Below are 57,118 nucleotides of genomic sequence, written 5' to 3'. Positions count from 1 at the left end.
GCCCTCAAGCTCATCGAGGAGCTGGCGAGGGCCAAGGACGGCCGTACCAAGAAGCTGCTCGCCACGAGCCGGATCCATCTCAACGTCACGGCCAACCCCGACGGCCGAATAGCCGGGACCCGGGCCAACGGCAACGGCATCGACCTCAACCGTGACTTCATCACCGCCTCGCAGCCGGAGGCACGCGCGATCCGGCAGATAGCCGTCGACAAGCAGCCCGCGGTCATGCTCGACCTGCACGGGTACGTCAACGGCACGCTGATCGAGCCGACGACACCGCCGCACGGCGAGAACTACGAGTACGACCTCTTCCTCAAGAACTCCTACGCCAACGCCCTCGGTATGGAGGAGGCGGTCAACGACCTCGGCTACACGGCCGAGAAGGACGGCGTCCAGCCGCCCGTCATCCCCTTCCGGGACCAGGAGGAGGGCTGGGACGACTGGCCGCCCATCTTCACCCCGCAGTACATGGCGTTCCAGGGCGCGGTCGCCTCGCACACCATCGAGATCCCGATGCGGGTCAACAACAACGACTACAACAATCTGCCGGTGGAGGAGCTGCGCCGCCGGTCCGGGATCAACACCGCCGTCGCGGGCGCCGCGATGCGCTCCACGCTCGACTTCGCGCGGGAGAACCGCGAGACGCTGATCGCCGACCAGATCGAGACGTTCCGGCGCGGTGTCGCGGGCGAGAAGCAGCGGGTCGTCTCGGAGGAGACGGTGCCCGGTGTGCCCGGCATCGGTCCGGAGGACATCTACACGACCGACTTCCCGCGCGCGTACGTGATCCCGGCGGGCGCCGGCCAGCGGTCGGCGTCGGCCGCGGCCCGGCTCGTCGACCACCTCATCGCCAACGACGTGAAGGTCCAGCAGGCCCGCAAGAGCTTCAAGGTGGCGGGCCGCGACTATCCGGCCGGCTCGTACGTGGTCGACATGGAGCAGGCCAAGCGCGGTATCGCCAACGTCATCCTGGACGAGGGCCGGGACATCAGCGCCGACGTGTCGTCGATGTACGACATCTCCGGCTGGAGCCTCGGGCTGCTCTGGGGCGCGAGCGTCACCAAGGTCCAGCGGGGCGAACCGGACTTCTCCGGGCGGGCCGTGAACGCGGCCTCCCCGGTCGGCTCGGTGGCCGCCAAGGGCGATCTGAAGCTGCGGCTGGACGACCCGAAGGAGTTCGCCGCTCTCAACTCCCTGCTCGCGCAGGGCGTGCAGGTGCGCAGGACGGCGGACGGCGCGGCGATCGTGCCGTCGTCGGCCCGCAGGAAGGCCGGCATCCTGGCCGACCGGTACGGCGTCGTCTTCACCGCCACGAAGGACAAGGGCGTCGCGGCCCTGCGCCGTACGACGGTCGCCGCCGCGGTGAACTCGGGCGAGCTGTTCGCGCTGCGCGAGATGGGCTTCGAGGTGCTGCCCGTCTCGACGGCGACGGCGAACGCGGGCTTCGACTGGTCGAGGGCCGACGCGCTGTACGTGTCGACGGGGCTGAGCCACGGGGCGCTGAACGAGACCGCCCGGGCGGCGCTCGGTGAGTTCCTGGCCGGGGGCGCGCCGGTGGTGGCGCTCGGCTCCGGCGGCGCGGCGTTCAACGCCGAGGCGGCGCTGCTGACGGCCACCGCGGTGGAGGGCGACGGGAACGCCAACGGCGTGGTGCGGGTGCTGAACACGCCCGGCCCGATCACCGGCGGCACACAGCCCCACTCGTTCGTCTACTCGCCGCTCTGGTTCACCGGGCTCGGCAAGGGCGTGCGTACGGAGCAGTCGTACGGCGGCGGCAACCCCCTTGTCTCGGGCCACTGGCGTGGAGACGCGGACGGCACCGGCGGTCCGCAGGCCGCCGCGGGGCAGGCGGCGATCGTGAGCGGTACGTCGGCGGCGGGCGCGCCGGTCACGCTGTTCGGTACCGAGCCGCTCTTCCGTGACCACCCGAAGGGCGCGTTCGCCCAGGTGGGCAGGGCGCTGCTGAACCGCCTTCCGTAGGAGGCGCGTTCGCGGCGAGGAGCACGTACGGCGCCGATGGCGTCACCGCGCACGCGAAGGGCCGCACCCCTCTCCCGGGGTGCGGCCCTGCCGTACGTATGGGGCCCTACTGCGGTGGTGCGGTCGTGCGTTTCCGCTCTCGTGCGGTCGGTCAGACGACGGACAGCTCGACCTCGATGTTGCCGCGCGTGGCGTTGGAGTACGGGCACACCTGGTGCGCCTTCTCCAGAAGGTCCCGCGCGGTGGCCGCGTCCACGTTCGGGATGGAGGCGAACAGTTCGACCGCGAGGCCGAAGCCACCGCCGTCGGTCTTGCCGATGCTCACCTTGGCGGTCACGGTCGACCCGGATATGTCGGCCTTCTCCCGGCGGGCGACGACGCCGAGCGCGCCCTGGAAGCACGCGCTGTAGCCGGCGGCGAAGAGCTGCTCCGGGTTCGTACCGGCGCCGCTGCCGCCCATCTCCTTGGGCGGGTTGACGACGACGTCGAGCTTCTTGTCGTCGGTGAAGACGCGGCCGTCACGGCCGTTCTCCGCGGTGGCGACGGCGGTGTAGAGGGGGTCGATCTGCTGGATGGTCATTCGGGTTTCCTTCTTCTCTGTACGCCGCGGCTCGCGCCCACGGACCGCGACGGCCTGGTGAAAGCCTAGCGGGTGCGGGTCAGTTGAGTGTGACGATCATTTTTCCGGTGTTCTCACCGCGCAGAAGCCCGAGGAAGGCCTCGAAGCCCTTCTCGATGCCCTCGACGGTGGTCTCCTGGTACTTGAGCTCGCCCGAGGCCAGCCAGCCGGAGACCTCCTTGACGAACTGCGGCATGAGGGCGCGGTGATCGTTGACGAGCATGCCCTGGAGGCGCAGCCGCTTGCCGATGACGAGCGCGAGGTTGTGCGGCGCGGGTGTCGCCTCGGTGTTGTTGTACTGCGAGATCATTCCGCAGATGGTGGCGCGGCCGTTGAGCTTCAAGGAGGAGAGCGCGGCTTCGAGGTGCTCTCCCCCGACGTTGTCGAAGTAGACGTCGATTCCGTCGGGCGCCGCTGCCTTGAGCTGGTCCCTGACCGGGCCGTTCTTGTAGTTGAAGGCGGCGTCGAAACCGTACTCCTCCACCAGAAGCCTGACCTTCTCGTCGGACCCCGCCGAGCCTATGACCCGCGACGCGCCCTTGATCCGGGCGAGTTGGCCCACCTGGTTGCCGACGGCGCCCGCGGCGCCCGAGACGAAGACGGCGTCGCCCTCCTTGAAGGATGCGGTCTCGAAGAGCCCGGCGTAGGCGGTGAGGCCGGTCATCCCGAGGACACCGAGGAAGGCGCTGAGGGGCGCGGCCGAGGCGTCGATCCTGGTGGCGTACCTGGCGGGCACCTCCGCGTACTCCCGCCAGCCGAGACCGTGCACCACATGGTCGCCGACCGCGAGACCCTCGGCGTTCGAGGCGACGACCTCGCCGACGGCGGCGCCGTCCATGGGGTGGTCGAGCTTGTACGGCGGGGTGTACGACTTCACGTCGTTCATCCGCCCGCGCATGTACGGGTCGACGGAGAAGTGCCTGTTGTGGACGAGGACCCTGCCCTCGGCCGGCTCAGTCACCGGGGCCTCACGCAGGGCGAAGTCCGTCGACTTCGGCCAGCCGTGCGGGCGGGCGACCAGGTGCCATTCGCGGCCGGACGCGGGAAGAGCGGTCATGGATGCGGTGCCTCCTCGACTAAAGCTTCACCAACTGAAACAACCATGCCCTTCGATATTTCACGTTGTCAAGCAAACGAGTACCCTGGTGAGTATGGCCACTGAACACAGGGACCCCTTGACCCTCGAAGTCGTCGAACTCATCGGCACGGTCGTGGCCCGCTACTACGAGGAGTACGACCACGCCGCCGCCGAGCACTCGCTCACGGGCGCACAGGCGCGGGTACTGGGGCTGCTCTCGATCCAGCCCATGCCGATGCGCCGGATCGCGCAGAAGCTGAAGTGCGAGCCGTCGAACGTGACCGGGATCGTGGACCGGCTGGAGACACGCGGCCTGGTGGAGCGGCGCCCCGACCCCTCGGACCGGCGCGTGAAGCTCGCGGCGCCCACCGAGGAGGGGCGGCGTACGGCACGGCAGCTCCGGGACGGCCTGAACTTCGCGCGCGAACCGCTGGCCGACCTCTCGGTGGCCGAGCGGACGGTGCTGCGCGATCTGCTGCGGCGGATGCTGGGCGACGACGACGTGGAGTGACCGGGGGAGCCCCGGTCACTCCGGGACGGACCCGCGCGCCCACGGCCGCGGGTCGGGGACGCCGCGCGTCAGAAACGCCGCGCGTACGCGCCCGGGAGCCGCGTCAGACGCAGATGATCCAGAGGACGCAGTCGTCCTCCTCCTCCTTCGGAGGCGTCGGCGAGGTGGACGGTGTCGGCGAGGTGGACTCGTCCGGGTCCTCCGGGTCGCTCGGACCGCCGGGGCCGCCGGTCGAGCGCGTGGGCTCGGGACCGTCACCGGGGTCGCCCGGATCGTCCGGCGTGTCGCTCGGGCCGGGCGAGTCCGTCGCCGACGGGGACTTCCCGTCCGAGGACCCGCTCCCCGTCGCCGACGGGTCGGGCGAGCCGTCACCGCCGCCGCCGGGGCGCGCGGAGCCGGAGGAGGTGGAGGGTGTGCCCTCCACGGGACCCGGATCCTTGGGTTTCGGCGGCCCCGAGGGCGGCGGACCACCGTCGACGTCGATGGCCCGGTCCTCCTGTACGGAGGTGGCGTCGCCGTCGTCGCCGGAGGATTCCAGCGCCAGTTCGGCCAGGCTCAGGGCGCCGACCGCCAGGACGAGGCTCATGACGACGACCAGCACGGTGCGGCCTTTGCGCCGGTGGGCGCCACGCTCCGCGCGTAGCGCCTGACGCTCGCTCCGCGAGAGCTTGCGCTTGCGGGAGCCGCGCTGACGGCGCTCGCCGACGACGGGCTCCTCGCTGTAATCGCGCGCGGCGAGGACCACCTCCGCCTCGTGCGGGGCGGGATCGTGGAGCCGTAGCTCCTCGGCGGGCGTACCGCACCCGGCGCATGCCAGGGCGCCGTTGAGGTGCCGCCGACAGTGATGGCAGTAGTCCATGGCGCCCTGAAGATAATCCGACAGAACCTAACTCGGGCACCTCTGATGTGAAGATCCTGTGCGGAATTGGCCGTTCCGTGATTTCGCCGCCCGACCTGCCCCGAAGGGGCACGATGTCGCTATGAATGCCACGACATCAGCCGGAGCCGGGGGGCGTTCCCGGCCTTTCGGGCCGCACGAATTCCAGCTCGTACTGCTGCGCCGGATGGCCGACCACCAGCCCGGACTGGTCGAGGACGCGCGGCACGAACTGGGCGCCTCGCTCGCCGAGATGCGCGAGGCCAACCGCCGCTGGCAGGCGATGGTCCGCTCCCCGCGCGCACGCGGGTCGCTGTCGCGCTACCGCTCGGTGCTGGGCGCGCCGGAGGCGACGTTTCCCCGGCAGATCGGCGACCTCGCGTGCGAGGTGCTGCTCTGGCCCGTACCGCTCTGGCCCACGCTCCGCTTCGAGGTGACGGCGGCGCCGGGCGGAGGCGTGTGGAACGAGTGGCTGGTACGGGCGCCGGGCGCGCCGGGGCCCGAGCTGCGTACGGTGGAGGATCTGCGCCCCTGGTCCTGCACGGTCGATGAGGTCGCCCGCGCGTTCCCGCCAGCCAGGCCCCTGGAGGGGACGGCACCGACCCGCTGGGGCCTCGCGTTCGACGTACCGGGGTCCGGGCCGTGCGTGGCGGAGTTCACCTGGGGGCTGCTCCAGCGCTGGTCACCGGCGCCGCGGCAAGGGTAGGGCGGCCCGGTTCTCCTGGCGGAACGTCAGGCTCCGGCCCCCGCCCGACGTCTGCTCCCGTACACCCGACCGGCGCAGCCCAGCGCGCGCACGGCCCCCGCCGCGCCCACGATTCGAAGAGGACCGGCCGCCTGCCGGTGATCCACCTCAGCGCTCCCGGGAGAAGAACCCGCCGTGACCGTCAGCCTTGAGCAGTTGCGCCGTTGCCATGTCGCCGTCGACCTCGGGGCCGCCAGGACCCGGGTCTTTGTGAAGGGATCCGGGCTCGTCGTGGACGAGCCGAGCGTCGCCGCGGTGAACACCCGCAGCGGCGCCCTCATCGCCGTCGGGGCCCTGGCCGAACAGATGACGGGCCGTACGCCGGACTACATCCGCGTCATGCGTCCCGTGACCGGCGGCACCGTCGTGGACATCGAGATGGCCCAGCGGATGCTCCGTCATCTCCTCGGCGAGAAGCTCCGCCGGCAGCTGCGCCGCAAGCCCCGGCTGCGGGCGGCGGCCTGCACCCCCCACGACAGCGACCCGCTCGCCCAGCGCGCCACGATCGAGACCATGGTCGGTCTCGGCGCGCGCCGGGTGGAGCTGGTCGACACGCTCATCGCCGCCGCCGTCGGCTGCGGGCTGCCGGTGGAGAAGCCGACGGCCACCATGATCATGGTGTGCGGGGCGGCCACCACCCAGGTCGCGGTCCTGTCGCTCGGTTCGATCGTGACCGCCCAGCGGGTGCCGGTCGGCGGCAACGCCATCGACAACGCGGTCATCCAACACCTGCGCCACCAGCACGAGTTGATGCTGCCGAGCCAGTCCGTCCGGCCGCTCCAGCTGGCGCTGCGCGGCAACGGCATCACCGCCGACGGGCCGACGTCGACGGAGATCCACGGCCGTGACGTGGCGACCGGGCTCGCCCGGTCGGTCTTCGTGGACACCGCCGCCGTACGGCAGGCCATCCACACGCCGCTGACCGCCGTGCTCGACGGCATCGGCAAGGTCCTGCGCGACTGCCCGCCGGACCTGGTCGCCGACCTCGCCGACACCGGGGTCATGATGGTCGGCGGCAGCGCGCTGCTCCCCGGCCTCGACCAGATGGTGCGCGACGCGACGGGTATGCCGGTCCACATCGCCGAGCGCCCGGACGTCTGCGCGATCCTCGGCCTCGGCGCGATGCTGGACGGCAAGATCCAGCCCTTGGTCCTCAACCCCCTGGCCCACGCCGAATGACGTGACGACCCGTGACGACCGGCCGGAGGAGGACGAACGGGACGGGGAGCGCCCGGACTCCGGTGAGGGGGAACGTGCGCGGCGGGCCGCTCCCCGGCTGCCCATGCTGCTGGACGCCGTTCTCGACGTGGGAAGCGAGGGGGAGCTCGCCTCGACCCTCCAGCACGTCGTCGACAGCGCCGCCGATCTCACCGGCGCGCGTTACGGGGCGCTCGCGCTCGCCGGGCCCGCGCACGGCCGGGGGCCCGAGCGCGGGCGGAGCCGGATCGCCGAGCTCTTCTCGTACGGGCTCAGCGACGACGAGCGGCGCCGGATCACCCGGCTCCCGAGCGGACACACCGGACTGCTGGGCCACCCCGGCAGCTCCCTGAGCCTCGGCGTCCCCGTCCGGGTGCACAACGACGTACTCGGTCATCTCTGTCTGGCCCGGAAGGAGCACGGCCCCTTCACCGAGGAGGACCTCGCCCTGCTGCGGGTGCTCGCCTCGCAGGCCGGGATCGCGATCGGCAACGCGCGCCTGTACGGCACCGCCCGTCAGCGCGCCCGCTGGATCGAGGGCGCCGCGGCCGTCACGACCGCGCTGCTCAGCGGCGAGAGCGCGACGGACGCGCTGACGACCCTCGCGAAGTCCGCGCGCGTCCTGGCCGGCGCCGCCGCGGGCGTGGTGCTCCAGCCCACCGACGAGGGCGGCATGGAGATCGTCGCCGCCTCCGCCGTGGACGACCCGGGCGACTTCGTCGGTACGAGCATCGCGCCCGGCTCGCCCGTGCTGACCCAGCTCCTCGGCGGCGAACCGGTCTACATCGACGACTCGGCGACCGATCCCCGGATGACCACCCATGTACGGACCCGCTTCGGACCGAGCATGATGCTGCCCCTCCAGAGCGGCGGCCGGCTGATCGGCACCCTCGCCCTCCCACGGAGACGCGGCGGACGCCCGTACACCCCCGTGGACCGGCTGCTGGCCAACCAGTTCGCCTCCCAGGCGGCGCTGGCGCTCCTGCTCGCCGACGCGCAGCACAATCGCGAGCGGCTCGCGGTCTACGAGGACCGCGACCGGATCGCCCGGGACCTGCACGATCTGGTCGTACAGCGGCTGTTCGCCACCGAGATGATGCTGGAGTCGGCCCGTCGGCGCACCGGCCGGCCGGAGCTGGCCGAGCTGCTCGGCCATGCCGTGGACGAACTGGACTCCACGATCCAGGAGGTACGGACCACGATCTTCGCCCTTCAGCAGCCGCCCGCCGACGCCCCGACGAGTCTGCGCGGCAAGGTCCTGCGCGAGACGGCGGGCGCGGCGGCCGTGCTGGGTTTCCAGCCGTCCGTGCACTTCGGCGGGGCGGTGGACACGCTCGTGGGGGAGCCGCTGCATGCCGGGCTGCTCGCCGCGCTGCGCGGCGCGCTGGCCGCCGCGCACCGGCGGCCGGGGGTGACGTCGATCGAGGTGGAGGTCGACGCGGCGGCGCGGCTGCCGAACGGCCGGGCCGGGGTACGCCTGGTGGTCAGGGACGACGGGGAGCGCGACGAGGCGGACAAGGGCCACGGCGAGGGCCGCCCGGGCGGCGAGGCGGACGGGAGCGGCGGGGGCGGGACGACGGTGACCTGGGAGGCCGAGCGGTAGCCCGTACCCGCGCCCCGCACCCACCCATGAGCGCACGCACGCGCACAACAGAAGGCCCGGTACGGCGGGTTCGCCGTACCGGGCCTGCTGCTTCGTCGCCCGGACCGGGGTTGGCCTTCACCCGGCACGGGCCGCTCTCACCGCAGCCTGGCCGCTCGCGCCGCCTCGAACTGGTTCACCCAGTGCTGCGTCCGGTCGAGATACGCCGTCTCGGCGGCCGCCCCGGTCTTCCCGTACGCGCCCGAGAAGGTCTGGTAGCCGTGCCCGGCCGGCGGGTTGCTCGACGCGGGTTCGATCGAGCTTCCCTCGTGCCATTCGTTGAAGGAGGTGACGGAGACCCAGGTGGGTGATCCGCCGATGGCCGGGTCCAGCGCGTTGTTCCACTGCTTGTCGTACGCGGCGCCGTTGTCCCTGCCCAGGGTGGGCGTGGTGTTGCCGGGTACGGCCCGGTCGTCGATGTAACCGGGGGCCACCGACGGCGACCAGACCAGGTCGTTGGCCGCCGCGTAGTCCCCGGCGTTCTTCCAGCCGGGAGCGGTGGCGCCGGCGATGCCGTCGTAGGTGTAGAGACCGTTGAAGTGCGCGATCTTCGACGTGTCGGTGGTCTGGGCCAGGACGATGTTGTTGTCCGTCACCTGGTCCAGGGCCGACCAGTCGGGCACGTCGAGGCTCTGGAAGACGTAGAACGCGTTGCTGTTGTTGCGCTCCGCGTCCCGGAAGTACGCCGGGTGGTCGCCGTAGTTCTCGTTGATGTAGTTGATGTCGTCGACCGTCGACGCGCCGGTCCGGCCGCCGTACGGCTCCAGATGCCAGGCGACCTTGATGCCGTGGCGCTGGGCCGCGTCCATCACGCCCTCGACCAGACCGTCCTCGTAACTGCCCTGGCCCCACCAGCTGTAGACCAGGACGTTCGCGCCGGTCTGCTTGATCCACTTCATATGCTGTTCGACGGCGCCGTTGAAGTCACCGGAGTCGTACGCCCCGAGCTTCGGGTAGAGGTCGGCGCCGACGTCCTCGGGCGGATTCTGCCCGCCCTGCTGCCAGTGCCGCCAGCCGCCGTTGACCTCGGGGTTGCCGTACCAGGGGTAGTAGAAGAGGTGCACGTTCTGCGACGTCGCGGCCTTGGCGTCGTCGGCCGCGCCCGACAGGGTGAAGCTGTCGATGTCGAAGAGCGCGCCCGCTCCCCCGGTGAAGCGCAGGAACAGCGCGCCCGTCCCGGTGGCGGTCAGCGTCGTGGAGACCTCGGTGAAGGTGTCCCAGCTGCCGGTCGGGGCGATGTCGACCGATCCGAGCAGCGTGCCGGTGGCGGAGCCGCTGCGGATCTCGACGGTGCCGCCCGCGCCCGCCGACGAGACGTCGGCGGTGAACGTGGTGGCACCCGCCGTGTCGACCTGGGAGTAGCCGGCCCAGTCACCGTTCTCGATATGGCCGAGTGTCTGGCCGCCGCTGGCCGAGCCGTGGTTCGCGCGCTGCACGCCCGAGCCGGAGGTGTACGCCTCGCCCTCGACGGTCCTGGACCCCGGGTCCGGGTCCTCGCCGCCGGACGAGCAGTCGGCGTCGACCGCGCCCGCCGCGTACTGGATGCCGCCCAGCAGCACCTGGCGGAAGGCGGGATCGGCGTACGACTCCTGGGTGTGGCCGAGCCCGGTGTAGAACGAGCGGCCGGCGGCCTGCTCGTCGCACCAGGTGATCGGGTGGTCGCCGCCCATCTCCCCGCCGCTGTACGTGGATTCGTCCAGGCTCTGGAGCACATGGACGTCTTCACGCGGGTTGGTGCGGTAGTTGTACCACTCGTCGGTCCTGGACCAGGTCGGGTCCAGGTGCGAGGTGGCGGGGTGGCTCCGGTCCTCGTTCTTGAGCGTCGCCTGCTGGATCGCGGGGTGGCTCTTGAACCAGGCGCCGACCAGGCCCTCGTACTCGGGCCAGCCGTACTCGGTGTCGGCCGCGGCGTGGACACCCACATAGCCGCCGCCTCCGTCGACGTACGACTTCAGCGCGGTCTGCTGCGCGTCGTTCAGCACGTCGCCGGTGGTGGAGAGGAAGACGACCGCCTCGTAGTTCGCGAGGTTGGCCGTGGTGAACGCTCCGCTGTCCTCGGTCGCCGTGACGGTGAACTCGTTGTCGGCGCCCAGGTCCTGGATGGTCCTGATGCCGACCGGGATCGAATCGTGCCTGAAACCCGCCGTCTTGGAGAAGACGAGTACCTCGTAGGGGTCGGCCGCGGCCTGCGCCGAGGCGCCGGTGGGCGCGAGGAACGCGGCCCCGAGCGCGACGGTCAGCACGCAGGACAGATGACGCATGCGCCGGGCGATCTCACGTCTCATCGCTCAACTCCCTTGTCGGTCTTGCCCGTCTTGGCCGCCGCGCCGGTGGAGAAGGTGAAGGCGTCCAGGTCGAAGAGGTTGCCCTGGCCCGTCGCTCCCTTGAAGACGAGGAACAACTCGGTCGTCCCGGCGGGCGCGTTGGAGATGTTCGCGGTGACGTCCACGAAGTTCTCCCAGCCGCCGGTCGGCGCCACGGTCAGCGAGCCGAGCAGTGTGCCGGTCGCGGAGCCCGCCCGTACTTCGAGGGTGCCGCCGACACCGCCCGAGGCGACACGCGCCGAGACGCTGGTCGCGTTGTCCAGGGCGTACGGCTTGAAGGAGACCCAGTCGCCGTTGTCGGTGAAGCCGACCGTCGAACCGCCCTCGGCGTTGCCGTGGTTCGCCACCTCGATGCCGGACATGGCGCCGAAGTGCTCGCCCTGCCGGTGCCGGGGCTGGAGGATGCTGTCGCTGTGCGTGGTCAGGCCGCCCTCGTCCGTGTACTCGGCGTCGAAGACGCCGTAGATGTTGGCGGCGGTGTCGTGCTCACCGTCGACGGGGACGTCGATGGTGCCGGAGCAGCCGTTCTTCGAGGTGATCTGGTGCCGGTGCTCGTCGTGGCCGAGCAGATACGTGACCTTGACCTTGGCGCAGTCGACCGCGCCGTCCTCGGGGTCGCTCGCGGTCACGGTGAAGGGGACGCTGTCGCCCCAGGAGAACAGCTCGCCGTCGGCGGGCGTGGTCAGGGTGACGGTGGGCGCGCTGTTGCCGGCCGTCACGACGAGGCTGGCGGACCCGGTCAGTCCCTCGGGGTCGGTGACGGTGAGGGTCGGGCGGAAGGTGCCGGCCTCGGTGTAGGTGTGGCTCGGGTTGGCGTCGGTGGACTTCGATCCGTCACCGAAGTCCCAGGCGTAGCTGAGCGCCCCGCCCTCGGGGTCGGCGCTGCCGGCGGAGGAGAAGGAGACCGCGAGGGGTGTCGGGCCGGACGTCTTGTCGGCGGCGGCCTTGGCGACGGGGTTGCGGTTGCTGCCGGCGAGGTACTCGATGCGGTACAGAGCCTGGTTGTTGGAGCCGGTGCCGTAGTCGAGGACGTACAGCGCGCCGTCGGGGCCGAAGGCCTGGTCCATCACCTGCGTGCCGGTCCAGGGGAAGGCCTCGATGACACCGGGGGTGCCGTCGGACTTGACCTCGATCGCCTTGATCCACTTGCGGCCGTACTCACCGGCGAAGAAACGGCCGTCGAGCGACTCGGGGAACTTCACGTCGGAGTCGAGGCCCGCGTCGTAGTTGTAGACGGGACCGCCCATGGGCGACTCGGAGCCGCCGCCGAACTCGGGCGGGGAGCCCGCGTCACCGGAGTAGCGGATCCACGCCGGCTTGGCCGGGGGCAGCTTGCTCTGGCCGGTGTTGTGGAGGGAGTTGTTGGTGGCGCCGCCCGCGCAGTCGTACTTACCGGCGGAGGGGCCGTCGGGGAACGCCCACTCGCCGTACGTCTCGCTGGAGGTGTTGGTGCCGGTGCAGTACGGCCAGCCGAAGTTGCCGGCCTCGGTGATGCGGTTGAACTCGACCTGGCCGCTGGGGCCCCGGTCGGCGCTCGTGGAGCCGGAGTCCGGGCCGTAGTCGCCGAGGTAGACGATGCCGGTGGCCTTGTCGACGGACATCCGGAAGGGGTTGCGGAAGCCCATCGCGTAGATCTCGGGACGTGTCTGCGCCGTACCGGGCGCGAAGAGGTTGCCCGACGGGACGGTGTAGCCGCCGTCGGCCGTGGGCTTGATACGGAGCACCTTGCCGCGCAGGTCGTTGGTGTTGCCCGAGGAGCGCTGGGCGTCGAACTGCGGGTTGCGGTTGGCGCGTTCGTCGATCGGCGAGTAACCGGCGGACTCGAAGGGGTTCGTGTCGTCGCCCGTGGTCAGGTAGAGGTTGCCCTGCGCGTCGAAGTCGATGTCACCGCCGACGTGGCAGCACTGGCCGCGGTCGTTGGGTACTTCGAGTACGACCTTCTCGCTCGCGGTGTCGAGGGTGCCGTCCGCCTTGAGCGTGAAGCGGGAGAGGTTCAGATGCCCCTTCCACGCCTCGAAGTCGGCGGCGCTTCCGGTCACCGGCGCGTCGCCGCCCGGGGTGCTGAGCTTGGGCGAGTAGTACAGGTACAGATACCGGTTGCTCTGGAAGTTCGGGTCGGCCGCGACTCCCTGGAGACCTTCCTCGTCGTGCGTGTAGACATCGAGCTTGCCCGACGTCTTGGTGTTGCCCGCGGCGTCGGTGAGGCGGACCGTGCCGTCCCGCGACGTGTGCACGACCGAGCGGTCGGGCAGGACGGCCAGCGACATGGCCTCGCCCAGTTCGGAACCACCGAGGGCGAGTTGTACCTGCTGGTAGTCCGATGCCGGGATGTCGGCGGCGGCCTCGTGGCCCGGGTGACCGGGGTGGGCGACGGCTGCGGGGGCGGCGGTGAGACCGGCCGACAGCACGAGGGTGAGCGCCGCGAAAATCCTGGACCACGCTGGTGGGCGTCGTGACATGAAATTTCCTTCCTGACCAGAGGTGGGGTGTGTCAGGCAAGGCGCGCGCCGTCGCGCTTTGCTGCTGGGCGGATATGGAGGGGGGTTGGGGGTGTTGGGGGGGTTGGGGGGTGCGTTCTGGGTGGGAGCTGGGGTGATACAGGGCGGTGCGGGGGTGGTACGGGAGGTGACACGGAGGTACGAGGGGGGACGCCGTGCGTTCGACCGGGAGCCATGTCCGCAGTCCGAGCGATTTGCATGCTGGCAACGGCGATTTAATTTGTCAAGGTCGTGTCAAAATTAACTTCGGCCGTCCCACCGGCCTCCCCTGTACGCGCGCGAGGCCGAACTCGCCCCGCGTAGACCGGCCTTGGCCTGCCGCGTTCCCCGGACGATCTTGACGTCCACGGCACAGGCAACTACCCACGTTTCGGACAGTGTTGTGTGACTGAACAAATTCCTCCGGGTTACGCGCAACCGCGCCGTAACGCGGCTGGACCCCCTCCCTGGCGCCCGCGCCCGGCACCGGGGGCCCGGCACGCGCGCCCCCCATCGGGATCCACCGCGCGGGAACGCGTTTGCCGGGCGGGGCGAGACTGTGCGACTCTCCGACGGCCTCTCTCGGAAAGGGCTGATCATGACTCTCGGCGTGGTTCCTGGCCTGGTCCTCGGCGACCTCTCCTCTCGCGCTTCGACGCGGGAGCGGTAGACCGGACCCACCACCTGCCTCTCACTCGCGCCTGTGCCGTGACACGCGGTACGGGCCGATCTCGCCTGCTCCTCGTCGAAGTGCTCTTCGTGCCCCCGCACGCTCGATCACGAGGAGTATCCGATGTCCACGATCCACTGGACCGAGGGCGACCGCACCCGACGCGGCACCCCGAGCACGATCCCGAGCAGCACTCCGAGCACCACCCCGAGCACCGTCCACACCGCCGAGTGGCACTCCGAGAGCGGGGCGCCTGCGCCGGAACGGGTCGTCGTCGCCGACGACCGGATGAAGGCCGGCACCGCCTCCCGACTGGCCCGGGAGGGCACCGCGTTGCTGTGGCGGGGCGACTTCCACAACGCGCGGCAACTGCTTTCGGCGATGAGCCGCCGCCTCGGACCCGAACCCGTCCCGCCGGGCACCGGCCCCGCCGAGTCGTTCCGTCTGCACCGGCGGGCACGCGGCCGTCGCGCCCGCGTGCTCGGCAAGCTGCTCGTCACCCTTGAGGACGACCACTCCCTCGCGCTGCGCCGGGCTCCCGACGTCCGTCTGGCGTGCGGGCAGGCGTACGGTCCGCCGTCCGGCGTCCGCGCGGTCGCGCTCAGCGAACTGCTGGGGGTGATCGGCGCGCGGCAGTGGCGCGACAAGGGCGTGGAGGTACCCGCGCTCGGTGCCCGTATCCACCCCCACTACGGCGTCTTCTCCCCGGTCAGAGGCGAGTACGTCGACCTCGTCGCCCGAGCGCCCCTGAACGGATCCTCCTCCGCGCGGCCCCGTACGGCCTTCGACCTCGGAACAGGCACCGGCGTGCTCGCCGCCGTCCTCGCCGGGCGCGGGGCCGGCCGCGTCGTGGCGACCGACATCGGCCCGCGCGCCCTCGTCTGCGCCGACGAGAACGTGCGCGCGCTAGGCTTCGCCGACACGATCGAGGTCGTCGGCCCCTGCCTGTACCCGAGGGGCCGCGCCGATCTGATCGTCTGCAACCCGCCGTGGATTCCCGCGCGGCCGAACTCCGCGATCGAGCAGGCCGTCTACGACCCCGGCGGGGGCATGCTCCACGGCTTCCTGGACGGGCTGGTGGAGCATCTGGAACCCGGCGGTGAGGGCTGGCTCGTCCTGTCGGACCTGGCCGAACACCTCGGGCTGCGGACGCGGGACGAACTGCTGTCACGGATCGCGGCGGCGGGCCTGCGCGTCGTGGACAGGGCCGACACGAGGCCGCGCCACCCACGCGCGGCCGACACCACCGACCCCCTGCACACGGCGCGGGCGGCGGAGGTCACGTCGCTCTGGAGGCTGCGGGCCGTCGACGGCTGAGGGGTCTCGCGCGCCGCTGCCCACGACTCGGGCCGGCTCGGCTCGGCTCAACCCGGTCCAGGCCCGGTCGAGTCGGGCCGGGCCGAGCCGACTCAGGTCAGGTCAGGTCAGCAGCGCGCGCAGCGAGACCACCGTCCGCGCGATGAACGCGTCGCGCGTGGTCTCGTCCAGCAGCTCCAGCGAGAGGAACGGATTGAGGTCCTCCAACTCCACCAGCAGCAGCTCACCGTCGGGCGCCCGGCACGCGTCGACCCGCTGGATGCCGTGGTCGAGGGTGTTCCAGTCGATGAACTTCCGTGCGAAGTCGAGATCGACGGCCCTGGCCTCGTACGGCACGAGCTCCCACCGCCGGTCCGGGTCGGGTGCGTGGAGCGCGTACTGGAAGTCGTGGTCGACGAAGTAGAAGGAGACCTCGTACGAGAAGGGGATACGGGGCTGTATCAGCACGTCGCCGAAACCGGCGAGGGAGCCGCCGGGACCGGCGAGTTCGCCCAGCCGGGCGCGCGGCACGCAGCGCATGCCTATGGAGTCCGCCCCGTCCTTCGGCTTGACGACGTACTCGTCGGCGTCCGGCAGCCGGTCCAGGTCGTCCGCCCGGTCGACGGTGGGTATGACGGGCAGTCCGGCGGCGCTCAGGTCCACCAGATACTGCTTCCCCGCCATGTCGCCGCGCCCGGTCAGCGGGTTGTAGACGCGCACGCCCTGGGCGATCGCGCGGTCCCGGAAGTCGTCGTACGCCTTCCGGTAGTGGATGACCGGCCCGCTGTTGCGTACGACGACCGCGTCGAACTCGCCCATGAGGCGCGCGGCGTCGGCCGGATGGCAGGTGGCTACGGTGAACTCCCGCCGCAGCCGGGACGAGAACAGGATGTCCTCGTCGCAGTAGCGGCGGCCCCTGGCCTCGTAGGCGAGGTCGGTGACGTAGAGGACACGGGGAGGTAGGGCGGCGGACATCGTGCTCCTGAGAGTGTGGGTCTGCCCGCAGGCTACGCGGCGTCCCCGAGGGGGCTGCCAGGCGGTGTCCGAAGGCCCCCGGCACGACCGCGCATGGTGCCGGAGCCGTGTCAGAGAGCCACGACCGTCGCCTCCGTCGCCTTCACGCTCGTCCAGACCGGCACCCCGTCGGCCAGCCCGAATTCGACCGCCGCTCCCGGGGTGATCTCGGCCACGAGGTCCGGAGCCCGGTCCGAGGTGATCAGCACGCGCAGCCGACTGCCGCTGGAGGTGATCTCGCGTACGGTGCCGGGCCAGACGTTACGGGGGCTGCCGCTCGGCCGGTCGCGGTGCAGTGAGACGGCCTCGGGCGCGATGATCGCCAGCGCGCGCGTCCCCGGCGGCAGTGGGTCGGCGACGACCAGGAGGCCGCCGCCGGTGAGCGCGAGCCCGTCGGCGGTGGCGGTGCCCGGCCAGGCGTTCCGGCCGAGCATCCGGGCCACCCAGGGCGAGCGGGGGTTGCGGGCGACCTCGGCGGGCGGTGCGTCCTGGACGACCCGGCCCTCGTCCAGGACGAGGACGCGATCCGCCAACGACACGGCCTCCACCGGGTCATGAGTGACCATCAGACAGACGCCGCCGAAGCCTTCGAGATGGCCCCGCAGGGTGTGCCGTACCCGCGCGCGGGTCGTCTGGTCCAGCGCGGCCAGCGGTTCGTCGAGCAGCAGCAGACGCGGGCTGGTCGCCAACGCCCTTGCAAGCGCGACCCGTTGGGCCTGTCCGCCGGAGACCTGGGCGGGCCTGCGGTGTGCGAGGTGTCCCACGCCGAGCCGGTCGAGCCAGAGTTGGGCGCTCCTGCGGGCGTCGGCGCGGGTGGCACCGTGGGCGCGGAGCCCGTACGCGGTGTTGCTCAGCGCGCTCAGGTGCGGGAAGAGCGCGCCGTCCTGCGGCACCCAGGCGACGCCCCTGCGGTGGGGCGGGAGAGCGGTGACGTCGAGTGCGCCGAGGCGCAGTTCGGCGTGGGCGCGGGGGGTCAGGCCGAGGAGCGCGCGGAGCAGGGTGGTCTTGCCGGCTCCGTTGGGGCCGACGACGGCGATGGTGGTGCCGGGTTCGGCGTCGAGCGTGAGGCGGGTGAAGCCGGTGAGGTCGGCGTGCAGCGCCCACCGTTCGTCGACGGCCGGCCCCTCGGCGCCGCCCTTCACGAGGCCGCCGCCCGCCACTTCCGGCCCGCCGCCCGGCGTCATGGACCCGGGCTCCGACAGGGTGTCGTCGTCCGCGGTGTCGTCCTGCGCCGAAGTGGCCCGTTTCCGGCGCCTGTCGGTGGCCTCGGCGGTGTCCCGGGGTGTGCCGGTCCAGCGCCCGCGCAGGGCGATCAGTACGGCCATGGCGATGACGAGCAGCAGCAGGGAGACGGATGTCGCCGCCTCCGGCGAACTCTGGAGCAGCAGATACACCTGGAGCGGCAGCGTCTGCGTGGTGCCCGGCAGATTCCCCGCGAAGGTGATGGTCGCGCCGAACTCGCCGAGCGCCCGCGCCCAGGTCAGCGCCGCCCCGGCGAGCAGCCCGGGTGCGACCATCGGCAGGGTGACGGTGGCGAACACCCGTACCGGCGAGGCTCCGAGGGAGGCTGCGGTCTCCTCGTAACTGGGGCGCAGTCCGCCCAGCGCGCCTTCGAGGCTGATGACGAGGAACGGCATCGCGACGAATGTCGCCGCCAGAACGGCGCCGGAGGTGTGGAACGGCAGCGTGATGCCGAACGTCTCCTCCAGCCAGGGGCCCAGCAGCCCGCGCCGCCCGAAGGCGAGGAGCAGCGCGACGCCGCCGACGGTCGGCGGCAGCACCATCGGCAGCAGTACGAGGGAGCGCACCAGCGCCTTGCCCGGGAAGTCCACCCGCGCCAGCAGCCAGGCGAGCGGCACCCCGAGTATCAGGGAGAGCAGGAGCGCCCAGCCCGAGACGAGGAGCGAGAGTTCCAGCGCCTCGACGACTCCGGGGCTGGTCAGATGCGTACCGACCTCGCCCCAGGAGGTCCGGGCGAGGATCCCGACGAGCGGCAGGAGCAGGAAGGCGACGGCGAGCAGCGCGGGGACGGTGAGCGCGACGGGCGGACGGGTGCGGGAGCGGGAGCGGGTGCGGCCCGGGGCCCGGCGGGGAGTGCTGAGGCGGCTCATCGGGCTCCTGCGGTCTTCCGCGGTCTCCTGCGATTCCTGGGGTTCTTGAGATCTGCCGCGTGAGGGGGTGAACAACCCCGCACGGCGGGCGGGTGGCGGTCCGGTCGGCCGGCGTCCGGACCGCCACCCGCCCGCGTGCGTTCGTGCGAGCGTTGGTGCGTGCGTGCGTGCGTCGAGTCGAGGAGCTACGGCTGCTGGAAGCCGGCGTCCTGGAGCAGCTTCTGGGCCTCGGGGGTGCTGAGCCACGCCACGAACGCGGCCGCCGCTTCCGCGTGTTCGGACGTCTTGAGCGTGGCGGCCGGGTACTCGGCGACGGCGTTCTGCGCGTCGGGGATCTCGATCGCGTCCACCTTGTCCGTGGCGGTGGCGGCGTCCGTCTTGTAGACGATCCCCGCGTCGGCCTCGCCGAGCTCGACCTTGCTGAGGACGGCGCGGACGTTCGGCTCCTCCGAGACCGGCTTGACCTCGATCTTCTGCGCGTCCAGGACCTGCTCGCTGTACCGGCCGACCGGTACGTCGGGCGCCGCGAGAACGACCTTGAGCTTGGTGTCGGCGAGGTCCTTGAGGCTCTCGATCTTCTCCGGGTTGCCCTCCTCGGTGGCGATGACGAGCCGGTTCTTGGCGATGACGGTCGGCGTGCCGGTGTCGGCCTTGAGACCGTCCATCGTCTTGGTGTCGGCGGTGACCAACGCGTCGGCGGGGGCGCCCTGTTCGACCTGGGCGGCGAGCTCCTGGGAGCCGGCGAAGGAGAACGTCACCTTGGTGCCGGGGTTCTTCTTCTCGTACGCGGCGCCCGCCGTCTCGAAGACGTCGGTGAGCGAGGATGCGGCGAGGACGGTCAGGTCGGCCTTCGGGGCGCCGGTGGCCGACTCGCTGGACTTGGCGCCGGTGTCGGTGTCGTTCCCGTTGTCGTCGCTGTCGCCGTCGCCGCAGGCGGCGAGCGTGGCGAGCAGGGCCGCGGTGACGGCGGCGGCCGCGGTGCGGCGTACGGCGGCGGTTCTGAGGGTGAAGGACATATGGGTTCAAGACTCCCTGGAAGCTGAACACGAAGGCTGAACACGAAAGCTGAACTCGGAGGCGTAGCTTGTGGGTCGAGCTCGGTGATCGGGCTCGGTGATCGAACGCGCTGGTCGAACGCGGTCGTCGAACTCACCGGCCGGCGTCGCGGGTCGGACGCGAGGGCCGGACGCGCGCTGCCGGGCCGGTCAGAGGCGGTCGATGTGCACGCTGGTCGACTTCACCCGGGCGGTGGCCTGCATCCCGACCTCCAGGCCGAGCTCCTCGACGGCCTCCCGGGTCAGGAGCGAGACGAGGCGGTGCGGCCCGGCCTGGATCTCGACCTGGGCGGCGACGTCGCCGAGTTTGACGGCGGTGACGATGCCGGGAAACGCGTTGCGGGCCGAGCTGTACGGCACCTCCTCGTCGCCGTTGCCGCCGCCCTGGCCGACCTCGATCGAGAACGCCGCCAGGTCGCGGCCGTCGATGAGCCGCCGTCCGCCGTCGTCGCGATGGGTGGCGACCCGGCCGGCATCGGCCCACCGCCGGGCGGTGTCGGTGCTGACGCCCAGGAGGCGTGCCGCCTGACCGATTGTGTAGGACTGCATGCGCGGAAAGATAGGCCGCTGGCCTGGCATTTGCAATGTTTGAGGCGATTACCCATGGCAGATGCTGGGCGGCTTGGAGGAACACCCAAGGGCGGCCGTCACTTCGCGCCGGGCCCGGACGCGAGCCGCGCGCCGACCCAGACGCTCGTGATCGCGCTGATGTAACGCGCCCCGCAGCGGTCGGTCGGCACGGCGAGCTGACTGCCCACCAGGTCGAGCGCCACCCCGTCGAGCGTGGTGGCGAGCAGGGCGGGCACGGCGCCGAAGTCGGGGTCGATCTCGCCCCAGGACAGCACCGTGTGATGCCCGTCGCCGCCGGTGACGGCCAGCAGGAAGCGGGAGCGGTCGCGCCGGCGCGTCACGTCGAAGTCCGGCCGCGCGTCGGAGACCACCTCGCGCAGCAGGGGCCCTTCGAAGGTGTGGTGCCGCGGCCCGCTGCTGGCGCATTCGAAGACCACGTCGGCGCGGTGCTGCCGCCATCCGTCCCGGAGGTCGGCGACGGTCAGCGTGAGCGGGCTGCCGACCTCACCGTGGACGGCGAAGGCGGCCGTAGTCACGGAGGGAGGTCCGCCCGGTGGCGTCGTGAGTCGGCCCATCGAATTTCCCCCTTCGAGCGGGCACGCGCGGCTGCTGCGGCGGGATGATGCCCGCTGATTGGGGAAGAGAACCACATCTGCGAGGTTTTTGGTCTCTTTGCCTTGCTTTTGCTGGCGCGGAGACCTCTCCCGCACCGCGAATGCGCCGGCGTCAGATTCCCGTCCGGGCGGCGATGCCGTCGAGCACACAGTCCAGGCCCGTCTCGAACTGCCAGTCCGGATCATCCTTTCGGGTGCCTTCGTGCAGGTAGCGCTCGTAGTTGGGGTAGCGGCCGGTGTTCATGAGCCATGCCATCCGGGGGGCCAGCGCGGTCCGGCTCTCCTGTCCGCCGGTCCACCCCCGCTCCTCCCTCATCCGCCGCAGGGCGAGTTCGGCGTCGACGGAGCCGTCCACGTACGCGATGACCGTACGGAAGACGACCATCATCAGATCCGCGTCGAGACCGAGGCCGTGCAGCGAGGCCAGGCCCCGCTCGGGCGCGACGAGTTGATTCGGGGTGGGGCCGTGCGGGGCCGCGCGGGAGAGCCAGGGATGGCGGAGCCGTACGGCCCGGGTCCGGACGGCCAGCCCCCGCAGCGCCTCCCGCCAGTCACCGGCCTCGCCGTCCTGCCGCATCTCGCCGTAGACGAAGTCGGCCATCAGCTCCAGGAGTTCGTCCTTGCCGGTGACGTAGCGGTACGCCGCCATCGGCGCGACGCCCAGCTCACCGGCGAGCCGGCGCATGGTCACGGCGTCGAGTCCCTCCCGGTCCGCGAGTTCGACCGCCGCCGCGGCGATCCGCGCGGGGGTGAGCGTGGCGCGCGGCGCGGGCGCGGGACGTTCGAGCCGTTCCCAGAGCGGTGGGCCTTCCGTGGGCGCGCCGTTTTCCGGCTTCTGCCGAGCGGGCATGGACACTCCTTCCGGCCGGACCTGCCACACCCCAGCCTATCGAGGGTGTACAACGTACATTCTTGAGCGTACGTTGTACACAACCGATACGCCGTACACGCAACCGGGCCCGAACTCACCGAGAGCGAGCAGTCCCATGCCCACCACCCCCGATCTGCCCATCCCCGTCGGCGCCACCGCTCCCCCGCCTCCCGCCACCCGGGCCAGGATGGTGCTCGGCCGCCCGTTCACCCTCGGCACTCTCACGCTCCCCAACCGGGTCGTGATGGCATCGATGACCCGCGAGCACTCGCCCGGCGGCGTACCGGGCCCGGATGTCGCGCGCTACTACGCCCGCCGGGCCGAGGGCGGCGTGGGCCTGATCATCACCGAGGGCACCTACGTGGGCCACCCGTCGGCCGGCGGCAGCGACCGCGTCCCGCACGTCTACGGCGAGGAGGCGCTCCGGGGCTGGGCCGCCGTGACCGACGCGGTCCACGCCGAGGGCGGCAGGATCGTCTCCCAGCTCTGGCACCTGGGCATGGACCGTAAGCCGGGATCCGGACCCGTTCCCTCGGCCCCGGTCGTCGGACCGTCCGGTATCGCCGTCGACGGCTCGGCGTCCGGCCTGGCCATGACCACGGCGGACATCGACGCGGTGATCGCGGCGTACGCGGAGGGGGCCGCGAACGCGCGGGCGGCCGGTTTCGACGGGATCGAGGTGCACGCCGCCCACGGCTATCTCATCGACCAGTTCCTCTGGTCGCACACCAACCGCCGTACCGACCGCTACGGCGGCGACCTCGCCTCCCGCGCCCGTCTCGCCGTGGAGATCGTCGAAGCGTGCCGTGCCGCCGTGCCTGCGGACTTCCCGGTCCTCCTCCGGATCTCGCAGTGGAAGATGGGCGCCTTCGACGCGCGGCTCGCCGGCGACCCGCGCGAACTCGACACCCTCCTCGCACCGCTCGCGGCGGCGGGCGTGGACGCCTTCCACTGCTCGACGCGCCGCTTCCACCCGCCGGAGTTCGAGGGCTCGGACCTCAACCTCGCGGGGTGGGCGAAGAAGCTCACCGGGAAGCCGGCGATCAGCGTCGGATCGGTGGGCCTCGACAACGAGTTCATCCCCGCGCTCCACGGGCAGCGGGGCCGAGTCACCCACATCGACGGCCTGTTGGACCGCATGGAACGGGACGAGTTCGATCTGATCGCCGTCGGCCGGGCCCTGCTGGGCGACCCGACCTGGCTGCGCAAGGTCGTGGAGGGCCGCGTGGACGAACTCCGGCCGTTCCAGCGGGAGTCACTCGCCTCCCTCGTCTGAACCGCCCCCTCTCCGCCGGGCGGGGGAGACGAATGCGGCCGGCGGGGGATGTGGCCGGTGCGGGTGACCTTCGACGATGAATTCCCGTAGGCCCAAGGGGAATTCGGACGGAAGGGGGCTCCGGTGGAACGCTGGGACCGGGTCGGAAGGGGAGCCGCTTACGGGGCGGCCCTGGCGCTGGTGCCGTACGCGCTGATCAAGGTCTCGTGGGTGGCCGGCTCACTCGTGGGAGTACTGCCGGCCGGCGACGGGTTCGGCCTGGCGGAGTGGGTGGTCCTCAACACCGTCACCATCGGCATGGCCACGATCGGGATCGCCCTGGCGCTGGCGCTGGTACGGCCGTGGGGGATGCGGATACCGGGACCGCCGGTCGCGTTCTGCGCCTGGGTGGGCTCGGGTTTCCTCGTCTCGATACTGCCGTTCGCGGTGTTCGGCGCGCTCGGGGGAGGCGGGAGCGGCGGCTCCGGGACGGGCGGCGACGAGCCGGAGATGCCGGTCTGGGAAGGCGTGTTGGTCCAGTTCGGCTTTGTGGGCATGGGGCTGGGGCTGGCCGTCGCCGTCCCCGCGTATCTACGGCGCCGCTGGCCCGACGCCTTCACCGGCAGACTCGGCGACGGCCCGCGCACGGCCCGGCCGTGGGCCGCCGCCGTCGCCGCCGCGGTCGGACTGGTCTGGCTCTTCTGGGCGTTCGGCGGTACGGCGGGAATCTCCCACCCGGCCGGGCGGAACACCGACTGGTACGCGCTGGTCGCGCTTTCGGGTGGCTGGGCGCTCGCCGCCGCCGGCGCGGTCACGATGCTCGCCCGCGCACGCCCGGCGCGGCTGCCGCGCGGACCGGCGCTGGTGCTCGGCTGGATCGGCTCGGGCTCGCTCTTCGCGTGGAGCGGCTGGAAGGTACCCGTCACGCTCTATCTGGCACGGGCGGAGCCGGCCGACGCCCTGCCGCCCGAACACCCTCTGGCCGCGGTGGCGCTGCACCTCTGCGCCGTCCTGGCGGGAGCGGCGATGCTGCGGACACTGCTCCGTACCCATGTCTCCCGTACTCACATCCGCGCGACCGCCTCGGGGTCGCACACGGGGCCGAGCGTGACGGCCCCATGATCGCCGGAGCACTGGGCCGACCGGGGATGATCAAAAGATTGTCAGCGTGTCGCGACCCGAAGTCCCCGCGAGGCGGTGCATGGTGGCCTCGCAGGTCGAATCGTTCCTTCGCCACAGCACCGTGGTGGGGCGGGTGGGACTCGAACCCACGGCCGACGGATTATGAGTCCGCTGCTCTAACCGGCTGAGCTACCGCCCCTAACGGCGCGTCGCGCACATTTGTGCGCGCCGTCTGCCGCAGCATAGCCGCTCATACGATCTCCTGCTTCGGATGGTCGGCAACGCCTGACCATGAGGACTTCACCGTGCCCCGGCCGGTTCCAGGAAGCCCGAAGATCACCCGGAAGGTGACCCGCGCGCCCTCGGCGAACTGTCCCCGGGCATGAGAAAGAGGACCCCGAGGGGTCCTCTTTCCCAACTGCTCTCCCGGCTGGACTCGAACCAGCAACCCTCCGGTTAACAGCCGAATGCTCTGCCAATTGAGCTACAGGAGATCGCGCTCCCCCGACTGGACTCGAACCAGTAACCTGCCGGTTAACAGCCGGCTGCTCTGCCAATTGAGCTACAGGGGATTGCTGCGTTTGCACCGAACGTACCCGCTCCGGCTCTGCCGGGCGGCGGACGTCCGCTGCGACACATACATTAGCGCAAGCAGGGGGGTGCTCCGCCAATCGGTATCCCGCCGGGTCACACTGGGTGATCTCGGGTCTCCGGGGTAGGCGGACGTCACGGCTCAAGGTCCGATGCCAACGAACTAACGAAGGGTGGCAGGCCATGCGGCGCCTCATGTTCATCGCGGGACTGGCTGTCGGTTACGTACTCGGTACGAGGGCCGGGCGCGAGCGCTACGAGCAGCTCAAGAAGTCCGCCAACCGGATCTCGCAGAACCCCGCCGTGCGCAACGCCGCCGAGACCGCGGCGCTGTCCGGCCGCGAGTACGCGGGCAAGGCCTACCACTCGGTGAGCGACAAGGTCGGGGACTGGGACCGGGTCCCGGAGTCCGTGGCCGAGCGGGTCCGGTCGCTGCGCTCGCGCAACCACAACGGCGAGGACGACTGGGGAACCACCAACACCTGACCCCGCGGTGCCGGGCCTCCGGCATCCGGCTCCGTCCCGGACACCTCCCCGGCCCCGCGAGTGCGGCAGAATCGTGCCATGGGAATAGTCGCCGGGTTGGACAGTTCGTCGGGTTCCACGCGCATCATCGTGTGTGACGCGGACACGGGTGCCGTACTCCGTCAGGGATACGCGGTCCATCCCGTCGAGGCCAAGGCCACCGAGATCGATCCGCAGGCCTGGCTGCTGTCGCTCGGCGAGGCCGCGGGGGGCGGGCTGCTGGAGGGGGTGGAGGCCATCGGCGTCTCCGCTCAGCAGCACGGACTCGTCCCCCTCGACCAGGCGGGCAATCTCGTACGCCCCGCCCTGCTCGGCAACGACAAGCGCGCGCAGGTCGCCGCCGCCGATCTGATCGACGCGCTCGGCGGCCGGCAGGCCTGGGCCGAGGCCGTCGGGTCGGTGCCACAGGCCGGCCAGCCGCTGGCGAAGCTGCGCTGGCTGGCGCGGAACGAGCCCGACGCGGCGCGGCGTACGGCGATGATCCTCCAGCCGCACGACTGGCTGGTGTGGCAGTTGCTCGGCCGGCCCGCCCGGCGGACGACGGACCGGGGCGCGGCGTCCGGTTCCGGTTTCTGGTCCGCCCGCACAGGTGCCTACCGCCCGGATCTGATGGAGCTCGCGCTGGGCCACCCGGCGGCGCTGCCGGAGGTGCTCGGTCCGGCCGAGGCGGCCGGGACCACACCCGAGGGGCTGCTGATCTCCGCCGGTACGGGCGAGACCATGGCCGCCGCCTTCGGGCTCGGCGTCGGGATCGGCGACGCGGTCGTGTCGCTGGGCGCCTCGGGGTCCGTGATGACGGTGCACCACGAGGCGCTGGCGGACCCCTCCGGGATGATCACCTCGTTCGCCGACGCCACGGGGATGCATCTGCCGGTCGTGCACACGCTCAACGCCGTACGGGCCCTGCGCGGGACGGCGGAGCTGCTGGGGACCGAGGATCTTGACGAGCTGTCCGCGCTGGCGCTCAAGTCCACGCCGGGCGCGTCCGGGCTGGTGTTCCTGCCCTATCTGGAGGGCGAGAAGACGCCTCAACTGCCGCACACGGCGGGCACGTTGACCGGTCTGCGGCGGGAGTCGATGAAGCCGGAGCATCTTGCGCGTGCCGCGTTCGAGGGGATGCTCTGCTCGCTGGCCGACGCGATGGACGTGGTGCGCGGGCGCGGCGTCGAGGTACGGCGGGTCTTTCTGCTGGGCGCCGCGGCCGGGCTGCCCGCCGTGCAGGCGTGTGCGCCGGGGATCTTCGGGGCGCAGGTGGTCGTGCCGGAGCCGGCCGACTACGCGGCGCTGGGCGCGGCCCGGCAGGCGGCCTGGGCGCTGGGGGTGTCGAAGAACACGCTGTCGCCGCACACACCGCCGGAGTGGCGGGGCGCGGCGGCTCTGGTCTTCGAGCCGGGCGAGGATGCGGCGGTCGGCGCGGCGGTGCGCCAGCAGTACACGGCCGGGCGTGAGCAGATCCACCCGGGGGCCTTCTCGTCCGTGGCCGGGGCGTAGGAGCGGGCGGTCGCGGGGCGCGGCAGCAAGCGGGGCGGGACGGGGGCGCCGTTCGCGGGGCGGAGGGTCGGAGGGCGCGGGGGCGGTGGGGCGGGTGGGCCGCGGTATGACAGTCGTTCTTGACCTGTCCTTTGTGGAAAACCCTTGGGTTCCTGCGGCCCGCGTGTCGCAGGATGGGGTCCGACCCCCGATCTTGCCGAGCCCGAGAGACAGTACGTGCTGCTACGACTACTGAGAACCCATCTGGTCCCCTACAGAACGGCCATCGTTCTGCTGGTGGCCTTCCAGTTCCTCCAGACCTGTGCCTCCCTCTATCTGCCGACCCTCAACGCCGACATCATCGACAACGGTGTGGTGAAGGGGGACACGGGCTACATCATGGAGTTCGGCGGTCTCATGATCGCCGTCAGCGTCCTCCAGGTCCTCGGCCAGATCGGCGCGGTCTACTACGGTTCGCGCACCGCCTCGGCCCTCGGCCGTGACGTGCGGGCCGCGATATTCGACCGGGTGCAGAGCTTCTCCGCCCGGGAGGTCGGCCAGTTCGGGGCGCCTTCGCTGATCACGCGGACGACCAACGACGTCCAGCAGGTGCAGATGCTGGTCCTGATGTCGTTCACGCTGATGGTGTCGGCCCCGATCATGTGCGTGGGCGGCATCGTCATGGCGCTCGGCCAGGACGTGCCGCTGTCGGGGGTGCTGCTCGCCGTTGTGCCGGTGCTCGGTGTCTCGGTGAGCCTGATCGTCAAGCGGATGCGTCCGCTGTTCCGCACCATGCAGGAGCGGCTCGACACGGTGAACCGGGTGCTGCGTGAGCAGATAACCGGCAACCGCGTCATCCGCGCCTTCGTGCGGGACGAGTACGAGAAGGAGCGGTTCAAGAAGGCCAACACCGATCTGACCGAGATGCAGCTGGCGACCGGCCGGCTGATGGCGCTGATGTTCCCGGTCGTGATGACCGTCGTGAACGTGTCGTCGGTCGCCGTCGTCTGGTTCGGCGCGCACCGCATCGACAGCGGCGGGATGCAGATCGGCGCGCTGACCGCGTTCCTCGCGTATCTCATGCAGATCGTGATGGCCGTGATGATGGCCACCTTCATGTTCATGATGGTGCCGCGTGCCGAGGTGTGTGCCGAGCGCATCGAGGAGGTGCTCGACACCCGGTCGAGCGTCGTCCCGCCGAAGGACCCGGTGCGGACGCTGCGCCGGCACGGGCACCTGGAGGTGCGGGGCGCGGAGTTCCGTTACCCGGGGGCCGAGGAGCCGGTGCTGCGCGCGGTGTCCCTGACCGCGCGACCGGGCGAGACGACCGCCGTCATCGGCTCGACCGGCAGCGGCAAGTCCACCCTGCTCGGGCTGGTGCCCCGGCTGGTCGACGCGACCGCGGGCGAGGTGCTGGTGGACGGGGAGAACGTACGCGGTCTCGATCCGGCACTGCTGGCCAAGACGGTCAGTCTGGTGCCGCAGAAGCCGTATCTGTTCTCGGGGACGGTGGCGACGAATCTGCGGTACGGCAATCCGGACGCGACGGACGAGGAGCTGTGGCACGCGCTCGACGTGGCCCAGGCCAAGGAGTTCGTCACCGCTCTGGAGGGCGGGCTGAACGCGCCGATCGCCCAGGGTGGCACGAACGTGTCCGGCGGGCAGCGGCAGCGGCTGGCCATCGCGCGCACGCTGGTGCAGCGCCCGGAGATCTATCTCTTCGACGACTCGTTCTCCGCGCTGGACTACGCGACGGACGCGGCACTGCGCGCCGCGCTGGCGCGCGAGACCGCCGAGGCGACGGTGGTGATCGTCGCCCAGCGGGTGTCGACCATCCGCGACGCGGACCGGATCATCGTCATGGACGAGGGCCGGGTGGTCGGTGAGGGGCGTCATCACGAGCTGATGGCGGAGAACGAGACGTACCGGGAGATCGTGCTCTCCCAGCTGACCGAGGCGGAGGCGGCCTGATGAGCGGTCCTGGTGGACGCATGATGGCGGCCGGCGCGGGAGCTCCTTCGCAGCGGTCGATGGATTTCAAGGGGTCGAGCAAGCGGCTGCTGAGGCAGTTGGCGCGCGAGAAGGTGACCCTGTGGTGGATGCTCGCCGCGGGTGTGCTGAGCGTCGCGGCGTCGGTGGTGGGCCCGAAGATCCTCGGCTCGGCGACCGACCTGATCTTCGCGGGGGTCATCGGCCGTCAGACGCCGGGGGGTGCCAGCAAGGACGAGACGGTCTCGGGGCTGCGGGAGCAGGGCGACGACGGGCTCGCCGATCTGCTCTCCGGGGTGGACTTCACGCCGGGGCAGGGCATCGACTTCGACGCGGTCGGTCGGGTCCTGCTGCTGGCGCTGGCGGTGTACGTGGCGGCCGGGCTGCTGATGCTGGTCTCGACCCGGCTCTCCATCCGGGTCATCAACCTCACCATCTACCGGATGCGTGAGGACGTACAGGCCAAGCTGTCGCGGCTGCCGCTGTCGTACTTCGACCGTCAGCAGCGCGGTGAGGTGCTGAGCCGGGCGACGAACGACGTCGACAACATCTCGCAGACGCTCCAGCAGACGATGGGGCAGCTCATCAACTCCCTGCTGACGATTGTCGGCGTGCTGGGCATGATGCTCTGGATCTCGCCGCTGCTGGCGCTGGTCGCGCTGGTGACGGTGCCGCTGTCGGTGTTCGTGGCGACGAAGGTCGGCAAGCGCTCGCAGCCGCACTTCGTCGCGCAGTGGAAGTCCACGGGCACGCTGAACGCCCATGTCGAGGAGATGTACACGGGTCACGCCCTGGTGAAGGTCTTCGGGCGGCAGGACGAGTCGGCGCAGCTGTTCAAGGAGCAGAACGACGCGCTGTACGAGGCGGGCTTCAAGGCGCAGTACAACAGCGGGATCATGCAGCCGCTGATGTTCTTCATCTCCAACCTCAACTATGTGCTGGTGGCGGTCGTCGGCGGGCTGCGTGTCGCGTCGGGCACGCTGTCCATCGGCGATGTGCAGGCGTTCATCCAGTACTCGCGGCAGTTCTCGATGCCGCTGACGCAGGTGGCGTCGATGGCCAACCTCGTCCAGTCCGGGGTCGCGTCCGCGGAGCGAATATTCGAACTGCTCGACGCGGACGAGCAGGAGAAGGACGCTCCCTCCGCCGAGCGGCCGCACGAGCTGCGGGGCGGGGTGGCGCTGGAGGACGTGGCGTTCCGGTACGAGCCGGACAAGCCGCTCATCGACGGTCTGTCGCTGTCGGTCGAGCCGGGCCAGACGGTCGCGATCGTCGGGCCGACGGGCGCGGGCAAGACGACGCTGGTCAATCTGCTGATGCGGTTCTACGAGGTGACGGCGGGCCGGATCAGGCTGGACGACATCGACATCGCCACCATGTCGCGCGAGGACCTGCGGTCCCGCATCGGCATGGTCCTCCAGGACACCTGGCTGTTCGGCGGCACGATCGCGGAGAACATCGCGTACGGCGCGCCGCGCGACGTCACCCGGGCGCAGATCGAGGAGGCGGCGAAGGCGGCCCACGCGGACCGTTTCATCCGGACGCTGCCCGACGGGTACGAGACCGTGATCGACGACGAGGGGTCGGGCGTCAGCGCGGGCGAGAAGCAGCTCATCACGATCGCGCGGGCGTTCCTGTCCGACCCGGTGATCCTGGTGCTGGACGAGGCGACCAGCTCGGTGGACACCCGTACGGAGGTGCTGATCCAGAAGGCGATGGCCCAGCTGGCGCACGGGCGGACGAGCTTCGTGATCGCGCACCGGCTCTCCACGATCAGGGACGCGGACGTGATCCTGGTGATGGAGAACGGCGCGATCGTCGAACAGGGCACGCACGAGGGCCTGTTGGCGGCGGAGGGCGCGTACGCGCGGCTGTACGCGGCCCAGTTCGCGCAGGCGGTCGCCGAGGTGGACTAGGGCCACGATCGCCGGGTTCGCGATCGCCGGACGGGCCGCCTCGGGTGGCCCGTCCGGCCCGGTCGGGAAGCGGCCCGGTCGAGAAGCGGCTGCGCGGTGGTGCGCTCAGTCCAGATAGCCGCGCAGCTGGTCCGCGAACGCGTGGTCGCGGAGTTTGCTCAGGGTCTTGGACTCGATCTGGCGGATCCGCTCGCGCGTGACCCCGAAGATCCGGCCGATCTCCTCCAGCGTGCGCGGGCGGCCGTCCGCCAGGCCGTAACGGAGCTGGACCACCTTGCGTTCGCGCTCGCCGAGCGTGGAGAGGACCGCCTCCAGATGCTCGCGGAGCAGCAGGAACGCGGCCGACTCCACGGGTGAGGCCGCGTCGCCGTCCTCGATCAGATCACCGAAGGCGACGTCGTCCTCCTCGCCCACCGGCGCGTGCAGCGAGACGGGTTCCTGGGCGAGCCGCAGGACCTCGCCGACGCGCTCGGCGGTCAGCTCCAGGTGGTTCGCGACCTCTTCGTGGGTGGGCTCGTAGCCCCGTTCCTGGAGCATGCGGCGCTGGACGCGGACGACACGGTTGATCAGCTCGACCACATGGACGGGGACCCGGATCGTCCGGGCCTGGTCGGCCAGCGCGCGGGACATGGCCTGGCGGATCCACCACGTCGCGTACGTGGAGAACTTGTAGCCGCGCGCGTAGTCGAACTTCTCGACCGCGCGGATCAGTCCGAGGTTCCCCTCCTGGACGAGATCGAGCATCGTCAGTCCCCGGCCCACGTACCGTTTGGCGACGGACACGACGAGCCGCAGGTTCGCCTCGATGAGCCGGCGTTTGGCCATCCGGCCGAGCACGACGAGCCGGTCGAGATCGACGGCGAGCTGGGAGTCCAGGTCCGGCGTGGAGCCGAGCTTCTCCTCGGCGAAGAGGCCGGCCTCGACGCGGCGCGCGAGGTCCACCTCCTCGACGGCGGTGAGCAGTTTGATCCGCCCGATCTCCCGCAGGTACTGCCGGAAGAGGTCGGACGAGGGCCCTCCGCTGTCCGCCTTGCCACGTGCACCGACGCGTTCCGGGATCTCTGGGATGTCCACCGGGTCCTCGATGAGGGTCTCCGGGACCGCCTCGGGGACCGCCTCCGGGATCGCCTCCGGGTGGTGCGCGGCACGGCTCTGCGACGGAACCGCCGACGCCAGCTCGGTCTCGGTCTCGGTCAGGGTCTGGGTCTGCACGGGGGCGGCCTCCAGGGTGATCGCTGCCGGATCGGGGGCGTGCGGCAGCGGGACGTGGGCGGCCGGGCCGCCGTCAGTCCCGTACACGATGAGCGGATCCGCGGGGGTCAGAGGCCCACTGTGGGTTAACCGGCCGCGCTCCGAGAACACAGGCACCGCTGTCCAGTGTGGCTTACGGCACACGGCCGCCACGAGAGGTGTGCGGGGACTTTCTGAGTCCCGTGCGTAACCGGGCAGTTACCGAAGGATGTTTAAAACCAAGGAAGTTGGGGCCGGTGGGGGTGGTGTGACGACAGGGGGACGAGAGAGACATACCTCCGCCCCGGGGCCACCCCTCAGAGAGCCGCGGCTCCGCTGTTGCGCAGTGACTGGCGGTACTGCTGGAGCACCCACAGCTCGTTCTGCACCGTCTGGTGCCGTTCGTCGTCCCCGCCCGCGCCCAGACGGGCCAGCGAGCCGGTCACGTCGTTGATGCGGATGTCGACGGCGCGCAGCCGGACCCGTACGAGCTGCTCCCCCGCGTACGCCTCGTCGATCGTCTTGCCGTGGAAGACCTCCACCGCCAGCTCGGTGACCAGGGCGCGCACCGCGTCGTTCGGCGCGGCCTCGCGGACCCGGGCCAGATACTCAGGTGCGGAACCGGTGCCCTGCTCGGCGCCGCCCGCGTCCTCGATCGCCCGGCGGACCGCCGCGTACGGCGGGGCGGTGAACTCGTCCACGCCGTACGCGTCGAAGGCCGGGGAGACCAGCTCCGGGCGCTGGAGGGCGAGTTTGAGCAGCTCGCGCTCGGTGCGGTGGGCGGGGCTGCGGAGATTGAGCGCGGGCCCGGAGGTGGCCGGGGGCCGCCCGGAGTCGTACGAGGACGGGGAGCCGCCCCGTCCGCCGCGGTCGGGTGTCTGGCCCGCCGGCCCCGCCGGACCGCGTCCGCCCCGGTCGCGCGCCCAACGGGCCATCTGCGCCACGCGCTTGACGACGAACTGGGTGTCGAGGATGCCGAGGATGCCGGCGAGCTGCACGGCGACCTCGTGCTGCGAGGCGCCGTTCTTGATCCGGGCCACGATGGGGCCCGCCTCGTCCAGCGCGGACGCGCGGCCCGCCGGGGTCTCCAGGTCGTATCGGGAGACGATCTGGCGGATGGCGAACTCGAAGAGCGGCGTGCGCGGTTCCACCAGGTCCTGGACCGCCGCGTCGCCCTTGCTGAGGCGCAGTTCGCACGGGTCCATGCCGTCGGGCGCGATCGCGATGTACGTCTCGGCGGCGAACTTCTGGTCGTCCTCGAAGGCCCGCAGCGCGGCCTTCTGGCCGGCCGCGTCCCCGTCGAAGGTGAAGATCACCCGCGCGGAGCCGTTGTCCATCAGCAGCCTGCGCAGGATCTTGATGTGGTCGGTGCCGAAGGCCGTGCCGCAGGTGGCGATGGCGGTGGTGATGCCCGCGAGATGGCAGGCCATCACGTCGGTGTAGCCCTCGACCACCACGGCCCGGCTGGCCTTGGCGATGTCCTTCTTGGCCAGGTCCACCCCGTACAGGACCTGCGACTTCCGGTAGATCGCGGTGTCGGGGGTGTTCAGATACTTCGGTCCGTTGTCGTCGTCGCGCAGCTTGCGCGCGCCGAAGCCGACGACCTCGCCGGAGATGTCGCGGATGGGCCACATCAGCCGGCCCCGGAACCGGTCGATCGGGCCCCGGCGGCCGTCCTGGGAGAGCCCGGCGAGCAGCAGTTCCTTGTCGCTGAAGCCCTTGCCGCGCAGGAAACGGGTCAGATGGTCCCAGCCGGCCGGGCTGTAGCCGATGCCGAAATGCTCGGCCGCCGCCTGGTCGAAACCGCGCTCCGCCAGGAACTTCCGGCCGATCCCGGCCTCTTCGCCGGCGAGCTGCTCCACATAGAAATCGGCCGCCGCCTTGTGCGCCTCCACCAGCCGGATCCGCTCGCCCCGCTGGTGGGTGGGGTTGTATCCCCCCTCCTCGTACCGCAGCGTGATGCCCGCCTTGGCGGCGAGGCGCTCGACCGTCTCCGAGAAGGAGAGATGGTCGATCTTCATCACGAAGGCGATGGTGTCCCCGCCCTCCTGGCAGCCGAAGCAGTGGAAGAGACCCTTGCCCGGACTGACCTGGAAGGACGGGGACTTCTCGTCGTGGAAGGGGCAGAGGCCCTTGAGATTGCCTCCGCCGGCCGGGCGCAGTTGCAGATACTCGGACACGACGGTGTCGATCGGGACCGCGTCCCGAACCACCTTCACGTCGTCGTCGTTGATCCTGCCTGCCACGCGAGAATTCTACGGGGACGCGCCGACAGTCCCTTACGCCCGGTCCGGCGACGACCCGGCCCGCCGGGGTGGCGCGGCCGGATTCCTCAGCTGTCGGGCGTGCCGAAGCTCTCCAGCGGGACCGTCGGGTCGGCGAGGGCTTCGAGGTCCTGCCGGCTGCCGGAGCGGATGATCCGCTGGATGTCCCCGGTGACGTCCCAGACGTTGACGTTCATCCCGGCGAGCACCCGGCGGTCCTTGAGCCAGAAGGCGATGAACTCCCGCTTTCCCGCGTCGCCGCGCACCACCACCTGGTCGTAACTGCCGGGCGGCGCCCAGCCCGAGTACTCCAGGCCCAGGTCGTACTGGTCGGAGAAGAAGTACGGGAGGCGGTCGTACGTCACGTCCTGGCCGAGCATCGAGCGGCCGGCGGCCGGGCCGCCGTTGAGCGCGTTGGCCCAGTGTTCGACACGCAGCCGGTCCGTGGGCAGCTCGGTGCCGGGCAGGGAGAACGGGAAGGAGGCCACGTCGCCGGCGGCGTAGATGTCCGGGTCGGAGGTGCGCAGACCGAGGTCGACGGCGACGCCGCCGCCGTGCTCGCGGTCCACGAGGTCGAGACCGGCCGCCTCGGCGAGACCCGTACGGGGCGCGGCGCCGATCGCGGCGAGCACGGCGTGCGCCATGTGCTCCTCGCCGTCGTCCGTACGGACGGAGAGGACCATGCCGTCCTGGCCGACGATCTCGGTGAGCCGGGCGCCGAAGTGGAACCGTACGCCGTGCTCCCTGTGCAGATCGGTGAAGAGCTGCCCCAGCTCCGGGCCGATGACCTGGTGCAGGGGGGTCGAGTGGCTCTCGACGACGGTGACCTCCGTGCCGTACCCGCGGGCGGCGGAGGCGACCTCCAGACCGATCCAGCCGGCGCCTGCGATGACCAGATGGCCGTTGTCGCGGCCGAGGGTGGTGAGGACCTGGCGCAGCCGGTCGGCGTGGGCGAGCCGGCGCAGATGGTGGACACCGGCGAGATCGGTGCCGGGGATGTCGAGGCGGCGGGGTTCGGAGCCGGTGGTGAGGAGCAGCTTGTCGTAGCGCACGGAGGTGCCGTCGCCGAGGTGGACGCAGCGGGTGTCGCGGTCGATCTCGGTGACCGTCTGGCCGAGGTGGAGCTCCACCTGGTGCTGGGCGTACCAGGCGGGTTCGTGGACGAAGACGCTGTCGCGCTCCTCCTTGCCGGTCAGGAAGCCTTTCGACAGCGGGGGGCGTTCGTAGGGGTGGTCTCCCTCGTCCCCGATGATGATCACTCGGCCGGCGAATCCGTCGGAACGGAGGGTTTCCGCGGCTTTCGCCCCGGCCAGCCCACCGCCGACGATGACGAAAGTCCGATGTGCGTCGACCACTTGATGCCTCCTCGTTACGCTGCCGCCATCTGTGAGCGTCCCGCACGGAGCGTGATGGCGAAAGAGGGGAGGCTCCACGGGCATGGTTCCGGCTTGATGTGGCTACCTTGCTACACGCGTCACCCCAGCGCGTGGCGGCTCGGCCCGCTTCGGCCGTTGGCTGAATATGACGGGTGCGTGATGCGCGTACCCGAGGAGGGCGTGCGATGCCCCTGCGTGGTGGGTGGTGCGGGGGCCCAGGTCGCGGCAGGTGGGGCGGTGTTCAGGTGCGTCCCTCATGTACGTCGTCACGTAGGTCGTCAGGCGTGTTCCCCGGGCGCGTATCCCTGGCGCGTGTCTCAGGGCGTCCTCATGTACGGCCGGTGAGCGCCGTGTGCAGGGAGCGCGCCGCCGCGTCCGTGAGCGAGGCGATCTGATCGACGATCACCCGCTTGCGGGCGCGGTCGTCGGGCGCCGTGTCGAAGAGCGCGCGGAACTGCGGGTCCAGCCCGTCGGGCGCGCGGGCGGTCAGCGTCCGGGCGAGTTCGGAGAGGACGATGCGCTGGTCCGCGCGGAGGGATTCCTGGTCGGCGCGCTGCATCACATAGCGGTGGGCGACGGCTTTCAGTACGGCGCACTCGTCGCGCGCCTCGCGCGGCACGACCAGCGAGGCGCCGTACCTGCTGAGCGGCCCCGTACCGTACTCCGCCCGGGTGGCGCTCTCCGCCGCGAGACAGAACCGGCCGATGAGCTGGCTGGTGGCGTCCTTGAGCCTGGCCTGGGCGACGGCCGTCCCGTCGTACCCGTGCGGCCACCACTCCTGGACCATGAGCCGGTCGAGCGCGTCGGCCAGCTGCGCCGGGTCGGTTCCGTGCGGTACGTAGCGGCCGATGGCGACCGCCCAGATCTCCGCGCGCTCGGACTCGGAGAGAAGCGTCCTCGGGTCGACATGGCCGGCGTGCAGGCCGTCCTCGAAGTCGTGCACCGAGTAGGCGACATCGTCGGACCAGTCCATCACCTGCGCCTCGAAGCAGGTGCGGTTCGGCGGTGCGCCGCGCCTGGCCCAGGCGAAGACCGGCAGGTCGTCCTCGTACACGCCGAACTTCACCGAGCCCGGGTCGGTGGGGTGGGCGCCCTGCGGCCAGGGGTACTTGGTCGCGGCGTCGAGGACGGCGCGGGTGAGGTTGAGGCCGACGCTGATGAGACGGGCGCCGCCGTCGGTATCGGCCTCCGCCTCGACGGCCGCCTCGGCGTGCGGCGCGGTGAGCGCGGCGGAGACCGAGTCGGCGCGGACGAAACGCTTCGGCTCGATTCGGGTGAGCAGCCGCAGCGACTGGGCGTTGCCCTCGAAGCCGCCGCAGTCCTTCGCGAAGTCGTTGAGGACCTGTTCGCCGTTGTGGCCGAAGGGCGGATGGCCCATGTCGTGCGAGAGGCACGCCGTCTCGACGAGATCAGGGTCGCAGCCGAGCGCGGCGCCGAGTTCACGGCCGACCTGGGCGCACTCCAGGGAGTGGGTCAGCCGGGTGCGCGGGCTGGCGTCCCACTCCTGGCTCTGTGAGCCGGGGGTCACGACCTGGGTCTTGCCGGCGAGCCGGCGCAGGGCGGAGGAGTGCAGGACACGCGCGCGGTCGCGCTGGAAGGCGGTGCGGCCGGGACGCTTGTCGGGCTCGGCCGAGTAGCGCTCGTGGTCCGCCGGCTGGTAGACGCTGTCGGGACTGCGGTCGTGAGGTGCGGGGATGCCTTCCATGCACCGAAGGTAACCGGCGGGGCGGCGAGGCGAGAGCGCGCCTCGTCGTAGCGGTGGAGCAGGAGGCGGGCCAGCTGCGGGTGGGCGCCGAGCGGGGCGGCGGTGATCCAGGGGGCATGGGCCGCCGCGCGGGTGGCGAAGTGGCCGGGCGCGGTGAAGTACGACGCGAGCGCGACGCGGGTCCGCCCCCGCGCGATCAGCTCCCTTACGGCGTCGGGGACGGTGGGGGCGGCGGCCGAGGCGTACGCGGGGACGACCGGCACCCCGCCGAGGCGGGCGCTCAGCAGCTCCGCCGTCCGGCGTGCTGCGGCGGCCGAGCGCGGGTCGCGCGATCCGGCGGCGGCGAGGACGACTCCGCTGTCGTGAGCGCGGTGCGGTTCGTCTCGCCAGCCGGCCTCCACGAGGCGCGCCCGCAGGGTCTCGACCAGCAGCGGGTGCGGGCCGAGGGGCGCGGCGATCGTGGTCCGGAGCCGGGGCGCGGAGGCGGCGGCGCGCGGCAGGTCGTGGGTGACGTGGTGGCCGGGGCCGAGCAGCAGGGGTACGAGTACGGCCCGGCCGCTTCCCAAGGAGGCGAGCGTCTCGGCCAGAGACGGGCGCTCGATCTCGATGTGCCCGAGCCGGACGGCGATACCGGGCCGCCGCTCCTCGATCTGTCGCAGCAGGGCCCTGACGGTGCGCAGGGCGCGTGGGTCACGGCTGCCGTGGGCGACGACGACAAGGGTGGGGGCGGCGGCGGGGCCGGAGGGCTCGTCCATGGGCCGATCCTGCGGGGCTGACGTTGCCGGGTGGTTGCGGGGTGTGTCGCGGAGGTTTTCGGGGTCCTCACAGGTGCGAGGGGGGCGCTGCGAACTCTTCGGCGGCGCCGGACGTCTAACGGGGTACGGGTGCGGGCCGGGAGCCGGACCGTACGGAACGGATGACGGGGGCTCATGTTCACGCCGAAGATGCCACGGCTGCGGATGCCGAGGGTGCGCGTGCCACGGCTGCGCGTGCCACGGCCGCGGATGCCGAGGACGCGACGGGGGCGGCGGCTCGCCGTGCAGGCCGTGATGCTCGGGTGTGTGGTGGGGCTGACGCCCTCGACGTGGATGTACGCGACGGCAGATGCCCATGTCCGTACGGTCGCGGATGTGCCGGAGCACGAGGTCGCCGTCGTGTTCGGGGCCGGGCTGCGCGGCGAGGCGCCGACACCGTATCTGGCGCACCGGCTCGACGCGGCCGTCGAGCTGTACGAGCGAGGCAAGGTGAAGGTCGTCCTGGTCACCGGTGACAACAGCCGGGAGGAGTACGACGAGCCGGACGCCATGCGGACGTATCTGACGGCGCGTGGGGTGCCGGACGACCGGATAGTCAGCGACTACGCGGGCTTCGACACCTGGGACTCCTGCGTCCGGGCGAAGAAGATCTTCGGGGTGGAGCGGGCGGTGCTGGTGACGCAGGGCTTCCATGTACGGCGCGCGGTCGCGCTCTGCCGGGCGGCGGGCGTCGACTCGTACGGCGTCGGGGTCGCCGAGCGGCACGACGTGACCTGGTACTACGGCGGGGTGCGGGAGTTGGCGGCGGCGGGGAAGGCGGCACTGGACGCGGTGACCCGGCCCGATCCGCACTTCCTCGGTCCGGTCGAGACCGGGGTGAGCGAGGCGCTGGCGGGCGGCGGCCGGCCCTGAGCCGAGCCCGCCCGCCCGGTCGTGACGGGCCGCTCGCAGGCGCCCTCACAGCGCGGGGCGGACGGACGGGAGGCGCGCGTGTCGGGGGCGTAACCGCGTACGGCCGGGGCCGTAACACCCGGAACGCACGCTGGCGCCATGACCGATGCCGCTGTCCCGACCCACTGTCCGTACTGCGCGTTGCAGTGCGGGATGAGCCTGCGGCGTACGGAGGACGGGGACCCGGCCGTCGAGGTGGTCGAGCGCGCCGACTTCCCCGTCAACCGGGGCGCGCTGTGCGGCAAGGGGCGTACGGCCCCGGCCGTGCTGTCGTCAGGGGTACGTCTCACCGAACCGCTCGTCCGACGGCCGGGGAGCGGCGCGCTCGAACCCGCCACCTGGGACGAGGCCCTCGGCGCGGTCGCCGACGGGCTGAGGCGGACACGGGCGGACCGGGGGCCGGACGCGGTGGGCGTCTTCGGCGGCGGCGGGCTGACGAACGAGAAGGCGTACGCGCTGGGCAAGTTCGCGCGTGTCGTGCTCGGGACCTCACAGATCGACTACAACGGGCGTTTCTGCATGTCGTCGGCCGCCGCCGCGCACCAGAGGGCGTTCGGGCTCGACCGGGGGCTGCCGTTCCCGCTGGCGGACATCGCGCGGACGGGGTGCGTCGTGCTGGTCGGTTCGAATCTGGCCGAGACGATGCCGCCGGCTCTGCGCTATCTGACCGAACTGCGCGAGAACGGCGGCACGTTGATCGTCGTCGACCCGCGCAGGACCAGGACGGCCGAACAGGCGGATCTCCATCTGGCGCCCCGGCCCGGTACGGATCTGGCGCTGGCGCTGGGCCTGTTGCACCTGGTGGTGGCGGGGGGCCGCACGGACGAGGCGTTCGTACGGGAGCGTACGGCCGGCTGGCCGGAGGCCAGGGCGGCGGCGATGGCGCACTGGCCGGAGCATGTCGAACGGATCACCGGGGTGCCCGTGCCGCAACTGCGCGAGGCCGTCGGCCTGTTCTGCGACGCGCCGACGAGCATGGTGCTCACGGCGCGCGGGCCCGAGCAGCACTCCAAGGGCACGGACACGGTGGGGGCCTGGATCAACCTCTGTCTCGCGACGGGGCGGGCGGGCCGGCCGCTGTCCGGCTACGGCTGTCTCACCGGTCAGGGCAATGGGCAGGGCGGGCGTGAACACGGCCAGAAGGCCGACCAGTTGCCGGGCTACCGGAAGCTGACCGACCCTGCCGCGCGGGAGCATGTGGCCCGGGTGTGGGGCGTGGACCCCGACACGCTGCCGGGGCCGGGGCGCAGCGCGTACGAACTGCTCGACGCGCTCGGCGGTGACGTGCGGGCGCTGCTGCTGATGGGCTCGAACCCGGTCGTCTCGGCGCCGCGCGCCGCGCACATCGAGGGGCGGCTGCGGTCGCTGGACTTCCTGGCCGTGGCGGACGTGGTGCTCTCGGAGACGGCGGCGCTCGCGGATGTGGTGCTGCCGGTGGCGCAGTGGGCGGAGGAGACCGGGACCACGACGAACCTGGAGGGGCGGGTGCTCCTGCGGCGGCGCGCGCTCACCCCGCCGCCCGGGGTACGGACCGATCTCCAGGTGCTGCACGGACTGGCGGGGCTGCTGGGCCACGAGAAGGGTTTTCCGGCCGATCCGGAGGAGGTCTTCGACGAACTGCGCAGGGCCTCGGCGGGCGGCCCGGCGGACTACTCGGGGATCACCTACCGGCGGATCGTGGCGGAGGACGGGGTGTTCTGGCCGTGCCCGGGGGACGGCGAGGCCGCGGGAAGCGACGTGGGGGCGGAAAGCGATGTGGAGGCGGGGACGCCGAGGCTCTTCCTCGACCGGTTCGCGACCGACGACGGGCGGGCCCGTTTCGTACCCGTCGTCCACCGGCCGGCCGCCGAGGAGACGGACGCGGAGTATCCGGTGCTGCTCACGACGGGGCGGGTCGTCTCGCAGTACCAGTCGGGTGCCCAGACCCGGCGCGTACCCGAACTGAACGCCGCCGCGCCGGGCCCCTTCGTCGAACTGCACCCGCGACTCGCCGCGCGCGTCGGGGCGGCGGAGGGCGACCGGCTCGCCGTGGTCTCCCGGCGCGGCCGGGCGGTCGCGCCGGCCCGGATCACCACGGCGATCCGCGCGGACACGGTCTTCATGCCGTTCCACTGGCCGGGCGAGGGCCGCGCGAACAATCTGACGAACCCGGCGCTCGACCCGACGTCCGGGATGCCGGAGTTCAAGGTCTGCGCGGTCCGCGTCGAACGGGCATGAGATCCGGGGGAAGAGATCCGGCGCGGGGTCCGGCACGAGATCCGGTGTGACATCCGGCGTCCGGCCGACGCGGTCGGAGAGCGCGGCCAGTTCTGGATTACTGAATCCAGAATCTGTTATCATCTCCCCCATGGGTAGGCCACGATCCTTCGACGAGACCGCCGTGCTCGACGCGGCGGCGGCCGAGTTCCGGCTGCACGGCTTCGCCGACACCTCGACGGAGCAGCTCTGCGAGGCCGCGGGCGTGCGGCGCAGCAGCCTGTACAACGCCTTCACCTCCAAGGAGGAGCTGTTCGTCCGAGCCCTGGAGAGGTACGTGACGGTGTTCCGCGAACGCCGGGCGCAGGTGCTCGCCGACGCCCCGCCCAGTGGGGCCGAGCGGCTCCGCGCCCTCATGGAGGGCGTCGTCGAGGAGGAACGCGCGGCGCGCGAGCAGGGGCACGCGGCCGGATGCATGGTCGTGCACAGCAGGATGACCCCGGGCCTGCGCGAGCGGGACGAGCGCGTGGCCCGCATCCTCGACCGGGACCAGCGCGAGCTGGTGGACCTCCTGGAGGGAGTGATCCAGGGCGGGCGTCTCGACGGCAGCGTCCGGGCGGATGCCGACCCGCGCGAGGGAGCCCTGCTGGTCGCGACGGTCATCTCCGGGCTGCGCGTGACCGCACAGTCCGGGGTCGAGCCCGGACTGCTGCGGCAGATCGCGCTCAACGGCCTGCACTCACTCCTCGGCTGAGGACGGGCACCCCGGCCGTGGCGGGTATCCGTCCGCCCAAATTTTGGATTCCACGATACAGAAAAATGCCGACGGCGTTCGCCGGCTCACCTCACCACCGTCCGAGTACAGCCCCGGCATGCGGGGCGAGAGAGGGGCAGCCATGTCCGACACCAACCTGCGCGAGTTCTACGGGCGTTACATCGAGGCGCTCAACGCGCACGAGTTCCACCGCATGGACGAGTTCGTCCACGAGTCCATCGTCATGCACAGCGAGCCCAGCTCCCGCGCGGCCCTCGTCGCCCAGCTGCACAGCATCACCGACGCGGTCCCCGACTTCCACTGGGAGACCCAGGAGATCGCCGTGAACGGCGAGAGCCTCGCCGCCCGACTGCTCAACACCGGTACCCCCACCGAGGAATGGCTCGGAGTGCCCCCCAGCGGAGGGCGGTTCGAGATCGTCGAGTACGCCGTCTACCGGGTCCGCGAGGGCAGGTTCCTCCACATGTCCGCCGTCCACGACGCGGACACCCTGCGCAAGCAGCTCGCGGGCTGACCCGGCCGGACCTACGGGCGCTCCGCCGTCTCGGCCCTCAGCCACGCGAGGTACGGCGCGTTCCCCCGTACCACCGGAACAGCCAGGATCTCCGGTGTGTCGTAGTCGTGCGCCTCCGTCAGACGGGCCTCAAGTGCCTCGTAACAGGCCGCCGTCGTCTTGAAGAGCACCTGCCACTCCTCGGCCGTCTCGATCTCGCCCTGCCAGTGGTACACGGACATGACCGGCGCCGAGATCTGGGCGCATGCCGCGAGCCTCGCCTCCACCGCGCCCCGGGCCAGGGCCTCCGCCTTCGTGGCGCTGTCGGTCGTGGTGAGTACGGTCAGGAACTCGGTTCCGGTCATGTGCGTGGCTCCTTCATTCGGACGGGCTCCCAGGATCGCTCAGGCCTCCGTCAACCCGCGTACGAACGCGTCGACTTGGCGTCCCGCAGGGCCAGGCCCCACCACGCGAGCTGGTCGAGCATGGAGGCCGCCGCCGCGTCGGCGCCGGCCGGTTCACGGTGTCTGCCGTCGTCGTCGAAGAGCGCGCCGGCGTTGTGGAAGGAGACCGTGTCGCGTACGGACACGGCGTGCAGTTCGGCGAAGACCTGGCGCAGATGCTCCACGGCGCGCAGGCCCCCGGAGATCCCGCCGTAGGAGACGAACCCGACCGGCTTGGCCTGCCACTCCCGGAAGTGCCAGTCGATCAGGGCCTTGAGCGACGCGGGGTAGGAGTGGTTGTACTCGGGGGTGATGACGACGAACGCGTCCGCCTCGGCCAGCCGGTGGGTGATCCGGGCGAGCTGGTCGCGGACCGGGGCGGACGGTTTGAAGGAGAGGGCGGTCGGCAGCTCGGAGTCGGCGAGGTCGATCAGGTCGACGGTGAAGTCGGGGCGGTCCGCCGCCCGGGAGACGAACCAGTCGGAGACGACCGGCCCGAACCGCCCATGGCGGTTGCTGCCCAGGATCACGGCGAGCCTGAGGGGCGCCGGGGATTCCGGTGCGGTCTCGGCGGCTTTCGGAGGAGCTTCGGTCTCGGCGTCGAGCGTGGTGGTGTCCATGCGTCGAGCCTGGTACCTGAACCAAGGTTCAGGTCAAGCTACGCTCTCGGGCATGTCCCAACTCGCCTGGAACGCCAAGGAAGCCACCGTCGGCGAACTGGCCGAACGCAGTGGCGTCGCCCCCTCCGCCCTCCGTTTCTACGAGCGCGAGGGTCTGATCACCAGCCGCCGCACCTCCGGGAACCAGCGCCGCTACAGCCGCGACACCCTCCGGCGTGTCGCCTTCATCCGCACCTCGCAGCGGCTCGGCATCCCCCTCGCCATGATCCGCGACGTGCTCGCCCTGCTGCCGGCGCGGAGCACACCGACGGAGGCGGACTGGGCCCGGATCTCGGAGTGCTGGAACAGGCATCTGGAGGACAGGATCCGCACCCTCCAGCGGCTGCGTGACAACCTCGCCGACTGCATCGGCTGCGGCTGTCTCTCGCTGGAGCGCTGCGCCCTGTCCAACCCCGGCGACGAGTTGGCCTCGCACGGCGCCGGACCCCGCAGACTGATCGAGGAGTGAGCGGTCATACGGTGGGGCCCATGGCAGCTTTCGAGATTGTCGAGGTCAACGGCGCGCCCGCGACGGAGGCCGCGCTGCGGGTTCCCGCGCTCAACAACTACGGGCACTTCACCGCGATGCAGATCAGGGGCGGCCGGGTCCGGGGACGGGATCTCCATCTCGCCCGGCTCGATTCGGCCACCCGTGAACTGTTCGGCGCGGGCCTGGACGGGGAGCGTGTACGGGACCTGCTCCGGCACGCGCTCGGTGAGATCACCGACGCCTCCGCCCGTGTCTATGTGCACTGGCCGGACGGCGAGACGCAGGCGCGGGTGATGGTCACCGTCAGGCCGCCGCAGACCAAGGCCGACCGGCCGCACGGCCTGATGTCCGTGCCGTACGCCCGCCCGGTCCCCCACATCAAGCATCTGGGCGGTTTCGGACAGACCCACTATCTGTTGGCCGCCGAGCGCGCGGGCTTCGACGAGGCGCTGCTGACCGCGCCCGGCGGGCTGGTGACGGAGGGGGCCATCACCAACGTCGCGTTCTGGGACGGCACGTCCGTGGTCTGGCCAAAGGCGCCCTCGCTGCTGGGGATCACGATGGCGCTGCTGGAGCCCCGGCTGCCCTCCGTACGGCGGCCGGTGACGCTGGCCGACCTGCCCTCGTACGCGTCGGCGTTCCTCACGAACTCTCAAGGCTTCGCCCCCGTGGGCCGGATCGACGACGTGGAGTTCACGGTCGACCGGGAGCTGATGGCCACGGTGAGGGCGGCGTACGAATCGGTGGAGTGGGACGCGATCTGAGCGGCCGACGGCACCACGCCGCAGGATCTCACCCATTCGGCACGACGGCCGACCCGGCGTGTCCCACTCCCGGCCGCACGGCTCTGACCTGCTGAAACTCCGGCAGGCAAGCGGGACACGCCGCACGGACGGAGTCAATCTGATCCTCCATCAGCAGGCGTGCGCGGCGGGCGGCGCCTTACCTCGGAAGAGACGAGAACCGCGCCGCCCCGGAGGACACCATGCGCACCACCGCCCGCCTGCTGACCGGTACCGCGCTGGTGGCCTTCTCCTTCGGAGTCTGTCTCGGGGGCGCCACCGGCGCGTCCGCGGGCGACCGGGGTGAGCTGGACCTGTACCCCTCGACCTCCGCGCCCGGCGGAACCGTCACCGTCAACACCACCGCGTGCGGGAAGAACGGCCACGGCAGGGGCGACGCGAGTTCCCTCAGCGCGGGAGAGTTCCTTCTGCGGCCGGGCGACTACAAGGACATCGCCGTCGGACAGTTCCGGGTGCCCGAGAACACCCGGGCCGGCGGCTACGGCATCTTCGTACGCTGCGAGAACGGCCGGGAGGCGCGTGGCGCTCTGACCGTCGAGCACCACGTCCGGCATCAGCCGTCCGGCCATGTGAAGACGGGGGTCGGCGGCAGCGTCGGGCCCGACACCACCCAGATCGCGGCGGGTGCGGCCTTGCTGGCCGCGGCCGCCGTCGGCGGGACCCGGCTCCTGCGCCGCCGGGCGAGCGGCGCGCAGGACAGCTGACGGGCCGCGGCCTCCACCGCTCCCGTGACCGCCGTGGCCCCCGCCTCCGTCATGCTCATCGCTGCCGGGGGCGGGGGAACGACTTCCGGAGGACCCATGTGCGCGAGGGCCGGTCGATGAACGCCAGAGGCAAGGCCTGGCTGCTGGCGGGCGCCGCGTGCGCCGGGGTGTGGCTCGTCCAGAACGGCTCCCGGAACATCACCCCGCCGATCCCCTCGGCCGCCCAGGCGTTCGCCGCCGGGCCCGGCTTCCACACGGACGCCGCCGCCGACCCGATGCCGGCCTCCTCGCCCGTACGGCTTCGCATACCCGGGATCGGCGTCGACGCGCCCGTCATCCGGCTGGGGCTGGCGAAGGACGGCGGCCTGGACGTGCCGCCGGCCGAGAACGGTGATGCGGCGGGCTGGTACGAGCGCGGCACCACCCCGGGCGCCAAGGGCACCGCCATCCTCGCGGGCCATGTGGACAACGCGCGCGGCCCGGCCGTCTTCTACAGTCTGGGCACCCTGGTGAAGGGACAGCGGATCGAGGTCACCCGCGAGGACGGGCGCACCGGCGTCTTCACGGTCGACGCGGTCGAGGTGTACGACAACGAGGACTTCCCCGACCGGAAGGTCTACGGGAAGGCCGACCGGGCCGAGCTTCGGGTGATCACCTGTGGCGGCGGATTCTCCGAGAAGACCGGCTACCGGGGCAACGTCGTGACGTACGCCCATCTCATCGGTGTCCGGGGGCCCCGCTGAGGCGTGCGGCGGTACGTGTGGCGCTCAGGCGTGCGCCGGCAGGTGTGGTGCTCAGGCCGTCCACTGGTCGAAGGCGAGCTTCGCGACCAGCGAGAACACCACGACGAGCAGCACACCGCGGACGAACTCGCTGCCCTTCCTGAGCGCCGTCCGGGCGCCGAACATCCCGCCCGCCAGGTTGAACACCGCCATCAGCGCGGCCAGTCGCCACATCACGGTGCCCTGGTGGGCGAACATCGCGAGCGCCCCGCCGTTGGTGCAGACGTTGACGATCTTGGCGGTGGCGGAGGCCGTGACCAGGTCGAGGTGGAGCACGGCGGTCAGCGCCAGTACGAGGAACGTGCCCGTGCCGGGACCGAACAGCCCGTCGTAGAAGCCGATCCCGCCGCCGACGAGGACGATCGCGGTGAGGTGCCGGCCCCGGGTCGGGGGCTCTCCCGTCCGCGCCGTGCCGAACGAGGGGCGCAGCATCACGAAGGCGGCGACGGCGAGCAGCACGACCATGATCACGGGGCGCAGGACGTCGCTGCTGATCCCGGCGGCGAAGAACGCCCCGGCCATGGAGCCCGCGAGCGCCATCAGCCCGATCCGTACGGCGCTCCTCACATCCACCGGCGCCTTGCGCAGATAGGTCACGGCGGCGCCGCTGGTGCCGACGATCGCCACGGCCTTGTTCGTACCGAGGATGTGCGCGGCGGGGACGTGCGGCAGACCGAGCAGCATCGCGGGCAGGAGCAGCAGTCCGCCGCCGCCGACCACGGCGTCGATCCAGCCCGCGGCGGCTGCCGCGAGGCAGAGGACGATGAGCGTGGTCAGCGATATGTCGGGCATGATCGCGAGCCTATGGGACAGGGTCGTTGTCCCTCACACCGATATCGGTGGAGGTGGCGTACGCCACGTCCGCGCATACCTGCGCGGGGGCCACGCCATGTTGGCGGGTACGGGTACGCCCCGGGCCCGTCCGGCCTCACATCCGGCACGGGCCCGTGCTGAGGGCAGTGTTCCGAGCGGGAAACAGCGGTGGTGCCGCCGGGTAACACCGGCCGCGCAGTCTGCGGGCATGGCTGCTGACGGTGGGGCGACGAAGATCGTGGTGATCGGCGGGGGCACGGCCGGGGTACGGCTGGCCCAGCGCCTCGCCGCCTCCCCTTCCCCTTCCCCTTCCTCTTCCCCCGCGACGAGGGTCACCCTGCTCGGCGAGGAGAGCCACGCGCCGTACAACCGCGTGCTGCTGGCGGACGTACTCGCCGGGCGCTACGCCCCCGAGGTGATCGCCCTGCCGCCGGTGCCCGGCACCGAGCGGCGCGGTGTCCGGGCGGTGCGGATCGACCGCGCCGGCCGGAGTGTGCGGTGCGACGACGGGGGTGTCGTCCCGTACGACCGGCTGGTGCTGGCGACCGGCTCGAACCCCGTCCTGCCGCCGCTGCGCGGGCTCCGGGGCCCGGATCGCCACCGGCTGCCGGAGGGGGTGCACGCCTTCCGGACCATGGACGACTGTCTGGCCCTGTCGGCGGCGGTACGGCCGGGGGCCCGGGCCGTCGTCGTGGGCGGCGGGCTGCTCGGGGTCTCCGCGGCACGCGCGCTGGCCGACCGGGGCGCGCGGGTCGTGCTCGCACAGCAGGGCGAGTACCTGATGGAACGTCAACTCGACCGCGCTGGCTCGCTGTTGCTGAGGGCCCGGCTGGAGTCGTGGGGTGTGGAGGTCCACACGGAGTGCCGCGTACGCGGGGTCGTCCGCACCGACGACGGCGCCGGGGTGGCGGCCGTCGAACTCGCCGACGGCTTCCTGCTCGAAGCCGAACTCGCCGTCCTGGCCTGCGGTGTACGCCCCCGTACCGGTCTCGCCCAGGCCGCCGGGCTCGATGTCGGGCGCGGCGTCGTCGTGGACGACGAGCTGCGGACCTCGGACCCGTACATCCACGCGATCGGCGACTGCGCGGAGCACCGCGGCCGCTCGTACGGACTCGCGGGCGCCGCGCTGGAACAGGCCGACGTACTGGCCCGGCTGCTCACGGCGGACCCCGGCGCCGAGGCCCCCGGACCGCGCTACACCGGCACCCGCTCACTGACCCGCCTCACCCTCACCGCCCTCGGCGAGCGCGCGCCCGAAGGCCCGCTCCCGCTCGACCTCGCCGCCTTCGGCGAGACGACGCCCCTGCCGGGCGACGACGTCGTCCAGTTGACCGATGCCACCCGCGGCGCCTACCGCAAGGTCGTCGTCCGCGGCGACCGGCTCGTCGGCGGGGTGCTCCTCGGCGACCTGACCGCGGTCGGCGCGCTCGCCCGCACCTGGGAGGACGACGAACCGCTGCCGCCCACCGGCCCGCCGCTCCATCTGCTCACTTCCGACGGAGGCTGCTGAGATGCCCGACACAACGTCCCGCCCCACCATCGTGGTCGTCGGCCACGGCATGGTCGGCCAGCGGTTCCTGGAAGCCCTCGCCGAGCACGGCACGACCGGCCGGGCGCGGATCGTGGTCCTCTGCGAGGAGCCGCGCCCCGCCTACGACCGGGTCGGGCTGACCTCGTACTTCTCCGGCCGCACGCCCGCCGAACTCTCCCTGGTCGAGCCCGGTTTCATGGCCCGGCACGGGATCGAGCTGTATCTGGACGCCCCGGCCGAGACCGTCGACCGCTCCTCCCGCACGGTCACCTCGCGCGCCGGGCTGACGTTCACGTACGACACGCTCGTGCTGGCGACCGGCTCGTACCCGTATCTGCCGCCCGTGCCGGGCAAGGACGCGACCGGCTGTTTCGTCTACCGCACGATCGAGGACCTGCTCGCGATCGAGGAGTACGCGAAGAAGGCCGGGACCGGCACCGTGGTGGGCGGCGGCCTGCTCGGCCTGGAGGCGGCGGGCGCGTTGCAGGGCCTCGAACTCGACACCCACATCGTGGAGTTCGCACCGCGCCTGATGCCCGTCCAGGTGGACGACGGCGGCGGGGCGGCCCTGCTGCGCACGATCGAGGGCATGGGGCTGACCGTCCACACCGGCGTCGGCACACAGGAGGTGCTGACGGACGCGGCGGGCGCGGTCACCGGTATGGCGCTGTCCGACGGTTCGGTCCTGGAGACCGATCTCGTGGTCTTCTCGGCGGGCGTACGGCCCCGGGACCGGCTGGCGCGCGAGGCGGGGCTGCGGGTCGGCGAGCGGGGCGGTGTCGCGGTGGACGGACGGTGCCGTACGTCCGACCCGCGGATCTTCGCCATCGGCGAGTGCGCGCTCACGGCGGACGGGAGGGTGTACGGGCTGGTGGCGCCGGGCTACGAGATGGCGCGGACGGCGGCGGACGCGATCGCCGAGGTCACCGAGGGCGCGCGTGAGTTCACCGGGGCCGATCTGTCCACGAAGCTCAAGCTGCTGGGGGTGGACGTGGCGTCGTTCGGTGACGCGCACGGCGCCTCCCCCGGCTGCCTCGACGTCGTGTACGCGGACTCCCGCTCGGGGGTCTACAAGAAGGTCGTCGTCGGCGCGGACGGCACGCTGCTCGGCGGGGTGTTGGTGGGTGACGCCGACGCGTACGGGATGCTGCGCCCGCTGACCGGCTCCGTACCGCCCGTACCGCCGGAACAGCTCGTCCTGCCGCCGGGGGCCGGGACACCGGCCGCGCTCGGTCCGGCGTCGCTGCCCGACAGCGCCGTGATCTGCAGCTGCCACCATGTGACGAAGGGCGCGATCACCGCCTGCGCGACGCTGCCCGAGGTGAAGAGGTCCACCAAGGCCGGTACGGGCTGCGGCAGTTGTGTGAAGGTGATCGGCCGGCTCCTGCCCACGGCGGGTGACGGCGGACTGTGCGGCTGCTTCCCTCACACGCGCGGCGAGTTGTACGAGATCGTGCGGACCCTGCGGGTGACCTCGTACGCCTCGCTGCTCGACTCGCACGGCCGCGAGGGCGCGCGCGGCGGCGACGGCTGCGAGATCTGCAAGCCGGCCGTCGCCTCGATCATCGCCTCGCTCGCGCCGACGCTGGGGCTGAGCGGCCATGTCCTGGACGGCGAACAGGCCGCGCTCCAGGACACGAACGACCACTTCCTCGCCAACTTGCAGCGCAACGGCTCGTATTCGATCGTGCCGCGCATCCCCGGCGGCGAGATCACACCGGAGAGACTGATCGTGATCGGCGAGGTGGCCCGGGACTTCGGGCTGTACACGAAGATCACCGGTGGCCAGCGCATCGATCTGTTCGGCGCGCGGGTCGATCAACTGCCGCGTATCTGGGCGCGGTTGGTGGCGGCGGGCTTCGAGTCGGGGCACGCGTACGGCAAGGCTCTGCGCACGGTGAAGTCCTGTGTCGGCCGGACGTGGTGCCGTTACGGGGTGCAGGACTCGGTGCGGATGGCCATCGATCTGGAGCTGCGCTACCGGGGGCTGCGCGCGCCGCACAAACTCAAGTCGGCCGTCTCGGGGTGCGCCCGGGAGTGCGCGGAGGCGCGCGGCAAGGACTTCGGGGTCATCGCCACGGCGGAGGGCTGGAACCTCTATGTGGGCGGCAACGGGGGCGCCGAGCCGCGCCACGCGGATCTGCTGGCGCGGGATCTGGACGACGAGTCGCTGGTGCGGCTGATCGACCGCTTCCTGATGTTCTACATCCGTACCGCCGACCGGCTGGAGCGCACCTCGGCGTGGCTGGGCCGGATCGAGGGCGGCCTGGACCATGTGCGGGACGTGGTGGTGAACGACTCGCTGGGGCTCTGCGACGAGCTGGAGAGGCTGATGGCCGACCATGTGACCGGCTACCGCGACGAGTGGGCCGAGACGCTGGAGGACCCGGAGCGGCTGCGCCGTTTCGTCTCCTTCGTCAACGCGCCGGACGCGCCGGATCCGACGGTGCGGTTCGTGCCGGAGCGCGACCAGATGAAGCCGGATCTGACGTTCCTGACGCTGGAGGGGGTCTCCGCCCGATGAACCCGACGACGACGATGACACCGACGACCGGTACCGGGCGGGCACGCCCGGGCCGGCGCCCCGTCCTTCAACTGCGGCTCGGCGACGTCTGGTTGCCGATCTGCGAGCGGTCCGCGCTGATTCCGGGCCGTGGGGTGGCCGCGCTGCTGCCGGACGGCCGGCAGGCCGCGCTCTTCCTGGACCGGGCGGGCCGCAGCTACGCGATCGACAACCGCGACCCGTACTCCGGCGCCCAGGTGCTGTCGCGGGGGCTGACCGGCACCAGGGACGGCCGCGTCTTCGTGGCGTCACCGCTGCTCAAGCAGTGCTTCGACCTGGAGACCGGGCGGTGTCTGGACGACGACTCGGTGGCGGTGACGGTCTATGCCTCACGCCTCACCGACTCAATATTGACCGATCGTTCTGAATAGGCCTAGAGTTCGGGCGTGGCCAGGACCAAGGAATTCGATCCGGACGCCGCGCTCCAGTCGGCACTTGAGCTGTTCTGGCGGCGCGGCTACGGGGCGACGTCGATGGCGGACCTCGTCGAGCACCTCGGCATCGGGCGCGCCAGCATCTACGCGACGTTCGGCAACAAGCACGAGCTGTATCTGAAGGCGCTCGACCGGTACGGGGAGTCGCACGACCCGCCACTGCTCGACGCCCTGTCGAGGCCGGGCGCCGCGCTGCCCGCGGTACGGGACGTGGTACGGGGGTTCGCCGCCGAGGCCGCCGCCGAGCCGGGGCGGGAGAAGGGCTGCTTCGTGACCAACACGGCCGCCGAACTCGGGCCGCACGACCGGGAGGCGGCCCGCCGGGTCGAGCTGAGCTGGCAGCACATCGAGACGCTGATGCACGCGGCCCTGGTCCGGGCGCGGAACCAGGGGGAGCTGCCCCGGGACCGCGATCCGCGCGCGCTGGCGCGGATGCTGCTCGTACTGATGCAGGGCATACGGGTGGTCGGCAAGAACTCGCAGGACCCGGCGCGGGTACGGGACGCGGCCGAGCAGGCGCTGAGCCTGCTGGACTGACCGCGGCGGACCGACCGCAGGCGGACGTCCCGCACCCGAGCGAGCGCACCCGACCGAGCGCACCCGCACCCGCACCGGGACGCACCGGAACGCACCGGTCGGCGCGTTCCGCACGTCACACCGCTCACATGGCCCGCAGGGGGCCGGCTTTCGGCTGCCCTTATAACAGAACGATCGGTCAAGAAAACGGGGGAAGGTATGACGACCGCGAGCACCACCGGCCCGAGTGCGGCGCGCGGCGCCGACGGGGCCGCGCCCGTGCGGACCGCCCCCGCCTTCGCGCTCCTCGGCACGGTCCAGGCCACCCTGATCTTCACGCTCGCCGCCCTCGCCGTCCCCCTGCCCGCCATCGGGCGGGAGTTCGCCCTCGACCGGTCCCAACTGATCCTGCTCAGCGCCTCGTACGGACTGACCTTCGCCGGGCTGCTGCTCCTCGGCGGCCGGCTCGCCGACCGTTACGGCGGACGGCGCGCCCTCACCGCCGGACTGCTCGTCTTCGCCCTCGCGTCGGCCGGTGCCCCGCTCGCGCCCGGATACGAGGCACTGCTCGCCGGCCGCTTCGCCCAGGGCGCCGGCGCGGCACTGGTCGCGCCCGCCGCGATGAACGTGCTGCGTACGGTGTTCGCCGAGCCCGCCGCCCACGACAGAGCCATGGCGACCTGGGGCGGGCTCTCGGTGCTCGGGGCCACCGCGGGCAACCTCGGCTCCGGCGTCGTCTCCGCCCTGCTGTCCTGGCGCTGGAGCTTCGCCGTACCACTCCTGGTGGCGGGCGCCGCCCTGGCGCTGGCGCCCCGGCTGCTGCCCGCCACCCCGCCCGGCGCGGACCGCTCGCTGGATCTGCAGGGTGCCGTCCTCGCCACCGGCGGGACCGTCCTGGCCAGCTACGGACTCGTCCTCACCGACGCCCACCCGTGGGGCTCCTCCCCGGTGCTCGTACCGCTGGCGGCCGGGGCCGTGCTCGGCGCGGCGTTCCTCTTCGCCGAGCGACGTGCCCGCGACCCTCTGCTGCCGCCGCGCTTCGTCCGCGACCGGCGGCGGGCGACGGGGCTCGCCGCCATCGCGCTGACGGCGGCGGGCACGTCGACGACGTTCGTCCTGCTGTCACTCCATCTCCAGCAGGGGCGCGGCTACTCGCCGTTGGAGACCTCGGCCGCGTTCACGCCGTTCGCCGCCGCCCTGCTGGTGTCGGGGCGGGCCGCCGGGCCGCTGATCGCCCGGTACGGGGCCTCCCGCGTCACGGTCCTCGGGCTGGCGACGGGCGGGGCCGGGCTCGCGCTGCTGGGCGCGACAGGCGTGGGCGCGGGCTCCGTGCCGTACGCCTACGGGCTGCTGCCCGGCCTCGTGCTGCTGCCGGCCGGCGCCGCCGCGTCCTTCGCGGGGGCCGCGGTGCTCGCGACCGCCGGGGTCCCCGACCGGCAGACGGGGCTGGCGGGCGGTGTCCTCAACACGGCCATGGAGCTGGGGCCGACGGTGCTGTTCGCCGCGCTGCTGGCCCTCGGGAGCGACGGTGTGTCGCTCGCGGCGACGGCGGGCGCCTTCGTCGCGCTCTCGTGCGTCACGGCAGCCCTGGCGGCCCCCCGCTGACCACCCCCGCCCCGCGCCACCGAAGAACCACGACGACCACCACTCCGCACACACCGTCACCACCCCACAAGGGAGCCATCCATGTCCGCTCGCTTCACCGACAAGACCGTTCTCGTCACCGGCGCCGGTTCCGGCATAGGCCGCGCCGTCGCCGTGGCGTTCGCGGCCGAGGGCGCCAGGCTCGTCCTCGCCGGGCGCGGCGCCGCGCCGCTGGAGGAGACCCGGGCCCTGCTCGCGGCGCGGGGCCGCGACTCGCTCGTCGTCACCACCGACGTCTCACGCGCGGAGGACGTACGGGCACTCGTACGGACCTCGGTCGAGCGCTTCGGACGGCTCGACGTCGCCGTCAACAACGCGGGGATCTTCCGGGGCGGGGCGCCCCTCGCGGACCTCCCCGTCGAGGACTGGCAGGCGCTGCTCGACATCAACGTCACGGGCGTCCTGCACTGCCTCCAGGCCGAGATCGCCCAGATGCGGGCCGACGGCGGCGGCGTCATCGTCAACGTCTCCTCCAACCTCGGCGCCCATATGCGCATCCCGAACGTGGCGGGCTATCTCACCTCCAAGGCGGCCGTCTCCACGCTGAGCCGCGCCGCCGCCCTGGACCACATCCGGGACGGTGTCCGGATCAACGCCGTCAGCCCCGGCGCCTCGGACACCACGATGTCGCTGCGGCCCGGCGAGACCCCGGCCGACCGGACCGCCCGGATGAAGGAGGAGTCGCCGCTCGGCCGGGTGTCGGCCACCGAGGAGGTGGCGGCGGCCGTGCTGTATCTGGCCTCGCCGGACGCGGCGTCGGTGGTGGGGACCGACCTCGTCGTCGACGGCGGCTCGGCGGCCTGACCCGCCGGTGCCGGGCACCGGGTGTTGGCCGTGGCGCGCGACCTACGCGCCGCGAAGTTCAGACGGTGGCCACCCGGTCGCACTAGGTTGTCGTGCGCACGCCACCTCACGCCCACCCCACCCCCATGGAGCGGTCCAGTGGAACGTCGCAATTTTCTGCGTGGAGCGGTCATCGGCACCTCCGCGGCCGCACTCGGCGGCACACTCTGGCGCGGCGCGGCCTACGCCGACCCCGCACAGCCCGGCGCGGGACCGTACGGCGCGCTCGGCTCCGCCGACGCGAACAACATCCGGCTGCCCGCCGGGTTCACGAGCAGGGTCGTCGCACGCTCCGGGCAGACCGTGCCCGGCACCTCGTACACCTGGCACAACGCCCCTGACGGCGGCGCCTGTTACGCCGACGGCAGCGGCTGGATCTATGTCTCCAACTCGGAGATCAACCCCTCCGGCGGCGCGGGCGCGGTCCGCTTCTCGGCGGCGGGCGCGATCACCGGCGCGTACCGGATCCTCTCCGGCACCCGGCAGAACTGCGCGGGTGGCAGCACCCCGTGGAACACCTGGCTGTCCTGCGAGGAGGTCACCCGGGGATACGTGTACGAGACCGACCCGTGGGGCGTGAAGGCGGCCGTACGGCGCGACGCGATGGGCCAGTTCAAGCACGAGGCGGCGGCGGCCGACCCGGTGCGCAGGGTGATCTATCTGACCGAGGACGAGACGAACGGGTGCTTCTACCGGTTCACGCCCACCACCTGGGGCGATCTCTCCTCCGGCACCCTCCAGGTGCTGCGGGCCGGCACCGCCACCTCGGGCTCGTTCACCTGGGCGACGGTGCCGGACCCGGACGGCTCGGGGACCCAGACCCGTGACCAGGTCTCCGGCGCCAAGCGGTTCAACGGCGGCGAGGGCTGCTACTACGCCGACGGCTCCGTGTGGTTCACCACCAAGGGCGACACCCGCGTCTGGCGGGTCGATCCGGCCGCCTCCACCTACGAGTTGGCGTACGACGACTCGCTCGTCAGCGGCGGCGGTGCCCCGCTGACCGGCGTCGACAACGTCGTGGGCTCCTCCTCCGGTGATCTGTTCGTCGCGGAGGACGGCGGGAACCTGGAGATCTGCGTGATCACTCCCGACGACGTCGTCGCGCCGTTCCTGCGGGTCGGCGGCCAGTCGGGCTCGGAGATCACCGGTCCGGCCTTCTCGCCGGACGGGAAGCGGCTGTACTTCTCCAGCCAGCGCGGTACGAGCGGCAGTTCGTCGGGCGGCATCACCTACGAGGTGACGGGGCCGTTCCGCGCGTAGGACGGCCGCCGCTACGGCTCGGGCACCTTCTGGGCGCCGCCGCGCAGCAGGGCGGCGCCCAGCGGTGTCAGCGTGTGCAGAACGGCGTTGCCGTGCCGCAGGGTCACCACGAGGCCCGCCTCGCGCAGGACGCACGCGTGCTGGCTGGCCGAGGCGAGTGAGACCCCGGCCCTGCGGGCGAGTTCGCTGGTGGTCGTGCCGTGCTCGATGGCGCTCAGGACGGCGGAGCGCGTACGGCCGACGAGCCGGCCGAGGGACGCCCCGGCGCCCCGGCCGCCGTGCCCCGACGCGACCGGGGTATCCACGTACGTGACGGGGTAGACGAGCACCGGCGGCAGCGCGGGGTCGCGGTGCACGACCGGGGTCACCCGGCAGAAGTACGACGGCTGGAGCAGCAACCCCCGCCCGTCGAGCCGCAGTTCGCGGTCGACCGGGTAGTCGGCCTCCAGGACCGGGGCACGCCAGCGGATCATCGGCGGGAGCGTGGCCAGCAGTTCGTCCGTACCGCCGTCGAGCAGGGCCCGGCCCCGGGCGACGCGGTCCGCCTCGGCGCGCGCCCTGATGTGCGGCCAGTACGGCTCCACGGCGGTGCGGTGGTACGCGCGCAGCGCCCCGGCGAGCCGGCCCAGTTCCGACCGGTCGCCCTCGCGGAGCGCGGCGGTCCGGACGGAGCGGGCGCGCGATCCGGAGGCGAGCAGGGCCAGTTCCGTGCCGACCCGCTCCTGCGGTGTCGCGCGCAGCGCCTCCAGCCCCTCCACGAGCCCGAATCGGCTCTCCGGGGGCGTCAGGAAATCCGGGAAATAGCCCCGGCGGGGCACCAGCGCGTTGAGCGGGCGTGTTTCACCCTTCAACCTCGCCCGCGCTTCCGCACGCCATTCCCCGAAAACGAGTGCGCCGCGCCGGTCCCGCAATCGGTGAAAGCTGAGAATCGTTTCCCACAACGGGTCGGGACCGGCGGCCATCCGGACCGCGCCGAGGTCTCTCCCCGTGAAATGAATTCGCAGCACCCATCCCCCACATGTTGCGTCCGCAATCGACACCAGCGATGAGTATGCACGCCATCACAGGCCGTCACCACGGAGTTTCAGCCACAGTTGAAACGCGTCGCGTGGTGCGGGTGCGAAACGAAAGGCTGTACCGGGTCGGGCGCGAAACCCGAACCACCGGAAAGGCGTGGCGAAGGCTGTGGGGGCTTTGCTCGCTCGGCGGCGGTCGGTGAGGGTCACGGCTCCGTGCCCGGCCTGAAAAACGGGGTGGGGGGGGCCGGGGGGGGGGCTGGGCGCCGCCCCCCCCCCCGTGTGCGGGCCCCCCCCCAACCCGGGGCGGGCGGGGGGTTGGAAAAATAAATAACAAACCCCACAACCCACCA

Annotated in this window: 46 protein-coding genes, 3 tRNA genes and 1 pseudogene (1 of these 50 cut by a window edge); 27 read left to right on the top strand and 23 right to left on the bottom strand. The window is 71.8% G+C overall.

Going from position 1 to position 57,118, the window contains the following annotated elements; genetic code table 11:
- Positions 1-1,980 carry the 3' portion of a M14 family zinc carboxypeptidase gene (locus tag ACFWU9_RS20560; protein WP_384320333.1) on the top strand. It extends 594 nt beyond the left edge of the window, so only the last 1,980 of its 2,574 coding nucleotides appear in the window; the start codon falls outside the window, past its left edge; the stop codon is at positions 1,978-1,980.
- Positions 1,981-2,131: 151 nt separating this feature from the next.
- Here ACFWU9_RS20560 and ACFWU9_RS20555 read toward each other — a convergent pair whose 3' ends face one another.
- Together ACFWU9_RS20555 and ACFWU9_RS20550 are read right to left on the bottom strand one after the other, a co-directional pair.
- Positions 2,132-2,560: an organic hydroperoxide resistance protein gene (locus ACFWU9_RS20555; RefSeq protein WP_384320331.1), complete on the bottom strand. Its 429-nt coding sequence runs from the start codon at positions 2,558-2,560 to the stop codon at positions 2,132-2,134.
- A gap of 79 nt (positions 2,561-2,639) precedes the next feature.
- Positions 2,640-3,656 (bottom strand): NADP-dependent oxidoreductase, encoded by a 1,017-nt coding sequence (locus ACFWU9_RS20550; RefSeq protein WP_384320329.1) that lies wholly within the window; start codon positions 3,654-3,656, stop codon positions 2,640-2,642.
- Positions 3,657-3,750: 94 nt separating this feature from the next.
- On the opposite strand from ACFWU9_RS20550, the gene ACFWU9_RS20545 reads away from it, so the two are divergent.
- On the top strand, positions 3,751-4,188 hold the full coding sequence (locus ACFWU9_RS20545; protein ID WP_384320327.1) for a MarR family winged helix-turn-helix transcriptional regulator: 438 nt from the start codon (positions 3,751-3,753) through the stop codon (positions 4,186-4,188).
- A gap of 103 nt (positions 4,189-4,291) precedes the next feature.
- On the opposite strand, the gene ACFWU9_RS20540 is transcribed toward ACFWU9_RS20545, so the two are convergent.
- Positions 4,292-5,047: a hypothetical protein gene (locus ACFWU9_RS20540; protein WP_384320325.1), complete on the bottom strand. Its 756-nt coding sequence runs from the start codon at positions 5,045-5,047 to the stop codon at positions 4,292-4,294.
- A gap of 121 nt (positions 5,048-5,168) precedes the next feature.
- Here ACFWU9_RS20540 and ACFWU9_RS20535 point away from each other — a divergent pair, with 121 nt between their 5' ends.
- From ACFWU9_RS20535 to ACFWU9_RS20525, 3 genes are all read left to right on the top strand, one after another.
- On the top strand, positions 5,169-5,771 hold the full coding sequence (locus tag ACFWU9_RS20535) for a hypothetical protein (protein WP_384320323.1): 603 nt from the start codon (positions 5,169-5,171) through the stop codon (positions 5,769-5,771).
- A 174-nt stretch (positions 5,772-5,945) separates the two neighbouring features.
- Positions 5,946-6,989, top strand: a complete 1,044-nt coding sequence (locus ACFWU9_RS20530; protein WP_384320321.1) for a rod shape-determining protein — start codon at positions 5,946-5,948, stop codon at positions 6,987-6,989.
- A 103-nt stretch (positions 6,990-7,092) separates the two neighbouring features.
- Positions 7,093-8,610: a GAF domain-containing protein gene (locus ACFWU9_RS20525; RefSeq protein WP_384320462.1), complete on the top strand. Its 1,518-nt coding sequence runs from the start codon at positions 7,093-7,095 to the stop codon at positions 8,608-8,610.
- A gap of 137 nt (positions 8,611-8,747) precedes the next feature.
- Here the strand turns inward: ACFWU9_RS20525 and ACFWU9_RS20520 are convergent, their stop codons facing one another.
- Together ACFWU9_RS20520 and ACFWU9_RS20515 are read right to left on the bottom strand one after the other, a co-directional pair.
- Complete coding sequence (locus ACFWU9_RS20520) at positions 8,748-10,934, bottom strand: ThuA domain-containing protein (RefSeq protein ID WP_384320319.1); 2,187 nt, start codon at positions 10,932-10,934, stop codon at positions 8,748-8,750.
- Complete coding sequence (locus ACFWU9_RS20515) at positions 10,931-13,432, bottom strand: PQQ-dependent sugar dehydrogenase (protein ID WP_384320317.1); 2,502 nt, start codon at positions 13,430-13,432, stop codon at positions 10,931-10,933. The genes ACFWU9_RS20520 and ACFWU9_RS20515 overlap by 4 nt, the downstream gene beginning before the upstream one ends.
- Before the next feature lie 811 nt (positions 13,433-14,243).
- Between ACFWU9_RS20515 and ACFWU9_RS20510 the strand changes: the two genes are divergently transcribed.
- Positions 14,244-15,437: a methyltransferase gene (locus tag ACFWU9_RS20510; protein ID WP_384320315.1), complete on the top strand. Its 1,194-nt coding sequence runs from the start codon at positions 14,244-14,246 to the stop codon at positions 15,435-15,437.
- A gap of 102 nt (positions 15,438-15,539) precedes the next feature.
- Here the strand turns inward: ACFWU9_RS20510 and ACFWU9_RS20505 are convergent, their stop codons facing one another.
- The 6 genes from ACFWU9_RS20505 to ACFWU9_RS20480 form a co-directional block, all read right to left on the bottom strand.
- The gene (locus ACFWU9_RS20505; protein ID WP_384320313.1) at positions 15,540-16,391 is read right to left on the bottom strand and encodes a hypothetical protein; all 852 of its coding nucleotides are present in this window, start codon (positions 16,389-16,391) and stop codon (positions 15,540-15,542) included.
- Positions 16,392-16,501: 110 nt separating this feature from the next.
- Complete coding sequence (locus ACFWU9_RS20500; protein WP_384320311.1) at positions 16,502-18,541, bottom strand: ABC transporter permease; 2,040 nt, start codon at positions 18,539-18,541, stop codon at positions 16,502-16,504.
- A gap of 185 nt (positions 18,542-18,726) precedes the next feature.
- Positions 18,727-19,557, bottom strand: coding sequence for a molybdate ABC transporter substrate-binding protein (gene modA, locus ACFWU9_RS20495; RefSeq protein ID WP_384320309.1), 831 nt, complete (start codon positions 19,555-19,557; stop codon positions 18,727-18,729).
- A 189-nt stretch (positions 19,558-19,746) separates the two neighbouring features.
- Complete coding sequence (locus ACFWU9_RS20490) at positions 19,747-20,145, bottom strand: molybdopterin-binding protein (protein WP_384320308.1); 399 nt, start codon at positions 20,143-20,145, stop codon at positions 19,747-19,749.
- A 98-nt stretch (positions 20,146-20,243) separates the two neighbouring features.
- The gene (locus ACFWU9_RS20485) at positions 20,244-20,741 is read right to left on the bottom strand and encodes a molybdopterin-dependent oxidoreductase (protein ID WP_384320306.1); all 498 of its coding nucleotides are present in this window, start codon (positions 20,739-20,741) and stop codon (positions 20,244-20,246) included.
- Between the two features lie 151 nt (positions 20,742-20,892).
- Complete coding sequence (locus ACFWU9_RS20480) at positions 20,893-21,630, bottom strand: TetR/AcrR family transcriptional regulator (RefSeq protein ID WP_384320304.1); 738 nt, start codon at positions 21,628-21,630, stop codon at positions 20,893-20,895.
- A gap of 136 nt (positions 21,631-21,766) precedes the next feature.
- Between ACFWU9_RS20480 and ACFWU9_RS20475 the strand changes: the two genes are divergently transcribed.
- Positions 21,767-22,927: an NADH:flavin oxidoreductase gene (locus tag ACFWU9_RS20475; RefSeq protein WP_384320302.1), complete on the top strand. Its 1,161-nt coding sequence runs from the start codon at positions 21,767-21,769 to the stop codon at positions 22,925-22,927.
- A 123-nt stretch (positions 22,928-23,050) separates the two neighbouring features.
- Complete coding sequence (locus ACFWU9_RS20470) at positions 23,051-24,028, top strand: hypothetical protein (RefSeq protein ID WP_384320300.1); 978 nt, start codon at positions 23,051-23,053, stop codon at positions 24,026-24,028.
- A gap of 122 nt (positions 24,029-24,150) precedes the next feature.
- Here ACFWU9_RS20470 and ACFWU9_RS20465 read toward each other — a convergent pair.
- The 3 genes from ACFWU9_RS20465 to ACFWU9_RS20455 form a co-directional block, all read right to left on the bottom strand.
- Positions 24,151-24,227 (bottom strand) — tRNA-Ile (locus ACFWU9_RS20465).
- 222 nt (positions 24,228-24,449) lie between these two features.
- A tRNA-Asn gene (locus ACFWU9_RS20460) sits at positions 24,450-24,522 on the bottom strand.
- A gap of 5 nt (positions 24,523-24,527) precedes the next feature.
- Positions 24,528-24,600: transfer RNA gene (locus ACFWU9_RS20455), tRNA-Asn, on the bottom strand.
- A gap of 202 nt (positions 24,601-24,802) precedes the next feature.
- On the opposite strand from ACFWU9_RS20455, the gene ACFWU9_RS20450 reads away from it, so the two are divergent.
- The 4 genes from ACFWU9_RS20450 to ACFWU9_RS20435 all read left to right on the top strand — a co-directional run bounded on the left by ACFWU9_RS20450 (position 24,803) and on the right by ACFWU9_RS20435 (position 30,519).
- Positions 24,803-25,105: a YtxH domain-containing protein gene (locus ACFWU9_RS20450; RefSeq protein ID WP_384320298.1), complete on the top strand. Its 303-nt coding sequence runs from the start codon at positions 24,803-24,805 to the stop codon at positions 25,103-25,105.
- A gap of 78 nt (positions 25,106-25,183) precedes the next feature.
- Positions 25,184-26,635 carry an FGGY family carbohydrate kinase gene (locus ACFWU9_RS20445; RefSeq protein ID WP_384320296.1) on the top strand — a complete coding sequence of 484 codons (1,452 nt, stop codon included), beginning with the start codon at positions 25,184-25,186 and terminating at the stop codon, positions 26,633-26,635.
- A 216-nt stretch (positions 26,636-26,851) separates the two neighbouring features.
- Positions 26,852-28,585 carry an ABC transporter ATP-binding protein gene (locus ACFWU9_RS20440; protein ID WP_384320294.1) on the top strand — a complete coding sequence of 578 codons (1,734 nt, stop codon included), beginning with the start codon at positions 26,852-26,854 and terminating at the stop codon, positions 28,583-28,585.
- Positions 28,585-30,519: an ABC transporter ATP-binding protein gene (locus ACFWU9_RS20435; protein WP_384320292.1), complete on the top strand. Its 1,935-nt coding sequence runs from the start codon at positions 28,585-28,587 to the stop codon at positions 30,517-30,519. Before ACFWU9_RS20440 ends, ACFWU9_RS20435 begins: the two co-directional genes overlap by 1 nt.
- A 105-nt stretch (positions 30,520-30,624) precedes the next feature.
- Here the strand turns inward: ACFWU9_RS20435 and ACFWU9_RS20430 are convergent, their stop codons facing one another.
- From ACFWU9_RS20430 to ACFWU9_RS20410, 5 genes and pseudogenes are all read right to left on the bottom strand, one after another.
- The gene (locus ACFWU9_RS20430) at positions 30,625-31,887 is read right to left on the bottom strand and encodes an RNA polymerase sigma factor (protein ID WP_384320290.1); all 1,263 of its coding nucleotides are present in this window, start codon (positions 31,885-31,887) and stop codon (positions 30,625-30,627) included.
- Between the two features lie 179 nt (positions 31,888-32,066).
- Positions 32,067-33,995 (bottom strand): DNA primase, encoded by a 1,929-nt coding sequence (dnaG, locus tag ACFWU9_RS20425; protein WP_384320288.1) that lies wholly within the window; start codon positions 33,993-33,995, stop codon positions 32,067-32,069.
- Positions 33,996-34,081: 86 nt separating this feature from the next.
- On the bottom strand, positions 34,082-35,368 hold the full coding sequence (locus ACFWU9_RS20420; protein WP_384320286.1) for an NAD(P)/FAD-dependent oxidoreductase: 1,287 nt from the start codon (positions 35,366-35,368) through the stop codon (positions 34,082-34,084).
- A 349-nt stretch (positions 35,369-35,717) separates the two neighbouring features.
- On the bottom strand, positions 35,718-37,094 hold the full coding sequence (locus ACFWU9_RS20415) for a deoxyguanosinetriphosphate triphosphohydrolase (protein WP_384320284.1): 1,377 nt from the start codon (positions 37,092-37,094) through the stop codon (positions 35,718-35,720).
- A gap of 20 nt (positions 37,095-37,114) precedes the next feature.
- Positions 37,115-37,849: pseudogene (locus ACFWU9_RS20410) on the bottom strand (sirohydrochlorin chelatase); the annotation flags it as partial.
- Positions 37,850-38,023: 174 nt separating this feature from the next.
- On the opposite strand from ACFWU9_RS20410, the gene ACFWU9_RS20405 reads away from it, so the two are divergent.
- The 4 genes from ACFWU9_RS20405 to ACFWU9_RS20390 all read left to right on the top strand — a co-directional run bounded on the left by ACFWU9_RS20405 (position 38,024) and on the right by ACFWU9_RS20390 (position 42,285).
- Positions 38,024-38,761, top strand: coding sequence for a vancomycin high temperature exclusion protein (locus tag ACFWU9_RS20405; RefSeq protein ID WP_384320282.1), 738 nt, complete (start codon positions 38,024-38,026; stop codon positions 38,759-38,761).
- A gap of 138 nt (positions 38,762-38,899) precedes the next feature.
- Complete coding sequence (locus tag ACFWU9_RS20400) at positions 38,900-41,017, top strand: molybdopterin oxidoreductase family protein (RefSeq protein ID WP_384320280.1); 2,118 nt, start codon at positions 38,900-38,902, stop codon at positions 41,015-41,017.
- 130 nt (positions 41,018-41,147) lie between these two features.
- A complete protein-coding gene (locus ACFWU9_RS20395) occupies positions 41,148-41,750 on the top strand; it encodes a TetR/AcrR family transcriptional regulator (RefSeq protein ID WP_384320278.1) in 603 nt (200 codons plus the stop codon).
- Between the two features lie 142 nt (positions 41,751-41,892).
- Positions 41,893-42,285, top strand: coding sequence for an ester cyclase (locus ACFWU9_RS20390; RefSeq protein WP_384320276.1), 393 nt, complete (start codon positions 41,893-41,895; stop codon positions 42,283-42,285).
- Positions 42,286-42,296: 11 nt separating this feature from the next.
- Here ACFWU9_RS20390 and cutA read toward each other — a convergent pair whose 3' ends face one another.
- Positions 42,297-42,629 carry a divalent-cation tolerance protein CutA gene (gene cutA, locus ACFWU9_RS20385; protein WP_384320274.1) on the bottom strand — a complete coding sequence of 111 codons (333 nt, stop codon included), beginning with the start codon at positions 42,627-42,629 and terminating at the stop codon, positions 42,297-42,299.
- A 50-nt stretch (positions 42,630-42,679) separates the two neighbouring features.
- On the bottom strand, positions 42,680-43,327 hold the full coding sequence (locus tag ACFWU9_RS20380; RefSeq protein ID WP_384320272.1) for an NADPH-dependent FMN reductase: 648 nt from the start codon (positions 43,325-43,327) through the stop codon (positions 42,680-42,682).
- A gap of 52 nt (positions 43,328-43,379) precedes the next feature.
- Here ACFWU9_RS20380 and soxR point away from each other — a divergent pair, with 52 nt between their 5' ends.
- The 4 genes from soxR (at position 43,380) to ACFWU9_RS20360 (ending at position 46,106) form a co-directional block, all read left to right on the top strand.
- Complete coding sequence (gene soxR / locus ACFWU9_RS20375; RefSeq protein WP_384320270.1) at positions 43,380-43,835, top strand: redox-sensitive transcriptional activator SoxR; 456 nt, start codon at positions 43,380-43,382, stop codon at positions 43,833-43,835.
- Positions 43,836-43,855: 20 nt separating this feature from the next.
- Positions 43,856-44,620: an aminotransferase class IV gene (locus ACFWU9_RS20370; RefSeq protein ID WP_384320268.1), complete on the top strand. Its 765-nt coding sequence runs from the start codon at positions 43,856-43,858 to the stop codon at positions 44,618-44,620.
- Positions 44,621-44,841: 221 nt separating this feature from the next.
- Positions 44,842-45,363, top strand: coding sequence for a hypothetical protein (locus ACFWU9_RS20365; RefSeq protein ID WP_384320266.1), 522 nt, complete (start codon positions 44,842-44,844; stop codon positions 45,361-45,363).
- A gap of 116 nt (positions 45,364-45,479) precedes the next feature.
- On the top strand, positions 45,480-46,106 hold the full coding sequence (locus ACFWU9_RS20360) for a class F sortase (RefSeq protein WP_384320264.1): 627 nt from the start codon (positions 45,480-45,482) through the stop codon (positions 46,104-46,106).
- Positions 46,107-46,157: 51 nt separating this feature from the next.
- Here ACFWU9_RS20360 and ACFWU9_RS20355 read toward each other — a convergent pair whose 3' ends face one another.
- On the bottom strand, positions 46,158-46,937 hold the full coding sequence (locus ACFWU9_RS20355) for a sulfite exporter TauE/SafE family protein (protein WP_384320262.1): 780 nt from the start codon (positions 46,935-46,937) through the stop codon (positions 46,158-46,160).
- A 229-nt stretch (positions 46,938-47,166) separates the two neighbouring features.
- On the opposite strand from ACFWU9_RS20355, the gene ACFWU9_RS20350 reads away from it, so the two are divergent.
- The 7 genes from ACFWU9_RS20350 (at position 47,167) to ACFWU9_RS20320 (ending at position 55,749) form a co-directional block, all read left to right on the top strand.
- Positions 47,167-48,468, top strand: coding sequence for an NAD(P)/FAD-dependent oxidoreductase (locus ACFWU9_RS20350; protein ID WP_384320260.1), 1,302 nt, complete (start codon positions 47,167-47,169; stop codon positions 48,466-48,468).
- Between the two features lies 1 nt (position 48,469).
- Positions 48,470-51,013: a nitrite reductase large subunit NirB gene (nirB, locus tag ACFWU9_RS20345; RefSeq protein ID WP_384320258.1), complete on the top strand. Its 2,544-nt coding sequence runs from the start codon at positions 48,470-48,472 to the stop codon at positions 51,011-51,013.
- 14 nt (positions 51,014-51,027) lie between these two features.
- Positions 51,028-51,423, top strand: a complete 396-nt coding sequence (nirD, locus tag ACFWU9_RS20340) for a nitrite reductase small subunit NirD (protein WP_384320460.1) — start codon at positions 51,028-51,030, stop codon at positions 51,421-51,423.
- Between the two features lie 15 nt (positions 51,424-51,438).
- Positions 51,439-52,023: a TetR/AcrR family transcriptional regulator gene (locus ACFWU9_RS20335; RefSeq protein ID WP_384320256.1), complete on the top strand. Its 585-nt coding sequence runs from the start codon at positions 51,439-51,441 to the stop codon at positions 52,021-52,023.
- Positions 52,024-52,221: 198 nt separating this feature from the next.
- Positions 52,222-53,607 carry an MFS transporter gene (locus ACFWU9_RS20330; protein WP_384320254.1) on the top strand — a complete coding sequence of 462 codons (1,386 nt, stop codon included), beginning with the start codon at positions 52,222-52,224 and terminating at the stop codon, positions 53,605-53,607.
- An 81-nt stretch (positions 53,608-53,688) separates the two neighbouring features.
- Positions 53,689-54,450 (top strand): SDR family NAD(P)-dependent oxidoreductase, encoded by a 762-nt coding sequence (locus ACFWU9_RS20325; protein ID WP_384320252.1) that lies wholly within the window; start codon positions 53,689-53,691, stop codon positions 54,448-54,450.
- A gap of 138 nt (positions 54,451-54,588) precedes the next feature.
- Positions 54,589-55,749 (top strand): alkaline phosphatase PhoX, encoded by a 1,161-nt coding sequence (locus tag ACFWU9_RS20320; RefSeq protein WP_384320250.1) that lies wholly within the window; start codon positions 54,589-54,591, stop codon positions 55,747-55,749.
- Between the two features lie 11 nt (positions 55,750-55,760).
- Here the strand turns inward: ACFWU9_RS20320 and ACFWU9_RS20315 are convergent, their stop codons facing one another.
- Entirely contained in the window at positions 55,761-56,756 is a 996-nt protein-coding gene (locus ACFWU9_RS20315; protein WP_384320248.1) for an ArsR/SmtB family transcription factor, read from the bottom strand.
- Positions 56,757-57,118 lie beyond the last annotated feature (362 nt).

The sequence above is a fragment of the Streptomyces sp. NPDC058653 genome, assembly GCF_042716895.1.
Lineage (GTDB): Bacteria > Actinomycetota > Actinomycetes > Streptomycetales > Streptomycetaceae > Streptomyces.
Note: the sequence above shows the minus strand (reverse complement) of the source record. Positions and strands in the feature narration are given on the sequence as shown.

Bases quoted from the DNA above. Each gene is read 5' to 3' on its own strand.
- ACFWU9_RS20360 (WP_384320264.1), top strand. From the start codon at position 45,480: ATGAACGCCAGAGGCAAGGCCTGGCTGCTGGCGGGCGCCGCGTGCGCC.
- ACFWU9_RS20500 (WP_384320311.1), bottom strand. From the start codon at position 18,541: ATGAGCCGCCTCAGCACTCCCCGCCGGGCCCCGGGCCGCACCCGCTCC.
- ACFWU9_RS20520 (WP_384320319.1), bottom strand. From the start codon at position 10,934: ATGAGACGTGAGATCGCCCGGCGCATGCGTCATCTGTCCTGCGTGCTG.
- ACFWU9_RS20415 (WP_384320284.1), bottom strand. From the start codon at position 37,094: ATGGAAGGCATCCCCGCACCTCACGACCGCAGTCCCGACAGCGTCTAC.
- ACFWU9_RS20555 (WP_384320331.1), bottom strand. From the start codon at position 2,560: ATGACCATCCAGCAGATCGACCCCCTCTACACCGCCGTCGCCACCGCG.
- ACFWU9_RS20380 (WP_384320272.1), bottom strand. From the start codon at position 43,327: ATGGACACCACCACGCTCGACGCCGAGACCGAAGCTCCTCCGAAAGCC.
- ACFWU9_RS20325 (WP_384320252.1), top strand. From the start codon at position 53,689: ATGTCCGCTCGCTTCACCGACAAGACCGTTCTCGTCACCGGCGCCGGT.
- nirB (WP_384320258.1), top strand. From the start codon at position 48,470: ATGCCCGACACAACGTCCCGCCCCACCATCGTGGTCGTCGGCCACGGC.
- cutA (WP_384320274.1), bottom strand. From the start codon at position 42,629: ATGACCGGAACCGAGTTCCTGACCGTACTCACCACGACCGACAGCGCC.
- ACFWU9_RS20435 (WP_384320292.1), top strand. From the start codon at position 28,585: ATGAGCGGTCCTGGTGGACGCATGATGGCGGCCGGCGCGGGAGCTCCT.
- ACFWU9_RS20400 (WP_384320280.1), top strand. From the start codon at position 38,900: ATGACCGATGCCGCTGTCCCGACCCACTGTCCGTACTGCGCGTTGCAG.
- ACFWU9_RS20505 (WP_384320313.1), bottom strand. From the start codon at position 16,391: ATGTCCGCCGCCCTACCTCCCCGTGTCCTCTACGTCACCGACCTCGCC.
- ACFWU9_RS20535 (WP_384320323.1), top strand. From the start codon at position 5,169: ATGAATGCCACGACATCAGCCGGAGCCGGGGGGCGTTCCCGGCCTTTC.
- ACFWU9_RS20395 (WP_384320278.1), top strand. From the start codon at position 41,148: ATGGGTAGGCCACGATCCTTCGACGAGACCGCCGTGCTCGACGCGGCG.
- ACFWU9_RS20445 (WP_384320296.1), top strand. From the start codon at position 25,184: ATGGGAATAGTCGCCGGGTTGGACAGTTCGTCGGGTTCCACGCGCATC.
- ACFWU9_RS20355 (WP_384320262.1), bottom strand. From the start codon at position 46,937: ATGCCCGACATATCGCTGACCACGCTCATCGTCCTCTGCCTCGCGGCA.
- ACFWU9_RS20525 (WP_384320462.1), top strand. From the start codon at position 7,093: ATGCTGCTGGACGCCGTTCTCGACGTGGGAAGCGAGGGGGAGCTCGCC.
- ACFWU9_RS20330 (WP_384320254.1), top strand. From the start codon at position 52,222: ATGACGACCGCGAGCACCACCGGCCCGAGTGCGGCGCGCGGCGCCGAC.
- ACFWU9_RS20515 (WP_384320317.1), bottom strand. From the start codon at position 13,432: ATGTCACGACGCCCACCAGCGTGGTCCAGGATTTTCGCGGCGCTCACC.
- ACFWU9_RS20450 (WP_384320298.1), top strand. From the start codon at position 24,803: ATGCGGCGCCTCATGTTCATCGCGGGACTGGCTGTCGGTTACGTACTC.
- nirD (WP_384320460.1), top strand. From the start codon at position 51,028: ATGACACCGACGACCGGTACCGGGCGGGCACGCCCGGGCCGGCGCCCC.
- ACFWU9_RS20405 (WP_384320282.1), top strand. From the start codon at position 38,024: ATGTTCACGCCGAAGATGCCACGGCTGCGGATGCCGAGGGTGCGCGTG.
- ACFWU9_RS20485 (WP_384320306.1), bottom strand. From the start codon at position 20,741: ATGGGCCGACTCACGACGCCACCGGGCGGACCTCCCTCCGTGACTACG.
- ACFWU9_RS20365 (WP_384320266.1), top strand. From the start codon at position 44,842: ATGCGCACCACCGCCCGCCTGCTGACCGGTACCGCGCTGGTGGCCTTC.
- ACFWU9_RS20370 (WP_384320268.1), top strand. From the start codon at position 43,856: ATGGCAGCTTTCGAGATTGTCGAGGTCAACGGCGCGCCCGCGACGGAG.
- modA (WP_384320309.1), bottom strand. From the start codon at position 19,557: ATGTCCTTCACCCTCAGAACCGCCGCCGTACGCCGCACCGCGGCCGCC.
- ACFWU9_RS20350 (WP_384320260.1), top strand. From the start codon at position 47,167: ATGGCTGCTGACGGTGGGGCGACGAAGATCGTGGTGATCGGCGGGGGC.
- ACFWU9_RS20480 (WP_384320304.1), bottom strand. From the start codon at position 21,630: ATGCCCGCTCGGCAGAAGCCGGAAAACGGCGCGCCCACGGAAGGCCCA.
- ACFWU9_RS20545 (WP_384320327.1), top strand. From the start codon at position 3,751: ATGGCCACTGAACACAGGGACCCCTTGACCCTCGAAGTCGTCGAACTC.
- ACFWU9_RS20390 (WP_384320276.1), top strand. From the start codon at position 41,893: ATGTCCGACACCAACCTGCGCGAGTTCTACGGGCGTTACATCGAGGCG.
- soxR (WP_384320270.1), top strand. From the start codon at position 43,380: ATGTCCCAACTCGCCTGGAACGCCAAGGAAGCCACCGTCGGCGAACTG.
- ACFWU9_RS20550 (WP_384320329.1), bottom strand. From the start codon at position 3,656: ATGACCGCTCTTCCCGCGTCCGGCCGCGAATGGCACCTGGTCGCCCGC.
- ACFWU9_RS20475 (WP_384320302.1), top strand. From the start codon at position 21,767: ATGCCCACCACCCCCGATCTGCCCATCCCCGTCGGCGCCACCGCTCCC.
- ACFWU9_RS20510 (WP_384320315.1), top strand. From the start codon at position 14,244: ATGTCCACGATCCACTGGACCGAGGGCGACCGCACCCGACGCGGCACC.
- ACFWU9_RS20490 (WP_384320308.1), bottom strand. From the start codon at position 20,145: ATGCAGTCCTACACAATCGGTCAGGCGGCACGCCTCCTGGGCGTCAGC.
- ACFWU9_RS20540 (WP_384320325.1), bottom strand. From the start codon at position 5,047: ATGGACTACTGCCATCACTGTCGGCGGCACCTCAACGGCGCCCTGGCA.